Annotated in this window: 40 protein-coding genes, 1 pseudogene and 2 riboswitches; of the genes and pseudogenes, 15 read left to right on the top strand and 26 right to left on the bottom strand. The window is 61.5% G+C overall.

Annotated elements, in window-relative coordinates:
* Positions 1-172: 172 nt before the first annotated feature.
* From ACEW8N_RS09955 to ACEW8N_RS09945, 3 genes are all read left to right on the top strand, one after another.
* Positions 173-2,632 carry an AAA family ATPase gene (locus ACEW8N_RS09955; RefSeq protein WP_373499661.1) on the top strand — a complete coding sequence of 820 codons (2,460 nt, stop codon included), beginning with the start codon at positions 173-175 and terminating at the stop codon, positions 2,630-2,632.
* A gap of 98 nt (positions 2,633-2,730) precedes the next feature.
* Entirely contained in the window at positions 2,731-2,988 is a 258-nt protein-coding gene (locus ACEW8N_RS09950) for an acyl carrier protein (protein ID WP_373499660.1), read from the top strand.
* A gap of 1 nt (position 2,989) precedes the next feature.
* Positions 2,990-3,967: a quinone oxidoreductase gene (locus ACEW8N_RS09945; protein WP_373499659.1), complete on the top strand. Its 978-nt coding sequence runs from the start codon at positions 2,990-2,992 to the stop codon at positions 3,965-3,967.
* Positions 3,968-3,982: 15 nt separating this feature from the next.
* Here the strand turns inward: ACEW8N_RS09945 and ACEW8N_RS09940 are convergent, their stop codons facing one another.
* From ACEW8N_RS09940 to thiW, 6 genes are all read right to left on the bottom strand, one after another.
* Complete coding sequence (locus ACEW8N_RS09940; RefSeq protein ID WP_373499658.1) at positions 3,983-6,691, bottom strand: GNAT family N-acetyltransferase; 2,709 nt, start codon at positions 6,689-6,691, stop codon at positions 3,983-3,985.
* Positions 6,692-6,791: 100 nt separating this feature from the next.
* Positions 6,792-8,492, bottom strand: coding sequence for an acetate--CoA ligase (gene acsA / locus ACEW8N_RS09935; RefSeq protein WP_373499657.1), 1,701 nt, complete (start codon positions 8,490-8,492; stop codon positions 6,792-6,794).
* 285 nt (positions 8,493-8,777) lie between these two features.
* Entirely contained in the window at positions 8,778-11,315 is a 2,538-nt protein-coding gene (locus ACEW8N_RS09930; RefSeq protein ID WP_373499656.1) for a GNAT family N-acetyltransferase, read from the bottom strand.
* Positions 11,316-11,367: 52 nt separating this feature from the next.
* Positions 11,368-12,099: an energy-coupling factor transporter transmembrane protein EcfT gene (locus ACEW8N_RS09925; protein WP_373499655.1), complete on the bottom strand. Its 732-nt coding sequence runs from the start codon at positions 12,097-12,099 to the stop codon at positions 11,368-11,370.
* A complete protein-coding gene (locus tag ACEW8N_RS09920) occupies positions 12,092-13,603 on the bottom strand; it encodes an ABC transporter ATP-binding protein (RefSeq protein WP_373499654.1) in 1,512 nt (503 codons plus the stop codon). Before ACEW8N_RS09920 ends, ACEW8N_RS09925 begins: the two co-directional genes overlap by 8 nt.
* Entirely contained in the window at positions 13,600-14,121 is a 522-nt protein-coding gene (gene thiW / locus ACEW8N_RS09915) for an energy coupling factor transporter S component ThiW (protein WP_373499653.1), read from the bottom strand. The genes ACEW8N_RS09920 and thiW overlap by 4 nt, the downstream gene beginning before the upstream one ends.
* 93 nt (positions 14,122-14,214) lie before the next feature.
* Positions 14,215-14,315: riboswitch (TPP riboswitch) on the bottom strand.
* A 169-nt stretch (positions 14,316-14,484) separates the two neighbouring features.
* Positions 14,485-14,591: riboswitch (TPP riboswitch) on the top strand.
* Positions 14,592-14,642: 51 nt separating this feature from the next.
* On the opposite strand from thiW, the gene ACEW8N_RS09910 reads away from it, so the two are divergent.
* The 3 genes from ACEW8N_RS09910 (at position 14,643) to ACEW8N_RS09900 (ending at position 17,136) form a co-directional block, all read left to right on the top strand.
* Positions 14,643-15,389 (top strand): ABC transporter ATP-binding protein, encoded by a 747-nt coding sequence (locus ACEW8N_RS09910; protein WP_373499652.1) that lies wholly within the window; start codon positions 14,643-14,645, stop codon positions 15,387-15,389.
* Entirely contained in the window at positions 15,376-16,122 is a 747-nt protein-coding gene (locus ACEW8N_RS09905; RefSeq protein ID WP_373499651.1) for an ABC transporter permease, read from the top strand. The genes ACEW8N_RS09910 and ACEW8N_RS09905 overlap by 14 nt, the downstream gene beginning before the upstream one ends.
* 72 nt (positions 16,123-16,194) lie before the next feature.
* Complete coding sequence (locus ACEW8N_RS09900) at positions 16,195-17,136, top strand: ABC transporter substrate-binding protein (RefSeq protein WP_373499650.1); 942 nt, start codon at positions 16,195-16,197, stop codon at positions 17,134-17,136.
* 51 nt (positions 17,137-17,187) lie between these two features.
* On the opposite strand, the gene ACEW8N_RS09895 is transcribed toward ACEW8N_RS09900, so the two are convergent.
* The 5 genes from ACEW8N_RS09895 to ACEW8N_RS09875 form a co-directional block, all read right to left on the bottom strand.
* Positions 17,188-18,168 (bottom strand): ABC transporter substrate-binding protein, encoded by a 981-nt coding sequence (locus ACEW8N_RS09895; RefSeq protein ID WP_373499649.1) that lies wholly within the window; start codon positions 18,166-18,168, stop codon positions 17,188-17,190.
* Positions 18,169-18,218: 50 nt separating this feature from the next.
* Positions 18,219-18,971: an ABC transporter permease gene (locus ACEW8N_RS09890; protein ID WP_373499648.1), complete on the bottom strand. Its 753-nt coding sequence runs from the start codon at positions 18,969-18,971 to the stop codon at positions 18,219-18,221.
* The gene (locus ACEW8N_RS09885) at positions 18,961-19,653 is read right to left on the bottom strand and encodes an ATP-binding cassette domain-containing protein (protein ID WP_373499647.1); all 693 of its coding nucleotides are present in this window, start codon (positions 19,651-19,653) and stop codon (positions 18,961-18,963) included. The genes ACEW8N_RS09890 and ACEW8N_RS09885 overlap by 11 nt, the downstream gene beginning before the upstream one ends.
* Before the next feature lie 129 nt (positions 19,654-19,782).
* The gene (locus tag ACEW8N_RS09880; protein ID WP_373499646.1) at positions 19,783-20,943 is read right to left on the bottom strand and encodes an acetyl-CoA carboxylase biotin carboxylase subunit family protein; all 1,161 of its coding nucleotides are present in this window, start codon (positions 20,941-20,943) and stop codon (positions 19,783-19,785) included.
* A 43-nt stretch (positions 20,944-20,986) separates the two neighbouring features.
* Positions 20,987-22,084, bottom strand: coding sequence for a class I SAM-dependent methyltransferase (locus ACEW8N_RS09875; RefSeq protein ID WP_373499645.1), 1,098 nt, complete (start codon positions 22,082-22,084; stop codon positions 20,987-20,989).
* Between the two features lie 508 nt (positions 22,085-22,592).
* Here ACEW8N_RS09875 and ACEW8N_RS09870 point away from each other — a divergent pair.
* From ACEW8N_RS09870 to cooS, 8 genes are all read left to right on the top strand, one after another.
* Entirely contained in the window at positions 22,593-24,311 is a 1,719-nt protein-coding gene (locus ACEW8N_RS09870; RefSeq protein WP_373499644.1) for a transposase, read from the top strand.
* Positions 24,312-24,940: 629 nt separating this feature from the next.
* The gene (locus ACEW8N_RS09865) at positions 24,941-25,207 is read left to right on the top strand and encodes a transposase (RefSeq protein WP_373499643.1); all 267 of its coding nucleotides are present in this window, start codon (positions 24,941-24,943) and stop codon (positions 25,205-25,207) included.
* A gap of 238 nt (positions 25,208-25,445) precedes the next feature.
* Complete coding sequence (mscL, locus tag ACEW8N_RS09860; protein WP_373499642.1) at positions 25,446-25,895, top strand: large-conductance mechanosensitive channel protein MscL; 450 nt, start codon at positions 25,446-25,448, stop codon at positions 25,893-25,895.
* 217 nt (positions 25,896-26,112) lie between these two features.
* A complete protein-coding gene (locus ACEW8N_RS09855) occupies positions 26,113-26,436 on the top strand; it encodes a hypothetical protein (RefSeq protein WP_373499641.1) in 324 nt (107 codons plus the stop codon).
* Positions 26,437-26,587: 151 nt separating this feature from the next.
* Entirely contained in the window at positions 26,588-28,240 is a 1,653-nt protein-coding gene (gene pgm, locus ACEW8N_RS09850) for a phosphoglucomutase (alpha-D-glucose-1,6-bisphosphate-dependent) (protein ID WP_373499640.1), read from the top strand.
* 34 nt (positions 28,241-28,274) lie between these two features.
* A complete protein-coding gene (locus ACEW8N_RS09845) occupies positions 28,275-29,507 on the top strand; it encodes an NAD(P)/FAD-dependent oxidoreductase (RefSeq protein WP_373499639.1) in 1,233 nt (410 codons plus the stop codon).
* A gap of 71 nt (positions 29,508-29,578) precedes the next feature.
* Positions 29,579-30,178, top strand: coding sequence for a 4Fe-4S dicluster domain-containing protein (locus ACEW8N_RS09840; protein WP_373499638.1), 600 nt, complete (start codon positions 29,579-29,581; stop codon positions 30,176-30,178).
* 55 nt (positions 30,179-30,233) lie between these two features.
* Positions 30,234-32,114: an anaerobic carbon-monoxide dehydrogenase catalytic subunit gene (cooS, locus tag ACEW8N_RS09835; RefSeq protein ID WP_373499637.1), complete on the top strand. Its 1,881-nt coding sequence runs from the start codon at positions 30,234-30,236 to the stop codon at positions 32,112-32,114.
* 44 nt (positions 32,115-32,158) lie between these two features.
* Here cooS and ACEW8N_RS09830 read toward each other — a convergent pair whose 3' ends face one another.
* The 13 genes from ACEW8N_RS09830 to ACEW8N_RS09770 all read right to left on the bottom strand — a co-directional run bounded on the left by ACEW8N_RS09830 (position 32,159) and on the right by ACEW8N_RS09770 (position 56,101).
* The gene (locus tag ACEW8N_RS09830; protein ID WP_373499636.1) at positions 32,159-32,638 is read right to left on the bottom strand and encodes a hypothetical protein; all 480 of its coding nucleotides are present in this window, start codon (positions 32,636-32,638) and stop codon (positions 32,159-32,161) included.
* 12 nt (positions 32,639-32,650) lie between these two features.
* Entirely contained in the window at positions 32,651-35,920 is a 3,270-nt protein-coding gene (locus ACEW8N_RS09825; RefSeq protein WP_373499635.1) for an efflux RND transporter permease subunit, read from the bottom strand.
* Positions 35,921-35,986: 66 nt separating this feature from the next.
* A complete protein-coding gene (locus tag ACEW8N_RS09820) occupies positions 35,987-37,192 on the bottom strand; it encodes an efflux RND transporter periplasmic adaptor subunit (RefSeq protein WP_373499634.1) in 1,206 nt (401 codons plus the stop codon).
* Entirely contained in the window at positions 37,189-38,451 is a 1,263-nt protein-coding gene (locus ACEW8N_RS09815) for a TolC family protein (RefSeq protein WP_373499633.1), read from the bottom strand. The genes ACEW8N_RS09820 and ACEW8N_RS09815 overlap by 4 nt, the downstream gene beginning before the upstream one ends.
* 29 nt (positions 38,452-38,480) lie before the next feature.
* Entirely contained in the window at positions 38,481-40,196 is a 1,716-nt protein-coding gene (locus tag ACEW8N_RS09810; RefSeq protein WP_373499632.1) for a cation:proton antiporter, read from the bottom strand.
* Positions 40,197-40,493: 297 nt separating this feature from the next.
* Positions 40,494-42,068 carry an ATP-binding protein gene (locus ACEW8N_RS09805; RefSeq protein WP_373499631.1) on the bottom strand — a complete coding sequence of 525 codons (1,575 nt, stop codon included), beginning with the start codon at positions 42,066-42,068 and terminating at the stop codon, positions 40,494-40,496.
* A gap of 184 nt (positions 42,069-42,252) precedes the next feature.
* A complete protein-coding gene (locus ACEW8N_RS09800; protein WP_373499630.1) occupies positions 42,253-45,042 on the bottom strand; it encodes a PAS domain S-box protein in 2,790 nt (929 codons plus the stop codon).
* Positions 45,043-45,112: 70 nt separating this feature from the next.
* Positions 45,113-46,360, bottom strand: a complete 1,248-nt coding sequence (locus ACEW8N_RS09795; RefSeq protein WP_373499629.1) for an AI-2E family transporter — start codon at positions 46,358-46,360, stop codon at positions 45,113-45,115.
* Between the two features lie 352 nt (positions 46,361-46,712).
* The gene (cysC, locus tag ACEW8N_RS09790) at positions 46,713-47,369 is read right to left on the bottom strand and encodes an adenylyl-sulfate kinase (protein ID WP_373499628.1); all 657 of its coding nucleotides are present in this window, start codon (positions 47,367-47,369) and stop codon (positions 46,713-46,715) included.
* A 37-nt stretch (positions 47,370-47,406) separates the two neighbouring features.
* Positions 47,407-51,633 carry a DEAD/DEAH box helicase gene (locus tag ACEW8N_RS09785; RefSeq protein ID WP_373499627.1) on the bottom strand — a complete coding sequence of 1,409 codons (4,227 nt, stop codon included), beginning with the start codon at positions 51,631-51,633 and terminating at the stop codon, positions 47,407-47,409.
* Between the two features lie 22 nt (positions 51,634-51,655).
* A complete protein-coding gene (locus ACEW8N_RS09780; protein WP_373499626.1) occupies positions 51,656-52,708 on the bottom strand; it encodes a GDP-L-fucose synthase family protein in 1,053 nt (350 codons plus the stop codon).
* Positions 52,709-52,723: 15 nt separating this feature from the next.
* A complete protein-coding gene (gene gmd / locus ACEW8N_RS09775; RefSeq protein WP_373499625.1) occupies positions 52,724-53,809 on the bottom strand; it encodes a GDP-mannose 4,6-dehydratase in 1,086 nt (361 codons plus the stop codon).
* A 54-nt stretch (positions 53,810-53,863) separates the two neighbouring features.
* Positions 53,864-56,101 carry a dynamin family protein gene (locus ACEW8N_RS09770; RefSeq protein WP_373499624.1) on the bottom strand — a complete coding sequence of 746 codons (2,238 nt, stop codon included), beginning with the start codon at positions 56,099-56,101 and terminating at the stop codon, positions 53,864-53,866.
* 321 nt (positions 56,102-56,422) lie between these two features.
* Here ACEW8N_RS09770 and ACEW8N_RS09765 point away from each other — a divergent pair, with 321 nt between their 5' ends.
* Positions 56,423-56,575, top strand: coding sequence for a hypothetical protein (locus tag ACEW8N_RS09765; protein WP_373499623.1), 153 nt, complete (start codon positions 56,423-56,425; stop codon positions 56,573-56,575).
* Between the two features lie 43 nt (positions 56,576-56,618).
* Here the strand turns inward: ACEW8N_RS09765 and ACEW8N_RS09760 are convergent, their stop codons facing one another.
* Positions 56,619-57,188: a YqgE/AlgH family protein gene (locus tag ACEW8N_RS09760; protein ID WP_373499622.1), complete on the bottom strand. Its 570-nt coding sequence runs from the start codon at positions 57,186-57,188 to the stop codon at positions 56,619-56,621.
* Positions 57,185-57,671: pseudogene (locus tag ACEW8N_RS09755) on the bottom strand (hypothetical protein); the annotation flags it as partial. The pseudogene ACEW8N_RS09755 and the gene ACEW8N_RS09760, both read right to left, overlap by 4 nt.

Genomic DNA, 57,671 nt, shown 5'->3' with positions numbered 1-57,671 from the left:
GCCGCCTGGCCGCTCCCGCCTTTCCGGCGCGGCAGGCGTTCCGGGAAACGGGAAAATCGAACCTTACATCCATTTTCTCCTTCCCTTTATCCCTCCTGAGGCGATAGACTGAGACATCGAAATATCCGGCCTTCACCGCATTGCCACTCACGCCCTTTACAGGAGGAGCCTCATGAAGCCAGCGGAGGCGCGGGACAATATATTTCAGAAATATGAGCTTCTGGGACAGAAGCTGAAAAAGCTCGTCTATGATCAGGACGACGCCATCGACGAAGTGATCGACGCCTTGATCCAACTGGCCTGCAAGCCTGTTCAGGCCCCACCCAAAGCCATCTTCACCTTCCTCGGCCCGCCATTTGTCGGCAAGGCCTATCTGGCCTGCTGTCTGGCGACCCTTGCGTCGGACTATCCCTCGTTCCGGCAGTTCGACATGGGGCAGTACACGACGCCGGAGGATGAGGCCAGGCTCCTGGGGCAGATCGGATACGACGGCGGTCAGGACGGGGAATTGATGGTGTTTCTGAGAAATCACCCCCGGTCGATCCTCCTGTTCCACGAGATCGAAAAGGCGGACGTGCGCCTTCAGTCCGCGCTTCTGGACATTCTCACCGGCGATCCGGAGGAGACCGGCCTGGATTGCCGGGAGGTCCTGGTGATCTTCACCTCGACCCTGGGCGGCGCCCTGTATCAGAGCCGGTCGTTCATGGAGACCGCCCGGGAGAACCGCCTCCAGGCCCAGTCGCTCATCATGGACGCCATATCCAAAGAGAAGCGGATGTCCATGGACACCATCCAGCCAGTCATCTCCCCCCGGCTCCTTTCGATCATGTCGCAGACCTACCTGGTCATCTTCCGGCGCCTCTCCCTGGACGCCATCGTCAGGATCGGAAAGCAGGCACTGAAGACCCTTTCCCGGCATTTCTCCGAAACCACGGGCATCGAACTTGTCTTCGAAAATTTCCTGCCCATGGTCAAGCTTCTCGTCCTCTCCTTCACCCCCTACATGAACATGCGCCGCATCCGCAAGCGCCTGCCGGACCTGATCTTAGGCCAGGTCACCCAGTATATCCGCGACGGCAACCCCCCGCCGAAACAGGCCGTCTTCAGGATCGGAAAAGCGGCCGGGGCCTTCCTGATCCGCCACTACCGGATGAGCGACGTCCATTCCCAGCAGCTTTTCATCCGGAATGAAACCGTCGAACTCGGCTGGGATACCGCAAGCACCGGAGACGACGTGACCTTCACCCTGGCGCGCGTCGCCCTCAAACAGCTTCCGCCGTCCAAGCCCCTCTTCCAGGACGACCTTCCCGAGATCAAATTCTCCGCGACGGGATTCGAGGACATCGCCGGCCACGAACCGGTCAAAAAACACCTTCGGGAGATCATTTCGATTTTGGAAAAGACCGACAAGATCAAGACCTTCGGGATCGCCATGCCCAAAGGGATGCTTCTCTGCGGGCCGGCGGGGGTCGGCAAGACCCTCCTGGGAAAAGCCTTTGCCAGGGAGGTCAACCTGCCTTACGTCTATGCGTCCGGAAGCGACCTCTTCGACCCCAATTTCATCCGGGAGGTCTACCAGAAGGCGCGGATCTACGCACCCTCCATCGTCTTTCTGGATGAAATCGACATCAAGGGGGTGGTCGAAGGCACCCTGACTCCCATCCCGGTGGAGCAGATCCTGATGGAGCTGGAGGCCCTGCCGTCCGATCCCGGCGAATTCGTCTTCACCGTCGTGACCGCCCAGAACCGGGAGGATGTCAATCCGGAGCTGGTCTCCCCCGGCCGCATCGACATCTCCGTCGAGGTGCCTGAACTCGACCGGGAGGCCCGAAGGTTCTTCATCGAGAAGATCCTCGAAAAGCCCAACGACGGCAGGATCGATGTCGACAAGGTCGTCCGCTATATATCGGGAATGAGCGGATACGAACTCGAACGGATCGGCCAGGAGGCGGCCCTTTACGCCATCCGCAACAACCTCGACTGCATCACCGAAGAGATCCTCATCGACCAGATCAACACGATCAAATACGGCCGGAAGCTCGACAGAAAGCATATCCGGAACATCGAGGAGGACCTCAGGAAGACCGCCGTGCACGAGGCGGCCCACGCGGTTCTGTCCTACATGCTGCTGCCCCACATCAAGATCGAACAGGTGACCATCACCCCCCGCTCCCGCACACTGGGCTTTGTCGCTTACAGCGGCGAGGATTTCGAGGACAACATCAGCCGGGAGGAGATCCTCAACAACATCTGCGTCATGCTCTCCGGGAGGATCGCCCAGATCCGGCAGTTCGGCCATGGCGGGATGGACAGCGGCGCGGGAAACGACCTCGAACAGGCCACCTATATGGCCTACGCGGCCATTGCCGAGCTTGGCATGGACGACGAGATCGGATTCGTGCATGTGGACACCCTCAGGCACCATGTCGATAGCGCCATCTTTCTGCCGGTGCTGGAAAAGCGTATCCAGCGCTGGATCCGCGATGCATCGGCCAAAACAGAGATGCTCGTCGAAAAACACTGGCCCCGGATCGAACATCTGGCGTCCGTCCTCATCCAACAGGAGATCATCGACGGCGTCGAGCTGGATGTTCTGATGAAGAAAGACCGGAGGCTGAAGACCGAAGGCTGAAGGCTGAAGACCGAAGGCAGAGACGTAACCTCTCTTTCTTCAGCCTTCAGTCTAAACCCATAGAGCCTTCTTTCAATATTTCTCAAAAGGAGAACATTATGACGCAAGACGAACTGAAAGAGGTCATCCTCGCGGTTATCCGGGAAATCGCCCCGGAAGCGGACCTGGTCAGACTCGAAGCGAGCGCTAAATTCCGAGACCAGTTCGAGTTCAGCTCCGTGGATTTTTTGAACTTCGCGACCCGGCTCCAGGATCGGCTGGGCATACCCATCCCCGAAACGGATTTTATCCAGCTTGCCACACTTGCCGGATGCCTTTTCTATCTGACCCCGAAATGCATTCAAAAGGAGGGTTGAGATGACCAGGGCGATCGTCATTCATGAAACCGGCGGGCCCGAGGTGATGCGCTGGGAGGAGGTGGATCCGGGCGCTCCCGATGCGGGCGAAGTCCTGCTGCGCCACGAGGCAGTCGGGCTTAATTTCATCGATGTCTACCATCGCACGGGGCTTTATCCCCTTCCCGGGCTCCCTGCGATCATCGGTATGGAAGGGGCCGGCATTGTTGAAGCCCTGGGCGACGGCGTGACCGAGGTCGCCGTCGGGGACAGGGTCGCCTACGCCGGCCCGCCGCCGGGGGCCTATGCCGAAAAGCGCCGGATCCCCGCCCGGCTGCTCATCCGCCTTCCCGAGGCCATCCCCTCCGCAACGGCGGCGGCCATGATGCTCCAGGGCATGACCGCCCGGTATCTCCTCCGGGGGTGCTATCCGGTCAGGGCCGGCGACACCATCCTCATCCATGCGGCCGCGGGGGGCGTGGGGCTCATCGTCTGCCAGTGGGCCAGGCACATCGGCGCCACGGTGATCGGCACTGTCGGATCCGAGGAAAAGGCCCGCCTGGCCAGGGAGAACGGATGCGACCATCCCATTGTCTACGCCACCGGGGATTTCCCTTCGCGGGTCAGGGAGATCACGGGCGGCCGGGGCGTCGACGTCGTTTACGACTCCGTCGGCCGGGCCACCTTCATGAAGTCGCTGGACTGCCTTCGGCCCATGGGGATGATGGTCTCCTTCGGCCAGTCGTCCGGGTCGGTCGCGCCCATCGACCTGTCGATCCTTGCGGCAAAAGGATCCCTGTTTCTGACGCGGCCCAGCCTGATGACCTACACCGCCCGCCGGGAGGACCTCCTGGCCCATGCCGGGGACCTGTTTGATGTGGTCGGCCGGGGGGCGGTTGCCGTCGAGGTCCGCGGGAGGTATCCCCTGGCCGAGGCCGCCCGCGCGCACCAGGACCTGGAGGGGCGCAGGACGACCGGTTCATCAATCCTCATTCCATAACCCGCGCCTGGTTTTTTATCTGCCGGGCAGATCGAGGGTGATGAGCATGACCCCCTGGTCTTCCGGGTCGGGCCTGACCTTGAACCCGAACGCCCGGGCCAGGGCCAGCATGGATCTGTTGTCCCCGAGAACGTCGCCGTAGAGCTGGCGGATGCCGCGCCGCTTGGCATAATCGATGATCCGCCGCATGAGCAGCGGCCCCAGGCCGACTCCCGCCATATCGCCCCGCAGCAGAATGGCGAATTCCGCCCGCTCGTTGTTGGGGTCCGCGCTGATCCGAACCGCCCCGTAAAGCTGCCGCCCGTTCCCCGCGCCCGGCGGATCGGTCAGCACCAGGGCCATCTGGCGGTCATAGTCGATCTGGGTGAGGCGGGCCGCCAGGGTGTGGGAGAGGATCTTCATGTAATGCAGAAAGCGCAGCCGGATTTCCTCCATGGAGAGCTGCCCGAAAAGGTCGTGAAAGGCCGGTTCATCCTCCGGACGGATCGGCCGCAGCATCAGTTCGGGACCGTCCGGAAGGTGTATGGTCTCCTCCAGTTCCTTGGGGTACGGGCGGATGGCCAGACGATCGGTCGGGTCACCCGCGGCGGGCGCCACCCGAATCCGGGCGTCCAGCGCAATCACCCCGTCGCTGTCAGCCAGGAGAGGGTTGATGTCGAGCTCCGAAATCTCCGGGAGGTCGCAGACCATCTGCGAAACCTCCACCAGGGTGAGGGCCAGGGCGTCGAGGTTGGCCGGAGGCGTCCCCCGGTATCCCTGGAGAAGCCTGAAAACGCGCGTCTGGGACATTACCTCCAGGGCCAGGTGCATGTTCAGGGGCGGCAGGGCCAGGGCCTGGTCGTCGATGACTTCCACGGCGGTTCCGCCGTGGCCGAAAAGAATGACCGGACCGAATTGGGCATCCTCGATCATGCCGATGATCAGTTCGCGGGCATGGGGCTTATGGATGAAAGGGTGCAGGGTGAAACCCTCGACGGCCGCATCCGGGAAGGCCTGGCGGATGCGCCCCGCCATTCCAGCGGCCGCCTCGCGCACCCGCTCGGGCGTTTCGAGGTCCAGGACGACGCCGCCGGCATCGGATTTGTGGGGGATGTCCCGGGAAAGGATTTTCAGGACCACGGGCACCCCCATGGCGGCGGCGGCACGCTCGGCTTCCTCCGGGGTTTCAGCCGTCCGGGTCCCGGCGACGGGAATCCCGTAGGCGGCGAGCACCGCTTCGGCCTCGGGCCCCGTGAGCCACTCCCGCCCCTCCGAGAGCGCCTTGGCGATGACGGTTTTCGCCGCCTGCCTGTCGGGCTTGAACTCGTCAGGAACGTTGGGCGGGGTTTCCATCAGCATCTCCTGGCTGTGCCGGTGCCGGACCATCTGCATGAAGGCCCGGACAGCGTCGTCAGGCGTCTCATAGGTCGGGATCCCGTTGTCGGTGAAGAGCTTCCGCGACCCTGCCGCCGGGCCTTCGCCGATCCAGGCGGTCAGAAGGTTCCGGGGCTTTGCGACGTGCTTGGACTTGCGCTTGTAGACATCGATGACCGCCTGGGCCGCCTCGGAGCTTGACGCCACCGCCGTGGGACAGTTGATCACCAGGACGGCGTCGGTGCTGGGATCGTCCAGGAGGACCTCCAGGGAGGCGGCATACCGCTCTCCGGCGGCATCGCCTACGATGTCCACGGGATTGCCGTGGGACCAGGTCGGCGGAAGGATCTCGCTCAGGCGGGCCAGGGTCCCCTCGGCCAGCGGGGCGAGCCGCCCTTTTTTGCTGATCAGGGTGTCGGTGGCCATCACGCCCGCCCCCCCGCCGTTGGTGAGGATGGCCAGCCGGTCGCCCTGCACCGACTGGGTGACGGAAAGGGTGCCGACGGCGTCGAAAAGGGCCTGCATGTCGCTCACCCGCAGCATCCCCGCCCTCCGGAATGCGGCGTCATAGACCCTGTCGGACCCGGCCAGTGCCCCGGTATGGGACGCAGCGGCGCGCGCCGCCTCGGCGTAGCGGCCGGCCTTGACCACGATGACCGGTTTCATCCGGGCCGCGGCCCGCGCCGCCGACATGAACTTCCGGGCGTGGGTGACGGCCTCGATATAGAGCAGGATGGCCCGGGTCCGGTTGTCGCCCGCGAGGTAGTCGAGCATGTCCCCGAAGTCGACGTCCGCCATGTCTCCCAGGGAGACGAAATGGGAAAATCCGATGCGCCGGTGGGTGGCCCAGTCCAGGACGGAGGCGATCACGGCGCCGGACTGGGCCACGAAGGCGAGCCGCCCGGGCAGGGCGTGGATGTGGGCGAAGCTGGCGTTGAGAAACGCGCCGGGGGCCAGGACGCCCAGGCAGTTGGGGCCGATGATCCGAAGGAGATACGGTTTTGCCGCGTCCAGCATGGCCTGATGGAGCTCCCGGCCGTTTTCGCTCCGCCCCTCGATGAATCCGGCGCTGATGACCACGGCCGCCCGCGTGCCTTTTTCACCCAACTGCCCGATGATCTTCGGGACGGTTTCGGGCGGCGTTACAATTACCGCGAGGTCGGGCACTGCGGGAATGCTCGGGATGTCGGGATAGGCCACCACGCCGGCAACCATCCCGTATTTCGGGTTCACCGGAAAGATGTTCCCTTCGAACCCGGCGCCGAGAACGTTCCGCGTCACCACGCTCCCCAGGGTTCCCGGGGTTTCGCTGGCCCCGATCAGGGCGATGGAAGCCGGTCTGAACAGTTTTTCGAGGTTTCGAATCGTCATGGAATGCTCCTTTTTTTAGAGGCTGAAGGCTGAAGGGAAGAATCCTTACCGTCTTGCCTTCGCCCTCAGCCTTCAGCCTCTACCCTTCAGTCTCCAGCCTTCAGCCTTCTTCCAAAGTCGATATATCTCCCGGGGGCTCCCCCAGTTCGCGCGCCTTCAGGAGACGCCGCATGACCTTTCCCGCACGGTTCTTGGGAATGACGTCCGTGAATTCGATCTCCCTGGGCGCGATGGCCGCGCCCAGGCTTTTCCTGGTGAATGCGATCAGCTCGCGGCGGGCGTCATCGTCTGGGCGAATGCCCGGTTTCGTCACCACGAAGGCCTTGACCACCTCCCCCATCATGGGGTCGGGCTTGCCGATCACCCCGGCGTCGGCCACCATGGGATGGGACAGGAGCAGGCATTCCACCTCGAAGGGGCCGACCATCTGACCCGATGTCTTGATGATGTCGTCGCCTCTTCCCACAAACCAGAAATACCCGTCGGCATCTCGCCGCGCCAGGTCCCCGCTCAGGTACCATCCGCCCGAGAAGCACCGCGCGTAGCGCTCGGGCTCGCCAAGGTACCCCCGGAACATGGACGGCCATCCGGCAGCGAGCCCCAGCTCTCCCACGGTATCGGGTTCTTCGATCACGGCGACCGTCCCGGGTCCCGTCCTCCGGAGAATCACCGCGGTCACGCCGGAGATGGGCTTTCCCATGGAACCCGGCCGGACGGGCATGGAAGGCCTGTTGGCGATCATGATGCCGCCGGTTTCCGTCTGCCACCAGGTATCGCTGATGGTTCGCCCCAGGACCTCCCGGCCCCACCGGACGGCGTCGGGCGGCAGCGGTTCGCCCACGCTCAGGATATGCCTGAGGCGGCCTGCATCCTGCCGGCGGACCTCTTCGGGAGAGAGGCGCATCAGCCGCCGGATGGCCGAGGGCGATGTATACCAGACCGTCACGCCCTGGGAGGCCAGGATGTGAAGCCATCGGGCAGCGTCGAAGGGGCCGGCGTCAATGACGCTGGTGACGCCCATGATGAGGGGCGTAATGATGCCGTAAATGGTGCCGGTCACCCATCCGGGGTCGGCGGTGCACCAGAAAACGTCTTCTGCCACGAGGCCCAGGATATCGGCCCCCGTGGCATAATGAACCACGGCTGAACCGTGGACATGGATCGCGCCCTTGGGCATGCCGGTGGTCCCGCTGGTGAAATGGAGCAAGGCCCAGTCCTCGGGGTCGGTCGGCCGGATGGCATAGTCGTCGGAAGCGCTTTCCATGAGCTGCTGCCAGGAGAGGGCGCCGTCGGCGGCATCGTCGGTCAGGATGACGTGCCTCAGGCCGGAAAGCCTGGGCATCAGGGGGGAGATCTTCTGCCGGAACAGCCGGCCCGTGGTCAGAAGGACGCGCGCATCCCCGCGGATCAGCCGCTGGCAGATGGGCTCCGGCCCGAATGCCGAAAAGAGCGGACAGAATACGGCGCCATGCTTGAGGGTGCCGATGGCCGCGATGTAGAGTTCGGGAATCCGGTCCGCGCAGACAAAGACGCGCTCCCCTTTTTCAACCCCCAGGGCGGAGAGGACGCCCGCAAACCGGTTGCTGAGGCGCTTCAGCATCCCGTAGGAGATGTCGCGGATCTCCCCGGCTTCGCCTATCCAGCGAAAGGCCGTGCGGTCCCGGAGCGCCCCTGCGGCATGCCGGTCCACGGCTTCGTGGGCGATATTGAGGCCGGCGCCGGAAGGCAGCCCCGAGAGTTTCCCCCGCACGGCGTCCCATGAGAAGCCTGCGCCGGTTCCTTGAGTGTGGTTCACAGCCATGTCTCCCCCTGAGGTAATCTGTTCGGCGTCCGGAAATATAGGGCAGCAATCCTCGTGCCAGGGTGCCGTCCGCCCCCCTGCCCGCGGCGGTGTGCCGGGTTTACGCAGGTCCGCGCACCCTGGGCTGTCGGGGACGGGCAGGCGTTCCGGAAACGGAGGCGGTTGCGGCGTCGGCGTTTTTTACACGCTGTAAAGCGGCCGGGTCGATCAGAAGGATCGGCTGCGCTGATGGGCTGCGTTTCGCTTCATTCGTCCTTTAGAAATCGGGGGAAGAGATCGGGCGCCCTACCCGCCGGAGAGGGGCAGCCTTACGACCACCGCTCCCAGGTCATCCCGGCTGAGTTCCGCCCGGAATCCCAGGGACCGGCTCAGCGCCAGCATCGGCTTGTTGTCCATCAGCACATCCCCGTAGATTTCAGCGACCCCGCGCCGCCGACAGTATTCGATGATCCGCCGCATGAGCAGGGAGCCCAGCCCCATGCCCGTCATGTCGCTTCGGACCATGATGGCGAACTCCGCGGCTTCGTTGTCCGGGTCCATATCGACGTGCACCACCCCGTAGATCTGGGGTTTCGCCTCGTGGGGAGGGATGTCCGAGAGCACGAAAGCCATCTGGCGATCGTAGTCGATCTGGGTGAGGCGCGCCGCCAGCGAGTGGGAAATGAGCTTCATGTACCTGAAAAACCGGAGGCGGACCTCTTCCAGCGAGAGGCTGGCGAAAAGGTCGCAGAACGCCGGCTCGTCCTCGGGTCTGATGGGGCGGATCAGTAATCTTCCGCCGCCTTTCACCTCGATGATATCCTCCAGCTCCTTGGGGTAAGGCCGGATCGCGAGGCGTTCTTCCGGTGAACGGGTCGACGGCGAGACCTGGATGACGGCGTCCAGGGCGGTGACACCGGTTGCATTGACCAGAAGCGGATTGATGACGAGTGCCCGGATCTCGGCCGTGTCGCAGATCAACTGGGAGACCTTGACCAGGGCCAGGGCGACGGCGTCGAGATCGACCGGCGGGGTGTCTCCGTATCCCTTGAGGAGCCTGAGGATGCGGGTCCTGGCCATGACCTCTCCCGCCAGGTGCAGGTTGAGCGGCGGCAGGGCCAGAGCCTGGTCGGCGATCACGTCGACGGCCTTTCCGCCGTGTCCGAACCGGATCACCGGACCGAACTGCGGGTCTTCCGTCATGCCGATCATGAGTTTGTAGGTGTGGGGCGGAGGGATCCACTGCAGCCCCTCCCCTTTCGCGCCGACGGCCCCCCCTGTTTCCGGCGTCGGGATCCCATAGGCCCGGAGCACCGCGAGGGCCTCGGGTGTCGTCAGCCGGTCACGGCCCCGGGCGAGAACGCGGCCGATGATCTTCCGGGCGGCATGGTCGCTCGGCGTGAAGACATCCGGAATGTTGGGCGGCGTTTCCATGAGCATCTCCTGATTGCGGCGGTAGCGGACCATCCGCATGAATGCCCGTATGGCCTCGTCCGGCGTTTCATAGGCAGGGATCGCGTGGTCGATGAAGAGCCGCCTGTGGCCTTCGGACGCGCCCTGTCCAATCCAGCTCGTCAGCAGGGTGCTGGGCAGGGCATAGGGGTTTCGCCTGGCGCTGTGGACGTCGATCACCGCCCGGGCCGAATCGGTGCTGGAAACAACGGCGTGGGGGCAGTTGAGGACCAGAACGGCATCGGCGCCGGGATCGCCCAGGAGGATGTCCAGGGCGGCCCCGTATCGGTCTGGCCCGGCGTCTTCGCCGATGTCCACGGGGTTCCGGAGCGACCGGACGGCCGGGAGCATTTCGCGGAGCCGGGCCACGGTTTCGTCGCTGAACTCGGCCAGCCGTCCGTTTTGATCGATCAGGCTGTCCGCGGCAAGGACCCCGGCGCCGCGGCTGTTCGTGAGGATGCCCAGCCGGTCTCCGGCCACCGTTTGAAGGGCGGCCAGAGTCGCCGCGGCATCGAAGAGCGCCTGGGTATTGCTCACCCGCAGCATTCCGGCCCGGCGGAAGGCGGCGTCGTAGACCGCATCGGATCCCGGCCCCGGCATCGTGACGCCGTGGAAAGCGCCTCCCCGCGTCCGGTCATGGTGCCTGCCGGCTTTGAAAACGATGACCGGCTTCATTCGGGAAGCGGCGCGGGCCGCGGACATGAATTTCCGGACATGGGTGACGGTCTCGATATAGAGCAGAATGGCCCGGGTGTGATGGTCGTTGGCGAGGTAGTCGAGCATGTCCCCGAAGTCGACGTCCGCCATGTCCCCCAAGGAGATGAAATGGGAAAATCCGATGCGGTGGTGGGTGGCCCAGTCCAGGACGGAAATGATCATGCTGTCGGCCTGACCGACGAAGGCGAGCCATCCGGGCAGGGCCTGGATATGGGCGCAGCCGGCGTTGAGAAAAGCCACCGGCGCCATGATCCCCAGGGAATTGGGACCGATAATCCGGAGGGTGTGGGGTTTCGCCGCATCCCGCATCTCCTGCCGGAGCCTGCGCCATCTCCGGGGGCCGATTTCGGGAAACCCCGGAGTCATGACGACGGCGGCCCGGGTGCCGGCTTCCCCCAGTTCCCGGAGGATCCGGGGAACGGTTTCCGGCGGTTTCAGGATCACCGCGAGGTCCGGCGCTCCGGGAAGGGCAGCGATATCCGGAAAAACCAGGACGCCGGGCACCCGGGCGGCTTCCTCGGCCGACATGTCGCCGACAAGGAAAATGTCCCCCTCATACCCTGCGCCGGTGACGTTCCGGGTCACCACGCTTCCGATCGTCCCGGGCGTCACGCCGGTGCCGATGAGGGCGATGGATGACGGTTTGAACATCCCACCGAGATGTCGGATCGTCATGGCTTCCTCCTCTGTGGACGCCGGGCGGCTTTGTCTATGTTTCAGCCGGGAATCATGAACCCCACGGAAATATCATAAGCACGATTTTCCCGAAAGATGCCCCGGCGGGCCAGAAAAACGGCAGCAGGCTGTATTGGATCATGGCCAGCGCGCCAAGAGACGCCCCGGACGCCGCGAGAACAGCCCAGTCAACCAGGGTAAGGCGGTACGCCGCGAGAAAACTGCGTCCGGGCCTCCCGAAGCCCCTGGCCTCCATGGCCTCCGCCAGCTCTTCCGCGAGTTGAAAGGACTGGAGGAGCAAGGGGATGAAAAACGCAGGGTAATGCTTGAGGGCCGACCACCCCGGCTCCACGGGGATCCCCCGCGACCGCTGGGCGTCCAGCACGTCGCGGGCCTTGCGGCCGATGACCGGGACGAACTGAAGGGCCGTGCTCATAACGAACGCCGCCGGGTACGGAAGACCGGCCTTGACCAGCGCGTTTCCCAGGTCTTCGGGGACGGTGGCCGAAAAAAAGATGAACGCCGCCGTCGTCAGGGTCAGAAGCTTTGCACCGGCCAGAATGCCGGCATCCGCCGTCACCGACCACGCGGTCACTCCGCCGAAGAAGAGGGCCATGGGCACCACCAGCGCAAGCCAGCGGACATAGGCCCTGAAAAACCCGAGGGCCGCGATCATCGCCAGGAGAAGCCCCAGCTCCGCCGCGACCAGGAAAAGGGGGTCGGATATCCCCACGAATGCCGCGGCCAGCAGGGTGGTGATCAGCTTGGTCCGGGGATCAAGCACGGTCCCCCTCCCCCGCGGTGCCGCCCCCGGAACGGCGGAGCACACCGGCGGAAACGATCCGTCCGTCCTTCAGCATGAGCCACCGGGAGGCGTATTTTGCTGCGAAGGAGAGGTCGTGGGTCACCAGGACCACGGTCTGGCCCCTTTCCCTCAGGGCGGTGAGAAAGCCGCCGAGTGCGTTTTTAAAATGCCAGTCCTGGCCGGAGGTCGGTTCGTCCAGGACCAATACCTTCGGCCTGGCCGAAAGGGCCGCCGCAAAGGCCACCCGCTTTTTTTCGCCGCAGCTCAGGCGGTAGGGGGGCCGCGCCGCCAGGGGCTCCAGCCTGAACATCCGCACCAGCTCATGGATCCATTCGGGGTCGAAACAGTTCATGGCCCGGGCCGCCACGGTGATCTCGTCCCAGACGGTCAGCTTGAAGAACTGGCCCGCGGGGTTTTGAAAGGCCATGCCCACATGGCGGGCCGTCCGGGAGACCTTCTCCCCGCGGATATCCCTCCCCTCCAGCAGCACGCGACCCGACGTCGGCCGGAGAAGGCCGTTGAAATGCTTGAGGAGGGTGGTCTTTCCCGCGCCGTTGGGGCCGACGACGGCGACGCACTCCCCCCTGCGGATGGAGAAACTGACGTTGTCGAGAATCCTTCGCCCGTCCCGTTCGAAGGATACATTCTCCAGGGCGACCAGGGGCGGATCGGCTCCGAGGCCGGTCTCGAAACCGGGTTCAGGGCCGGCCGGAAAGGCGTCCCAGCGCGGCGTTCCGGGTTCGGGGGGATCAAGCCCGCAGGCACCCATATCCTCCCGGAGCACCGCCTCCGGCGGACCCTCCAGGACCTTCCGGCCGCCCTCCATGACGATCATCCGGTCGGCGTCGGCAGCCGTGTGCGCAAGCCGGTGCTCGCAGACCAGGATCCCCGTGCCCCTGCCCCACAGCCTCGAAAGCGTTTTGCGAAGCCGCCGGGCGTTCTCCCCATCGAGATTGGCATAGGGCTCATCCAGGACGATCATTTTCGGCCGGAGGGCGGCAATGGCCGAAAGCGAGACCATCTGCTGCTCGCCCCCCGAGAGCCGGTGCGGGGATCGGTCGAGGAGATGGGCGATCTCCATCTCCTGAGCGATTGCGTCGATCCGGCGCCGGATATCCTGCCGCGGAAGCCCCAGGCTCTCGAGGCCGAAGGCGATCTCCCGGAGCACCGTCCGGTTGAAGAGCTGGGCCTCGGGGTTCTGGAAGACCACCCCCACCTGGTCGAAGAGGTCCCCCACGGACCGCTCCAGGGTTGAGACGCCGCCCACCCGGACCTCTCCCTCGAACCGGCCGCCGTGGAAATGGGGGATCAAGCCGTTCAGTGTCCTGGCCAGGGTCGATTTGCCCGAGCCGCTGGCACCGGCGACGAGGAGATATCCGCCGGGAGGGACCGTGAGGTCGATGCCGTTCAGGACCCAGGGTCCGGCGTCACGGTAGGCGTATCGGACCCCGCGCACGTCGATGAAAGGGGCTTCACCCGTCATGGCCCGAGCTTGATGATGTCGGCGCGGGAGAGCAGCTTCACGGCCAGGACGCCCAGGATGGATCCCGCGACGGTGCTGCCCAGAAACGACGGGACCAGCGCCAGAAGCGGAATGGCCTTGCCCATGAGAAACGGGGCCACGAGCAGCGCGCTCACCACCGGCGCAATCAGCCCGGTGCCGACGATCTCTCCGGCCGCGCCCAGGTAGAGATTCCGGGTTTTGAGGTAGACGATCCCCGCCAGAAACGCGCCGATCATCCCCCCGGGAAAGGCCAGGAGGGTCCCCACGCCCATCATGTTGCGGATGAGCCCGATGACCAGGGCGATCAAAACGGCCCATCCCGGCCCCAGGATCACGGCGGCCAGGATGTTCACGAAATGCTGGGTCGGGTTGATCCTCGCGATGCCCAGCGGAATGGATGTATAGGGCGCGAGCGCCACGCCCAGGGCGACGAAGACCACCGCGTAGGCGGTTTTGCGCGTGTCCGTTTGGTAAAACGCCGAATTTTTGGATGGCATGACGAAAGCCTCCCCTTGCCGTTCTGAACCGGTGATGTCTGTCTGGGTATGCCGTGGCGGGAGCCGGAGAGATATCTGAACAAGACAAAAGGAGGATTCCGTCTCCGATTTCCCTACGACAGTGCGAACTGTATCAGGTTCAAAGGGTATTATCTCAGTTCCGGCGGCATGCCGGAACACCCCCAGTCGGATATGGGTCGATTCTTACCAGCGCCCGCCGCTGAAAGCAAGTTTTTTTGGGAGGTTCGGCGGTGATGGCCCCCGCGGCCCGTCCGGTGACGGCGCGGCGGACGCGCCCGCGAAACGCCTTTTCGGCGGCAAAGAGTGTTTGACAAGCCTCCGGGGATGACATAAAGTTCACCACCTGAACACTGGGGGAGCCGCTGTTCCGGCTGAGAGGAGGCCCCCGGCCTCGACCCCTCGAACCTGATCCGGATCATGCCGGCGTAGGAAAGTGGAACCTGCCTTGAAGCCCCCGTCTTTCCATGCTCCGGCGGATCCGCATGCCGCAGGAGCCGTCCATGCTTGCCATCTCACACCTGTCCAAACGGTTTGACGATCTTACGGTCCTGGAGGGATTCGATCTGACGGTCCCCCGCGGGGGGGTTACGGTCCTGATCGGCCCCTCTGGCTGCGGCAAAACGACCCTTTTCGATCTCCTCACGGGCGTGGTGCCCCCGGATTCGGGCACCCTGTCGTGGATGGGGGATCCCCTTCCCCATCTGGGGGCGGTCGGCGCCTACATGCCGCAGAAGGACCTTCTCCTGCCCTGGTGTTCGCTGATGGACAACGCCCTCCTGCCCTCCAGAATCGCGGGAGCGGACCCGGGCGCCTCCCGGAGGCGGGCCGGGGCGTTCTTTCGCCGGATGGGGCTTGAGGGGTTCGAGGCCTACCTGCCCGGTGAGATATCGGGCGGGATGCGACAGCGGTGCGCCCTGGTCCGGACCCTCATGTCCGAGCGCGAGCTGGTGCTGCTGGACGAGCCCCTCTCCGCCCTGGACGCCATCACGCGGCGCAGCCTCCACGGCCTCCTTCTTGCGCTTCAGCGGGAGTTCGCAAAAACCCTGGTCATGATCACCCACGACATCGAGGAGGGCCTGCTTCTGGCCGACGAGCTCCTGGTCCTCTCGAAGATGCCCATGAAGATCCTCCAGCGCCACAGTCTCGAAACCCCGAAACCCCGTCGACCCGACGATCCCGGGCTCATCCGATCCAAAACGGCGGTGTTGGCGCGCCTGGACCTGGAGTTGAGCCATGAGACGCTGTAATCCCGCGCCCTTGGGTCTCATCGCCGCCTTCCTGCTGGGATGGGAGGCGGCATGCCGGTACCTGGGCGTCCCCGACTTCATTCTTCCGCCGCCGTCCGCCATTTTCAGGGTGGCCGTCGACAAGGCCCCCCTTCTCCTGGCCCACGCCGGCGCAACCTTCCTGGAGATCCTCCTGGGGATCCTGCTCTCGGTGCTCGTGGCCGTACCGACAGCGGTGGCCATGTTCTTTCACCGGACCGTCGAAAGGTCCCTGACGCCGCTGCTGGTGGCCTCCCAGGCCGTCCCCGTGTTCGCCGTGGCCCCGCTTCTGGTGGTCTGGTTCGGGTACGGCATCGCTTCCAAGGTGCTGATGGCCGCCGTCATCATCTTTTTCCCGATCACGGTGAGCCTTCTGGACGGCTTCAAGAACTGCGACCGGGAATATCGGATCCTTTTCCGGCTCATGGGTGCCGGCTTCTGGCAGACGCTCCGGATGCTCCACTGGCCTTTTGCCCTGCCCGGTTTTTTCACCGGTCTCAAGGTCGGGGTTTCCGTGGCCACCATCGGCGCCGTCATCGGCGAATGGGTCGGGGCCCAGCAGGGGCTGGGCTACCTGATGATCCAGGCCAACGCCCGGCTCCAGGTTGACCTGGTCTTCGCTGCCATCCTCTACCTGTCCGCCATGGGGCTGGGATTGCGGCTGATCGTGGATGTCATCGAACGGCGGGTGATCCGGTGGAAGGAACCGACATGACAAACCTGGACTCCGGATTTTTTGGAAGAAGCGCTCAATACCATCCCAACGAAAAAAGATGAGGAGGCATGGATGAAAAAAAAATGGATCAAATGGCTCGCCGCCGCCGTTCTGCTGATTTCTCCTGCGGCGTCCGCCTCGGAGACGATCACCCTGATGCTCGACTGGTTCCCGAATGTGGACCATCTGCCGGTTTATGTGGCCCGCCACCGCGGGCTGTTCGAGAAGGCGGGGCTGGACGTCCGGATCGTGAGCCCTTCCGAGACCTCGGACGCCCTGAAACTGGCAGCTTCCGGAAACGTGGATATCGCGGTCTCCTATACGCCCCAGACCGTGATCGCCGCCGCCCGCGGCCTGGACGTCGCCGCCGTGGGGCGGCTCATCGCGCATCCGCTCACGACGATCCTCTTTCTCAGGGGAAAGGGGATCGAGACCCCGGCGGATCTCTCCGGCAGGCGCATCGGCTACACGGTCCCGGGCCTCATGGACGTGATGCTCGAAGCCTTTGCCGCCATAAACGGGGTCCGCGATCATACGCCGGTGAATGTGGGGTTCGCCATCGTCCAGTCGCTTGCGGCCGGCAAGGTCGACGCCGTCATGGGGCCGTTCAAGACCTATGAAACGGTCGAGATGCGCCATCGGGGATACGATGTCGGCTATTTCGAGCTGGAGAAGCACGGCATCCCGGATTACGACGAGCTGATCTTTGTCTGCAGCCGGAAGACCCTGGATCTGAAGGGCGAAAAGGTTGCGGCATTCGTCCGCGCGGTGGATGCGGCCATCTCTCAGATGCGGGCCGACCCGGAAAAGGCGTTCCAGGAGTATCTCAAGGAGGTCCCCGAGGCGGATCCCAAGACGGAATCCGAGGCCTTCCGCCTCACCCTGCCCTATTTCGCAGCCGGCCAGGCCCACGACCCGAAGCGGTGGCAGGCCTTTGCGGATTTCGCCCTCGCGCACAAGTTGATCGCACGTCCGGTGGACGCGGCCCGGCTGCTCCACACCGTGGGTCCGTAGGGGCAACCCCCCGTGGTTGCCCGGTGCGGGGACAGGGGCCTGCCCCTGCGGTCATTCCCGGGGGGCCAATACCCTGTCCACGGATACGGGCGCCGGGATCAGCTTCTGTTCGAGCATGATCGCCTCGGTCTGTTTCCATGCCTCGACATCGATTCCGCCCACGGCTCCGGTCTGCGGGTGAAGGATCATGCCTCGGGTGATGTCGAGCTGCTCCCGCCGGATGTCCGGGGCGGTTTCCTTGTCGTATCCTTCGAGGGTCGCAAGGGCCTTACCGGCGTTTTTCGGGTCGAGGGCGTCCCGCCACGCCGCAAGCAGCGCCCGGGTGAACCGTTTCACCTGGTCCGGATTGTCCCGGATCATCCGCTCGGAGGTCACGACGGAGTTTGCCACAAAATTGACCCCGAAATCCGACGGGTTCAGGAAGGACACGGCCTCGCCGCCTTCCCGCAGCTTTTTCGTCAGGATGGGGCCCTGGGCGTTGCGGTAGACCGGCCAGAGATCGGTTTTGCCGGTGTAGAACGGGGTGAAGTCATACCGGACGCTGAAAAAGGAGACCTCGTTTTCCGTGAGATTGGCCTTTGCGAGGAGGGTTTTCATGATGGTTTCATCGTTGCCGCCGTAAGTGATTCCGATCACGCGGCCCCTGAGGTCCGACAGGGCGTGGATGGGAGGCTTTTCCGACCGGTAGATCCACTGGAGGGGATTGATATTGAAAATCTGGGCCAGGACCGCGACCCGCGCGCCCTTGGACAGTGCCCGGATGACCTGGTCCGCAGAGGCGACCCCGAACTGGGCGTAGCCCAGCTCCAGCTCCCGGATGGCGTCCCGCTCGGGGCCGCCGGCCTTGACGGCGACCGAAAGTCCCTCGGCACTGAAATACCCGTGGGCGTCGGCATAGACATCCCCCACGACGCTCGTGTTGAAGAGCCATTTGAGGCGGTAATTGAGCTGCTCCGCGAGCCCGGTCGACCGCAGGGGGCCGGCGACCCCCAGCATGCTCAACACCACAAGTATCATCGCTTTCCGGATCATGGTTTTCCTCCTGGGTTTCCGTCCCGGGCGCTTCTCCCCGGGATCCGTCGTCATACGCCGCCCGCCCACCGGCGCTTCACCCGAAGGCCGGCCCATTCCAGCATCCCCTGGTAAACGGAGAGGGTGATGCCGATGACAAACAGGGCGACCAGCACCTTGGCGAGGTCGCTCTGGTAGAGTGCGATGCGGATGGTGTAGCCGATGCCGGCGTTGGCGGCGATGAACTCCGCCACGATGGTGCCCGCCATGGCCAGGGTGGCGCTGCCGGCGATGACCGTCGTCAGCTTGTGCAGGTTTTCGAAGGCGCGGATCTTGACCTCGAGCTGCCAGCGCATCCTCCCGGTGACCCGGTAGAAATGTTCGATATCGTCGATGGGCTCCGACATGATCCCCATGACCGAGAGCAGGAGCGGGAAATAGCAGATCATGGCGGCGATGAGGAGGCGGGAAACGAACCCGTCGCCCAGAAGGATGAAGATGATGGGGGCGATGGCTACGATGGGGTAGGCCTGGATGTTGTAGGCCGCCACCTTCACGAAGGAGCCGAACCAGGTCGCCTGGCGGCCCAGGATCCCCACCGCGAAGGCCAGGCAGACCGAGGTCACCTGGCCGATGACGGCGACGCCCAGGGTGCTCAGGACGCTCATCAAAAAGCGACGGAATTCCTGGACAAAGACATGCCAGATGCTCACGGGGCCCGGAATGACGTAGTCGGAAAGGTTCAGGAGGAGCTTGAGGGTCAGCAGAAACAGGATGCCCAGGCAATAGATGATCAGGAACTGATAAATCCGCCTAAACAGCATTCATGATCTCCAGCATGGTCCGCTCGAAGGCCGGCGTGCCGATGGCCCTTCCCCGGGTCAGGTCCTGCCCCCGGACGATTGTCGAGGCGGGCTGTTTTTCGAGCCCGCGAAACACCAGGATATCCCTGCAGAATTTGGACACCTCGACCACATTATGGGATATATAGATAAAATAGGTTTCGGGAAACATGTCTTTCATCTTGAGGATGATCCGCTCCCGCGTCAGCTCGTCGACGTTGGCCAGGCTTTCATCGAGGATAAGGAGTTGAAAATCCTGGAGCAGGTAGCGGATGAGGTTGACGCGGTTTTTCTGGCCGAGGGAGAGCTGGGAAAAGCGCTGGTCCAGACAGGCTTCGATGCCGAAGGCCGGGAGGAGCTCCGCCATCCGGCCGTGACGGATCTCGGGAACGATCTTTTCGAGGTGGCGTCCCACCGTCGACCATCCCGGCAGCCTTTCGAGGTTGTAGGAATAGGCCAGGCGGTCGATGCCGTCCAGGGTCACCTCGCCGCCATGGCCCGCCAGGTCCCCCGAAAGGATCTTGGCGAAGGAGGTTTTGCCGACGCCGGACGGGCCGAACAGGGCGTTGAAACCCGGCTGCGCCATCTCGAAGGAGAGGTCCCTGAACACGAAGGTTTCGGCGCCGGGATACCGGTAGCTGATATTGCGGCATGAAATGCCCATGATCGATCTGCGTCCCCTCTGGTGTCTCGCGCCGGAACCCTGACCGCCTGGTGCGGCTGTCGTCAGCTTGGGATAATGCCACAACACGGTTTCGAAATCCACCTCAAAGCATGGCCTTTCGTCCGCCGCTCATGACTTCTCATGTATAAAGCGCGCAGCATCCCGGACATTCTCAAGGTCGACCGCGTTGACCAGATATCCGTAGTTGCCGATGGCGGCGCTGAAGATGCTGTCGATCGGTCCGTGGAAGACGATCATGTAGCCGAAGTGCTGCATGATGTCCCGATGGGACCGGATGTAGTTCTTGTTCACTTTTCTGCCGATGTAAGCGCAGTGATAGGGCCGCGAATAGGTCAGCCCGGGCGGCTGGTGCATCATGACCTTCGCCCATGCGGCATAGATGTCGATGTTGTTGGCAAAATCGAACATGTCCGTCGTGAGGCCGCCGGGCGGCCGGGCGTTCAGCTCCAGAGCGACGAGGCGTCCGCCGGGGGTCCTGAAAAACTCGATATGAAAAAACCGCTCCCGGATATCGAAGGCTGCGACGGTGTTTTTGCCGGCATCCTCCAGGTCCTCCGGGATCTCCCGAAGCGAATAATAGAAGATGTCCCGGTCTTCGTTCACGGTTTCCATGATGCCCTGGCTGAAGACGTGGGCGGTGTGAAAAACAATAACGCCGTTCCGGTCGGTCAGGCCGTCGAAGGAGCAGATCTCCCCCTCGATGAACTCCTCCATGATATACCGCGCCGCGGGCTTCCGGTCGAAAAAAGCGTCGAGGTCCGCCTCGGTTTCGATGCGAAAAGTATCCGCGGCCCCCACCCCGCGGTCGGGCTTGAAGACGACGGGATAGCCGACCTCCTCGATGAAGCGGACGGCCTCCTCGCGGCTTTTGACGATCTTTCCCCGGGCCACGTCCACGCCCGCGTTCCGAAAATGCTTTTTCATTTCGGATTTCAGGACCAGGCGGGATATCTGGTGAATCTTGGGGCCGTTCATGTTGAAATCGGTCCGGAGCTTCGCTTCGGTCTCGATCCAGTATTCGTTGTTGGATTCCGCGCGGTCGAGCTTGCCGTAGATGTGGGTGAAATACCCGCAGGCTTTGAGAAGCTGGTCGTAGTCCGCCATGTCGTCCACCCGGTAGTATTCGGTCAGCCCCTCCTTCAATTCGTGCCCGATCTGATCGTAGGCGGCATCGCCGATGCCCAGTACGTTCGCCCCCATCTTTTTCAGGTGGACGCAGAAAAGATAGTAATTCGGGGGGAAATGGGGGGATAGGTAAACGATGTTCATCCTTGCATCCTTTCGGAAGGTGTATGGGCGGCGCCGTCCGCCGCTATTTTCGGCAGAAGTAGTGGATGTTGAAAGGGTCGTGGGGCATCTCGACCACCTCGACGGCGTCGAAGCCGGCCCGGGAGAGGAGCGCCACGGCCTTCTCCCTGCCCCACATCATGCCCAAACCGGCGCCGTTGTCCGCCAGCCCCACCGGCATGCAGTGCATGAGGCTCACGGTGTAGAGGAACGGCCCCATGGGGTGGGCCATATTGTCCTGGTGGGCGGACCCCGCGTCGATGTCGATCATGGAGAAGCAGCCGCCCGGCGGCAGCATGCGCCGGACGCTTTTCAGGGCGGCCAGGGGCTCCCGCTGGTCGTGGATGGCGTCAAAGGCGGTGATGTAGTCGAAGGCGTTTTCGAATTCGTCCCCGTTTCCGAGGGCCGCGGCGTCCCGGACGAGGAAACGGGCGTTGTCAAGGCCTGCCTCAGCAGCCGCGCTCTCGGCGATCCGGATCACCTCGGGGTCCATGTCGATGCCGGTGAACCGGCTGGCGGGGAAGGCCGCCGCCATGAGGGTGAGCGCGACGCCCTCCCCGCACCCAAGGTCGCACACCCGGATGCCCTTTTGGAGGCGGGCCGCCATCCGGCCGCCGTCCACCGTGGGGAGGAAAAGGTCGATCAGCACCTGCCGGTGCTTGGCGTTGGCCAGCTCCGTCATGAACGCCTGAAATTTCGGATAGTCGGCATAGGGCACCCCCTCGCCTGTCCGGAATCCGTCCAGGACCTTCTCCATGGCGCAGAGAGTCAGGAGGGGGATCTCCTGGGCGTAGACCCCCAGGTTGCCGCTGCCCGCGCGGCGGGTTAGAATATCGGCGTGAGATCGGGGCAGAAGATATTCGGCGGTGCCGTCCTCGCGGGTGGTGAGGGTGACGATGCCGCCGGTGCACATGACGCCCAGCCACTCCTCCACATAGCGCCGGTTCATCCCCGCCTCCCGGGCGACGGCCTCGGCGGTCTGCGGCGCGCTGCATGCGTCCATGGCGTCGAAGAGCCCCGTGCGGTAGCCGATGCCCACGGCGAGGTTCAGGGCGCCGTAATTGAGAATGTCGATCATTTTTCGTGAAAAATCCTCCGGTGCGGTCGATTCCTGCTCGGGCATGCCTGATTCCTTTGTCCAAAATTCTGATTCAAGGGGGAAAACATCCTGAAAACCGTTCACGGCCACATAAAATTAAGTCACCCCCCGGAAGAATCAATACAAACCATCGGATATTTCCCGAATTGAAGGCCCGCGGCGCCGGGAGGTCGGCCGATGCCCGCAGGTCCGGGCATAATCACCGATTTTCGCGGAAGTTTCAAATATAAAAGCCTGTGCACATTGAAGCGGTAAATATTAATATAAAATCAAATTGTTATATTTTCAGCAGCCACACAATCGCTCATATTCCTTATGTTGTTTGACGGTTTGATTGCTCTTTCCCTGAAGTTTAAATTTTTTGCCATCAGCTTGCCGCCGTCCACAACAAAATCAGGTATCTATATAACAAATTGATATATCTATTTAAAAACGTTTATCCTTGGAAGCATTGCCTATTATGGCAAGACGCACCAATCTTTTTAAATAATTTATATTGACAGATATAATCGCCAAACAATATATAAGGATTATGGCCGATGAAAAATATTTCCTTCACCCCAAACACGACTGGCAAAGGCGCTACGAAGCCTTGAGGGCCTCCTTTATCGAACGGCTTCCCGCGAAAGTCGTCGCTGATCGCTTCGGGTACTCCGTCGGCTATGTCCATCTGCTTCGCCACCAGTTCACCCACGATAAAATAGACTTTTCCGAACCTGTTCCCGAGCAACAATCGAAACGGCGGGGCGTATCAGCGGAGGTGCGCGAAAAAATACGCCAGTGTCGTCAACTCAAGCTCTCAGCCGGTGAGATCGCTCAACTTTTGTCCGAAGACGGGGTTGAACTGTCGGTGAGAACCGTCGAGCGGATTCTAGCCGAAGAAGGCTTCCCCAAACTGCCGCGGCGCACCCGAATCACAATCGGCATGACCGTCAAGGGGGCTAAAATTCCGCAAGCCTCCGCTGCCATCGATATCAGCCAGATCCAATCGGCTCAGTTTGATTGTCCGGCGGCTGGAATTTTCATCTTTGCGCCCTTTATGCAGAAGCTGGATATCCAGAAAATTGTCAGCAATGCCGGGCTTCCGGGCACAAAGATCATCAGCGCCGTCAATTACCTGCTGTCCTTTCTGGCGTTGAAGCTGCTGGGTACCGAACGTCACTCCCATGCGCCCGATCACGCCTTCGATCCCGGATTGGGCCTTTTTGCAGGATTGAATGTCCTGCCCAAGTGCACGGCAATGTCCACCTATTCTTACAGTCTGGATCACGCGCATCTGCAAAAGCTTCAACTATCCTTCGTTCAACAAGCCAAAAAGCTGGGGCTGTACGACAATTCGGTCATCAATCTGGACTTTCACACCATCCCGCACTTCGGTGATGAGTCGGTCCTGGAAAATCACTGGGCGGGTGCTCGCAACAAGGTTATGAAAGGTGCGTTAACATTGTTTGCCCAGGATGCCGGCTCGAAGCTCATTGTCTACACCGCGGCCGATATCCATCGTGACGAATCCGATGAGCAGGTTACCGCTTTTCTGACCTATTGGAAGAAGGTCAACCGCGGGCTCCTGCCCACCTTTGTGTTCGACTCCCGTTTCACCTCGTATGGGCACCTGTCGGAGCTTAACCGCCAGGGGGTTCGCTTTATCACCCTTCGCCGCCGGGGTCGAAAGTTGGTTGAAAATGTCGCCGGCCTTCAACCGTGGACCAAGATTTTCATTCCGAATGCCAAACGCAAATATCCCAATCCACTGGTCCACGAATCCACGATTTCCATTGACAAATATGACGGCTCCCTACGCCAGGTGATCATTCGAGGTAACGGCCGCGAAAAGCCCGCATTCTTGATATCCAATGATTTCAAAACACCAGTCGAGTTGCTGGTGGGCAATTATTCGCGACGTTGGCGCGTGGAAAACGCCATCGCCGAGGCTGTCGACTTTTTCAACCTCAATGCCCTGTCATCGCCGATTCTGGTAAAGGTGCACTTCGATGTCATCATGACCATGATCGCCGACACCCTCTACAACATGCTCGCAGTCAAGTTGCGTGGCTTCGAGCACTGTGACGCTCCAAAAATTTTCAGAAACTTCGTCCGCGGTAAAGGCATCGTCAAGGTCAAAGGAGAGGATCTGACGGTGACATTTCCCAAGCGGGCTCACAACCCCATTTTACGATCGGTTCCATGGCATCGGATGCCGTCAAGTTTGTCATGGTTAAACGGCATAAATCTCAACTTAAACTTTGAGTGACGGATAAAATCTTATATGGTTTTGACGATTAAACCCTTCGCGAAAATCGGTGATAATGGAACCTGAAGTGCTCTACCCTGCTTTCGGTTGACAGGGGCGGCCTAAACTGGTTTGGATCGGAAACCAATCGATTCAGAGGCCGCCGGTTTTTCTTCTTTACCGAACGCGGTTCCATCGTGAACACCACGTGATATTGAGACAAGGCAATATTGCCCGAATGCCCTGTTGATACTATCAGGATAACAACGTGTTTGGGCCGCCCCCGGGCCGGGGCCTATTTCGCCGCCATCGGCAATGTCTGTTCGGGTCCGTTGCGGTTGCCGTAGGGGCGGGTTCCAAACCCGCCCCGTTACCGAGCCCATCACCAACCCCCAAACCCGCCCCATCCGTTGACGCCCAACTATCCCAGATGGTGCTGAATGAATATGGGAAAATTGTCAAAAACACATGGGAGGATTTGCCAAACCACATTGCAGGGATTGAATTGGACGAATTTGTGGTCATGCCAAATCATGTCCATTTCATTGTCGTTATCACCGGGGCGGGGTTGGAATTCGGGGCGGGGTTGGAATTCGGGGCGGGCTTGGAACCCGGGGCGGGTTTGGAACCCGCCCCTACGGGGGGGGCGCATGTTGTCGGAAATCGTGCGGCAAATGAAAACGTTTTCGGCCCGGCGCATCAATAACAAACGCTGCACCCCGGGGGTTTCTGTCTGGCAACGCAATTATCGGGAACATATCGTCCGAAACGAAACGGAATTAAACCATATTCGCCAATACATTCGTGACAATCCCGCCCGCTGGGAATCGGATAAATTGTATACCCCTACGGCCGCCCGACCCGACGAGATTCGTGAACCCGCCAGCGATTACGGTTTGGATGCCTGGATGATATGACCAACCGCCTTTGCGAAACCGGGATCGGGCAGACTGCCCTCGGCATCCAGTGGGAAGAAGATGGCTGTACCATTTTTTCTTGGCAGCGGCGAATAAAAGAGGTAGTTTGTCGAAAATGCAGGTCCGCGCAATTCTTATGCATCACGAATTCGCGGATCTGCGTGAGCCAGAGGCTGCAGCAGGACAGAAACCGGAACGCAGCGATCATTGAAACATTTCACCGAAAAGGAGAACTATCATGCAAATTATTAAGGAATTCAAAGAATTCGCCATGCGGGGCAACGTCCTCGACATGGCCGTTGGGATCATTATCGGCGCCTCGTTCGGCAAGATCATCAATTCCCTCGTGAACGACGTCATCATGCCGCCCATCGGGATGCTGCTGGGCAGCGTCGACTTCTCCGATCTGGCGATCACGCTCCAGGATAAGACCGCCGAAGCAGAGGCGGTCGCCCTCAAATACGGCGCATTCATCAACACGGTACTGGATTTCGTTATCGTGGCCTTTGCGATATTCATGCTCATCAAGCAGGTGAACCGTTTCAAGAAGAAAGAACCCGAAGCCGAGCCGATGACCAAGGAGTGCCCCAAATGCTGCACCGCCATTCCCATCAAGGCGACGCGCTGCCCGAACTGCACGTCGGAGCTTCTGCTCGAACAGGCTTCGCCGCAGGCGGTGATCGGATGAGATGAAGGCCCCTTCCAGGCATCCCAAACCACCTGGGAAAAGGATGCCCGGACGGCGGCGCGGCAGGCTTCCCGAGGATGGGCGGAGCCGCCCGATTTTGCGTGTTTCGCATTCCGTGCTTGACATGCCGGGCTGTCTCGAATAAACATCATGGCTGCTGGAAAGAGGTGTTGCTTTACGCATTGGACTTTGGGCTGAACAACAGGGAGGAATGTAAATGGCAGACTATTTGGTTAATGTTTTTTTGGGAGATGAACATCTTAAGAAGATCGAAGCCGCCGGCTTGCAGGGAAATGTCGTCGACATTGCCGGCAAAAAGGCCGTTCAGGTGCCGATGACCCAGAAAGACCAGAAAAAACTGGTCAAGGGCTTTCCCGGTCTGGATTTCGACGCCAGCAACGCATGCGTTCTCCCGGCGGAAGCCGAGGAAAAGCTCTTCAACATCGTTTTGGACATGAAGACCATCGACGTGATGAAATTCGCCATCATGAAGCTTTACAATCCCCTGGCGGGCAAGGCCCCGCGCTCGGCCCAGCGCTGATATCGATCCACACGAAGTATTCGCCTGTCGCACGGTGCAGAAACATCATTAACGAGGGAAACAGAATCCAAGGATTCATTTCCCTCGTTTTGTTTTAAAGGCCTGCAGCACTCGGTTCATACCCCACCGGTTCTGAAAGGAGATGAACGTTATGGCTGTCCATGAACTTGCCGGAAAACCCGCGCCGGAAGGACTTCTCGTCAATATCCCGAGGCTCGTCAGCCTTTACTACACGGGCCGGCCGGACCCCGCCAACCCCGCCCAGCAGGTGGCCTTCGGCACCTCGGGACACAGGGGAACGTCGCTTCGGAACAGCTTCAACGAGGCCCATATCCTCGCCACGGCCCAGGCCATCTGCGATTACCGCAACCAGGAGAAGATCTCAGGCCCCCTGTTTCTGGGGATGGACACCCATGCGCTTTCCGAGCCGAGCCACATGACCACTCTGGAGGTGCTGGCCGCCAACGGGGTCCGCGTCATGGTCCATCAGGGCATGGGATACACGCCCACCCCCGTCATCTCCCACGCCATCCTGACCCATAACTGCCACAACCCCGACCGTCCCGCGGACGGGATCGTCATTACGCCCTCCCACAATCCGCCGGAAGACGGCGGGTTCAAGTACAATCCGCCCCACGGCGGTCCGGCCGACACCGGGGTCACCGCCTGGATCGAAAAGCGGGCCAACGCCCTCATGGCGGACGGAAACCGAGATGTCCGGCGCATCCCCTATGAAAAGGCCCTCCGGGCGGAGACCACCGTCCAATGGGATTTCATCACCCCGTACGTGCACGACCTGGAAAACATCCTCCACATGGACGCCATCCGCGACGCGGGCATCCGGATCGGCGCAGACCCCATGGGCGGCGCGGCGGTGGGGTTCTGGGAGCCGATCGCAGAGCGGTACGGGCTGGATCTCAAACCGGTCAACACGACGGTCGACCCGACCTTCCGGTTCATGCCCCTCGACCGGGACGGCAAAATCCGGATGGACTGCTCGTCGCCATACGCCATGGCCCGGCTCATCGAAATGAAGGCGGACTACGACATCGCCTTCGGCAATGATCCGGATGCGGACCGCCACGGCATCGTCACCCGGAGCGGCGGGCTCATGAACCCCAATCATTATCTTGCCGTGGCCATCGACTATCTTTTCCGGAACCGGCCCGGCTGGCGGCCCGATGCGGCCGTCGGCAAGACCCTGGTCAGCAGCGCCATGATCGACCGGGTGGCCCGGTCCCTGGGGCGGCGCCTGTCCGAGGTGCCGGTGGGATTCAAGTGGTTCGTGGACGGCCTCGTGGACGGGACTTACGGATTCGGCGGAGAGGAGAGCGCCGGGGCCTCGTTTCTGCGCAAGGACGGCACCGTCTGGACCACGGACAAGGACGGCATCATCCTGAACCTGCTGGCCGCGGAAATTCAGGCCCGGACCGGGCGGGACCCATCGGAGCACTACCGGGGCCTTGTGGAAACCTTCGGCGATCCGATTTACGAAAGGCTCCAGGCGGAGGCCTCCCCCGAGCAGAAGGCGGTGCTGAAACAGCTCTCCCCGGACCAGGTCCGGGCCGACCACCTGGCCGGCGAGCCCATCCTGGAGAAGCTGACCCATGCCTCGGGCAACGGCGCGTCCATCGGCGGGCTCAAGGTCGTCACCGAAAACGGATGGTTCGCCGCGCGGCCCTCGGGCACCGAAGACATCTACAAGATCTACACCGAAAGCTTCAAGGGGGCGGATCACCTGCGCCGGATCCAGGACGAAGCCCAGGCCATGGTGGCCGAGGTCCTGAAAGCGTCCGGCGTGTGACGTTTTCTCCGCTTCTTCCCGAGAGGAGGCTTGCATGGAATATGTCATCATCGGCAACGGCATCGCCGGCATTCACGGCGCCGAGGCCATCCGCCGGCACGATCCGGAGGGCTCCATCACCCTCATCGGCGATGAGGCCGTTCCTCCCTACTGCCGGCCCATGATCAGCATGGTCCTGGAGGGCTCCGTCTCTCCGGAACAGCTTCCCATCCGGGACGCCGGATTCTACGACGCATTCCGGATCACCCCGGTCCTGGGCCGCCGGGTCGCAAACATCGATGTCGAAGGTCGCACCGTCCGCCTTTCCGGGGATGGCGGCGACATCCGTTTCGACAGGCTCCTCATCGCCTCCGGCGCCGATCCCCGACCCATTGCGGCCGACGGCCTCGACCTCGACCACATATTTTACATGCGGACCGAACAGCATGTCCGGGGGATGCTGAAGGCGCTGCCTTCCGTCAAAACGGCCCTGGTCCTGGGCGGCGGCCTGGTGGGGTTCAAGGCGGCCTATGGCCTCATGCGGCGCGGCATCCGCGTGACGCAGCTCATCCGCTCCGAATATCCCCTCTCCATGCAGGTGGACCGGACGGCCGGGGAGATGATCCTGGCCGAACTGGTCCGAAAAGGCCTCGACGTTCGGGTGGGCCTCTCCGCCGCAGCTTTTTACGGCAGGGGCCGGGTCGAGGGCGCCCGCCTTTCCGACGGTTCGGAGCTGCCCTGCGACATGGTGGTGATCGGCAAGGGCGTGCTGCCGGCCCTCTCCTTCGTGCCCCGGGACCGCATCGCGGTGGACCTGGGCGTCCTGGTGAACGAACACATGGAGACCAGCGCTCCCGGCATTTACGCCGCGGGGGATGCAGCCGAATTCGTCGATATCGCCAGGAAAACCCGCTGGGTCAACGCCATATGGCCCGAGGCGGTCCTCCAAGGCCGGGCCGCCGGGGCCAACATGGCCGGCCGGCCCGTGGCCCTCAAGGGCAGCCTCGGCCGGAACGTGATCCGCATCTTCGATATGGACATCATGACCGGCGGCTGGGTCGATCCCCCGGAAAGCCTGGGCTTCGAGGTCGTAACCCGCATGGATCATCACCGAAACACCTATCGGAAGATGGTCCTGGACGGCGACCGCCTGGTGGGCACGGTCATGGTGAACGACATCGACCAGGGCGGCACCCTGATCTCCCTGATCCAAAGCGAAACACCGCTCAAGGTTCCCGGCAAACGGCTCTTGACCCCCGGTTTCAATTACCGGCAGCTTTTGAACTGATTGATCCGCCGTCAGGGCCGAATGCCCGCAAGGCAACTGCCCCGCACCCTGTTCCCGGCAAAGGAGGAGATATGAAGCAAGTCGTGGTCCACCCCGAGCGCTGCGTCGGGTGCATGCAATGCATGATCGCCTGCGCCACCGCCCATTCCAAAACCCAAACCCTCATCACCGCCGTGCGGGAAAGCCCCCTGCCCAAGCCCAGGGTCCATGTAAGCGCGGGCATGCACGGTGAGGGATTTCCCAACCGGTGCCGGCACTGCGATCCCGCCCCCTGCATGCTGGCCTGCCTGCCCGGCGCCATCTTCCGGGTTCCCGAAACCAACACCGTTCTCATCAACCCCGACACCTGCATCAACTGCGCCTCCTGCGCCATGGCCTGCCCCTTCGGCGTCATCCGCTACCATGAGGATGCGGAAGCGCCCCCGGGCAAGACCGTCGCCGTCAAATGCGACAACTGCGCAGCAAGGCAGCGCAAGGGCCAAATCCCAGCCTGTGTCGAGGTCTGCAAGTCCGGCGCACTGACCTTCGAGGAGATGGCCGCGGCCCAGCATCGAAAGACGCGGGAGGTGGCGCGGTCGGTATCCAGGGACTCCGGCCGCGAAGCGCTCTCTCCGGGGTTCGCCATGCTCGCCGCCGTAAAGCGGACCCAGATCGACATGCAGAAACGCTGAGACACGTTGCCCCGACACCCTCTTTCAATAATGACTTCCATGAAGGGAGACCGATATGCTCAGGGATACTGAAAACAGGACCATCACCCAGGATGGACGGCTGATGCTGGAAAAGGCCGAGCAGGACCGGATCGAAACCGTGTGGGACCGCTACGAGGCTCAGACGCCCCAGTGCGGATACTGTGAAATGGGGTTGAGCTGCCGCATCTGCAACATGGGGCCCTGCCGGGTGGACCCCTTCGGGGAAGGCCCCCAGCAGGGGGTCTGCGGCGCCGACGCCCATATCATCGTCGCCAGAAACCTGGGGCGGATGGTGGCCGCGGGCGCGGCGTCCCATTCCGATCACGGCCGGGACCTGGTGGAGGTGCTCCATGAGGTGGCCGCGGGCCGGGCCCCGGGGTACGGCATCACCGACGAAGAAAAGCTCAGGCGGGTGGCCGCGGAGTACGGAGTCGAATCCGACGGAAAGGCGCCCCTGGAGATCGCAGGCGCCCTGGCCGACGCCATGATGGGTGATTTCGGGACGCGCAGAAAAGAGCTCACCCTGGTTGCCCGGGCGCCTGACAAGCGCAGGGAACTCTGGCGGAAGACGGGGATCATGCCCCGTGGGATCGACCGCGAGACCTCGGAGATGATGCACCGCACCCACATGGGCGTGGACAACGGCTGGCAGAGCCTGCTGCTTCACGCCCTCCGGAACGCTCTCTCCGACGGGTGGGGCGGATCGATGATCGCAACCGAGGTCTCGGACATCCTCTTCGGCACCCCCAAGCCCTCGGCCAACACGGTCAATGTGGGCGTCCTCAAGGCCGGCCAGGTCAACATCATCGTCCACGGCCACAACCCCGTGGTGTCGGAGATGCTCCTCCAGGCCTGTCAGTCGCCGGACCTCATCGCCCTGGCAAAGGAAAAAGGCGCCGCGGGCATCAACCTCGCGGGGCTCTGCTGCACCGGGAACGAACTCCTGATGCGCCACGGCATCCCCATGGCCGGCAACCACCTCATGACGGAGCTCGTCATCGCCACCGGCGCCGTCGAGATGATGCTGGTGGACTACCAGTGCATCATGCCCTCCCTCGGCAAGACGGCCTCCTGCTACCACACCAAGATGATCAGCACCAGCGACAAGGCCCGCTTCCCGGGCATGACCCACCGGGAGTTCCATCCCGACAACGCCCGCGACCTGGCGCGGGAGCTGGTGAGGGAGGCCATAGAGAACTTCGGCCGGCGCGGCCGGGTCTATATCCCCGTGGAACCGGTTCCGTCCCTGGGCGGATTCTCCGTGGAAGCCATTCTGGGGGCCCTGGGCGGCACGCCCGCGCCCCTTCTCGATGCGATCAAGGCCGGCCAGATCCGCGGGGCCGTCGGCATCGTGGGATGCAACAACCCCAAGATCAAGCATGACTACGGCCACGTCACCCTGACCCGGCAGTTGATCGAAAACGACATCCTGGTACTGGATACGGGGTGTGCCGCCATCGCCAACGCCAAGGCCGGGTTCAAGGTGGCCGAGGCCGTCCGGTACGCCGGCCCGGGCCTCCAGGCCGTTTGCGGCGCCCTGGGCATCCCGCCGGTTCTCCACATGGGAAGCTGCGTCGACAACGTCCGCATTCTCGTCCTGGCCGCGGCCCTGGCCGACGGCCTGGGGTGCGACATCAGCGACCTGCCCGTGGCCGGGGCGGCCCCCGAATGGTATTCCGAAAAGGCGGTCAGCATCGGCGCCTACTTCGTCGCGTCGGGGGTGTATACCGTGCTCGGGCCCATGCCCCCCATCACCGGCAGCATGAACGTGGTGAAGCTCCTGACCGCGGGGCTGGAGGATGTGGTGGGCGCGTCCTTCGCCGTGGAGCCGGACCCGGAGAAAGCGGGCATCCTCATCCGGCGGCGCATCGAGGACAGGCGGAAGCGTCTGGGGCTGGACGCCCGCACCGTCTAGACCGGCCCGGACTGCGCCGGGCCGGGCGACCCCTTTGTCTATCCCTATTTCAGGTCGTAGAAGACGCCGGCGGCCTTTTTCAGGCCGCCGGCCTTGATGAGGACCAGCAGTTCATACCTGCCGGTTTCCGGCATATTGAAGTAGCCGTCATAGCTCTTCATGGAGCTTTCATATTTAAGGGGCCGGATCTGGTCCCCGCCCCCGGGGGCGACCACCTTCATGGTGAGTGCAGCGTCGGTGACCTCCTTCTGGGTCGCCTGATCCGTCACCACCACCGTGATGTTATGGGTGGTCCCCGGCATGATGTCATCCTTCATCTTCATGTCCTTGAGCATGGTGCGGTGCTCGTCGTTGGCCATGATCATGAAGGTCACCTTGAGTCCCTCCACCAGCACCTCACGGGTGTCCATCTTCATGCCGCCTCCGCCCGACCCATGCTCGTGCGTGCCCTGGGCCCCCGCAAGCGCGGGGACCAGGGAGAAAACAACGGCGACCACAAACACACGCCATCTGGATGTGTTCATATCCCATCCTCCTTAGATTTGATGTTTTATCTCGTGTTTCATCTCCGGTGCATGCAGACGCCCGCGCTTGAGCGCCCGCTCCTTTACCATGGAAAAGATCAGGGGGGTGATGATGAGCACGTGGATGGTCGAGGTAATCACCCCGCCGATGATGGGGGTCGCCACGGGCTTCATCACGTCCGCTCCCACGCCTGCCGACCACATGATGGGGATCAGGCCGATCAGGGTGGTGCCCACCGTCATGATCTTGGGCCGCAGCCGCAGCACCGACCCCTCGACGGTCGCTTCCCGGATGTCCTCCGGGCTGATCTCCCCCATGGCCAGGCGGCGGTCGAGGGCCTCGTGCAGATAGATAATCATCACGACGCCGGTTTCCACGGCGATCCCGTAGAGGGCGATGTAACCCACCCAGACGGCCACGCTGAAATTGTACCCCAGGAGGTATTGCAGGATCACGCCGCCGGTCATGGCATAGAGGACGGCGACCATCAGAATGATCGACTCGGATATGGAGTGAAAAGTCAGGTACAACAAGATGAAAATCACGAAAAACACCACCGGCAGGAGGATCGTGAGCCGTTCCCGGGCCCGGAGCTGGAATTCGTACTGCCCGCTCCACGACAGGAAATACCCGGCCGGCAGCGCGAGCCGCTCCTGAATCACCCGCTTGGCCTCCTCCACATAGCCGCCGATGTCCCTTGCGGTGACGTCGATGAACACATACCCGGCAAGCATGGCGTCCTCGTCCCGGATCATGGCCGGCCCCGTGGTCACGCGGATGTCCGCCAGCTGCGCCAGAGGGATCTGGGCCATGCCCGCGCCGCCTGCCGCACCCATGGCACCGGATCCGCCCATCTGCGCCGGCACCAGGACCCGCTTGAGCTTCTCGACGTCATCCCGCAGCTCCCGAGGGTAGCGCACGTTGATGGGATAGCGCTCCCGGCCCTCGACCGTGCGGGAGATGTTCATGCCGCCGATGGCCGACTGGATCACCTCCTGGACCTCTCCCACCGTCAGGCCGTAGCGGGCGATGGCGTCGCGCCGGATATCGATATCCACGAAAAACCCTCCGGCCACCCGCTCGGCGTAAACGCTGCGCGTGCCGGGCACCGCCTTCAGCAGGCCTTCGATCTGAATGCCCAGGTCCTGGATGGTGTTCAGATCAGGCCCGAAAACCTTGATGCCCACAGGGGTGCGGATGCCGGTGCTGAGCATGTCGATCCGGGCGCGGATCGGCATGGTCCAGGCATTCTGAACCCCGGGAAACTGCATCCGACGGTCCATCTCCTCCACCAGCTCGTCGTAGGTCAGGGGGCGCTCGGCCCCGAAAACCGCAGCGGCGGCCGGACGCAGCCATCCGGGAAGGCGGGTGTAATCCCGTTTGACCGTGCGCCATTCACTTCGGGGATTGAGCTGGACCGTGGTCTCCATCATGCTGAACGGCGCCGGGTCCGTGGCGGTCTCGGCCCGTCCGGCCTTGCCGAAGACCGTATCGACCTCGGGAAAGCTTTTCAGGATCCTGTCCTGCAGGGCAAGGAGCCTTCCGGCCTCGGTCACGGAGATTCCGGGGCTGGTGACCGGCATGTATAGGATCGTGCCTTCGTAAAGCGGCGGCATGAACTCGCTGCCGATACGGACCATCAGGACGATGCTGACGGGGATCAGCAGGAAATTGATGAACAGGGCGGTTTTCTTGAACCGCAGGACCCAGCGGATGATCGGCTCGTACATCCATTTGAGGAAACGCGACACGGGATTGGCCGTCTCCGGCTTCAAGCCTTTGCCCTTGAGGAATATTGTCATCAGGACCGGCACCAGCGTGATGGCCAGAATGGAGGAGGCGGCCATGGCGAAGGTCTTGGTGAAGGCAAGCGGCCGGAAGAGCCGTCCCTCTTGGGCCTCCAGCATGAAGACGGGCACAAAGGAGACGATGATGATGATGAGGGCGAAGAAGATGCCCCGGCCCACCTGCCGGCAGGAGCGGATCACGGTGGCGGAACTGTTCAGGCGGTCTTCCTCCGTCCCCTCGGACAGGTGGCGATAGCCGTTTTCGACCATGACGATGGAGGCATCCACCAGAACGCCGATGGAAAGGGCGATGCCGCCCAGGGACATGACGTTTGAGGTGATCTTCAGGAAGAACATGGGGATGAAGGAGATCACCACCGCAATCGGCAGGACGAGAATCGGCACGAAGGCCGAGCGGAGATGCATCAGAAAGAATATCACCACCAGGCTGACCACCACGATCTCCTCGATGAGCGTCTTCTGGAGGTTTTGGATGGAGAGCCGGATCAACTCGGAGCGGTCGTAGGTCGGGACGATCCGGATGCCCTCCGGCAGGCCGGGCTTGATCTCCTCGATTTTGGCCTTGACGTCGTTGATGACCCTGAGGGCGTTCTCGCCGTGACGCATGACGACGATGCCGCCCGCCACCTCGCCGCTGCCGTTCAGTTCCACGATGCCGCGGCGGATGTCCGGCCCGAAGGCGACGCTGGCGACATCGCGCAGGAGCACCGGGGTCCCGCCCGCGCCTCCGATGACGATCGACTGGATATCCGAAAGCGACTTGATATAGCCCCGGCCGCGAACCATGTATTCCCGGCCCGACATCTCGATGAGGCGGCCCTCGACGTCGTTGTTGGACATCCGGATGCGCTCCATCACCTCGCGGATGGAGATCCCGTAGGCCGAGAGCCTGTTGGGATCGATGTTGACCTGGTACTGTTTCACGAAGCCGCCCACGCTGGCCACCTCGGCCACCCCCGCCACGCTGGCCAGCGAATACCGCAGGTACCAGTCCTGGAGCGTGCGCAGGTAGGCGAGATCGTACTCGCCGCTCTCATCCACCAGTGCGTAGGTGAAGACCCAGCCCACGCCTGTCGCGTCCGGGCCGAGGACCGGGCTTGCACCCTCGGGCAGGCGCCCGGAGATCTGCTGAAGGTATTCCAGAACCCGGGAGCGGGCCCAGTAGATGTCGGTGCCGTCCTCGAAAATGGCGTAGACAAAGGAAAACCCGAAATCGGAAAATCCCCTCACGGTCTTGACCTGCGGGGCCGAAATCAGGGCCGTCACGACGGGATAGGTCACCTGGTCTTCGATCAGGTCCGGACTTCGCCCTTCCCAGGGCGTGTAGATGATGACCTGGACGTCGGAGATGTCCGGCAGGGCGTCCAGCGGGATATGCTTCAGCGCATACCCCCCGCCCATCGTCAGGAGGGCCACGGCCGCGAAGACCATGAAGCGGTTTCTGGCACATATTTCGATGATTTTTTCGATCATGATCGCGCCCCCATTTGCTGCGGCGGCAGAAGCCGTCCTTCAGGATGCGCCGCATCCATTCTTATCTTAATGCTGATGCCCGCCCCCGCCCACGGCCTCCTTGAGCTTGGATTCGGAATCGATGAGGAAATTGGCGCTGGTGACGACCCGCTCCCCCGCCGCAAGACCCTCCACGACCTCGAAGAACGCCCCCGCCTTGACCCCCGTCCGGATCTCGCGGGGTTCAAGGTAGCCTGCGCCCTTGTCGACAAGCACCACCTTGCGGGTCCCGGTATCGATGACGGCGCCTTCTTCCACCGCGAGTCCTTCGCCGACGGGCGCCTGGATCTCCACGGTTGCGAACATCTCGGGCTTGAGCCTGCCATGGGGGTTGGCAAACTCGAACCGGGCCTTGCCGGTCCGGGTCTGGGGGTCCAGGTAGGGATAGATATAGATGGCCTTGCCCGTGAAGGCTTCGCCGGGCGCGTCGGCGAACCGGATGGATGCCGTCTGCCCCGGGTGGATGAACGGCAGTTCTTGTTCATAGATATCGGCGATGAGCCAGACCACCGAAAGATCGGCGATCCGGAAGAGCGTCATGCCCGCATCCACGAACTGGCCCTGGTTCACCATTTTTTCGAGGACATGGCCCGTGAACGGGCTGTACAGGGTGAGGGTTTTTTGCGGTTCACGGCGCTGTTCGAGGGCCCGGATCTGGGCGTCGCTGATATCCCAGAGCTTCAGGCGCCTGCGGGCGCTTTCGGCCAGAAGGACGCCGCCGCCGGAGACCTCCGGAAACGGGCTTCGGGACCAGTCTTTCCGGGCTTCCAGGGCGAGGAGATACTCCTCCTGGGTGGAGACCAGCTCCGGGCTGTAAATGGTGAGCAGGGCTTCTCCCCGGCGGACGAACCGGCCGGTGAAGTCCACATAAAGCGTTTCGATCCAGCCCGAGATCTTGGGCGACACGATGCCGATGCGCCGCTCGTCGTAGTCGATCCGGCCCACGGTGCGGATGATTTTGTCAAGGGACCTCCGCTCAACCGTTCCGAACCGCACCCCGATGAGCTGCTGACGCTCCGGGGAGACGTGGACGGTGCCGGGCGCGATCTCCTGGACCTTGCCCTCCTTCTCGATGGCTTCCATGGAAAGCCCCTTCAGGTCGTCAACATCATCCACCGGTGCCGCGGGTTCAGGCGGATCCGCACCGTGACCGGCCGGATGCCGGGTCTGGCCGAAAGCGGCGCCCACCGAAAGCAGGGTCAGCAGCAGGAAAATCCATACCAGGCGTTTCATTTGGCCACCTCCCGTGGAATCGTTTCGCCGACCACCGCCTCCAGCGCCGCCAGGCTCTTTTCATACTCGGTCAGGGCACCGTGGTAATCCAGTTCATAGCGGTAAAGCTGCATCCGGCTGTCAAGGAGGGTCATGAAGTCGGCCTTGTTGACCATGTATGCGCTCATGGCGGTATCGATCTGCAGCCGGGCCTGGGGAAGGATTCCCGTTCGGTAGAGCACGATCCTGCGCTCCAGCCGTTCGGCCATCGACCCCATGTCGGCGATCATGTAGAAGAGTTCATTCTGGACGTTCTCATAATCGGCCCTGGCGGCGCGGACGTCCGCATTGGCCGCAGCCAACCCGGGCGCCTGCCTGGATTTATGGAAAATCGGCAGGTTCATTTCGACCATGCCGGTGTACATGTCCGGCCGGTCTTCCCGCTGTCCATAGGCGACCCTCACGCTCAAATCCGGATAGTACTCCCGACGCGCCAGTTCAACCCCCTTGCCGCGCGCGGCGATCTCCTCTTTCAATGCCCGGAGGACGGGGCTGCTCGCCGCGGCCATCTCCTGGAGACCCGGAATGGAAAACGCGCCCGGCATGAATTCTGTTTCGGCGGGTCTGCCCAAACGCCCGTTCTGCGGCCGATTGAGAAGAAAGTTGAGCCTTGCCGCGGCTGCCTGTTTCTGCTGGGCCAGCATGCTCAGCTCATCCACCATCTTTGAGATCTCGACCTGATTCCGGATGACGTCCTCCTGGATGCCCTGCCCCAGGGCGTAGCGGGTGCTCGTGATCCTGGAAAGCTCTTCCAGAATGCCCTTGTTGCGTCGGGTGACCTCCGTGGCGCGGTAGACATGGGACAGGTCGTAAAATGCGGCTTTCACCTCCCGGACCACCTGGTTGGCGGCGTCCTCCGCCGCCGCGGCGCCGGCATCCGCCTCTCTGGCGGCGGCATCCGCGCTCAGGCCCCGTTTGCCGGGAAAAGGAAATTTCTGAGATACGGAGATCTCCTTCATGGTCATGTCTTCCTCGCCAAAATCGAAGCTCTCCGGAAGGCTGACCACGCCGACGCTGAGCATGGGATCCTCAAGCGCCCCCGCCTGGGGGATTTTTTCCTTCAGGGAGAGATGACGCTCCCGTGCCGAGGAGATTTTCGGGTTCTTTTCGAGCGCCTCCCGGACGAGCGGTTCCAGGTGCAGCACCGCCTCCTCTGCGGCTGATGCGCACACCGCCCCGAAAAAGAATGCAATCATTGCGAGGATGAATGGTTTTGTCATGGCTGCCTGCCCTCCGTAACGGTCTATGGCTACAACGCACATTGATCGCCAGTATCGGGTTCCTGTGGCATCAAGGCCAGAAAATCCGAAAGGTGCTTCGCGCGAAGCGCGCTGTCGATCATGCGCGGATCGCGAAAAAGGCGTGCGATCTGGGAAGCGATAACCAGTTGTGCGCCGGGATCGCTCTCGGGTGTGAGAATCAGAAAAATCACATGTGCGGGGCCGCCGTCCGGCGCGTCGAAATCGATCCCTGTCGTGGAAATACCCACGGCGACCAGGGATTCCCGCAGCCCGTTGATCCTGGCGTGGGGAATCGCGACCCCCTTTCCGACGCCCGTGCTGAGTGCTTCCTCTCGCGACCAGACGGCATCTTCCACGGTTTGCGCGTTCAGACCGCCCGCCTCGCAGGCTGCCGCCGTCAGTTCATGGATGACCCCGCGGCGGGAAACGGCCTGGAGTTCCGGCAGGAACAGTTTCTCGGAGAGGATATCCCGGAGCATCCGCTTCTTCTCGGTGCGGAGAATCAGCCGCATGGACGGACCGCTGATCATGGAGGTGACGATCGCCATGACAATCAGAGCAACGAAGAGCCTCTCGCGGATGATCCCCGCTTCCAGGGCGATCATGCCGACAATGATCCCCATGGCGCCGACGGAGACCATGGCAAAGCCGACCGCCCAGGCCTCCCGGGGCAGCATGCCGCCCCACCTCGCCCCCAGAGCGCCGCCGGCCAGTTTACAGACGCAGGCAATCAGGAGCACCGTCGCCACCAGGGGGAGGTCGAAATGGGCCAGGAAGTTGACCTTGAGGCCGATGCTCGCGAAGAACACCGGGGCAAAGATGAACGAAACGAAATCACCGATGATCACCCGGCTGCGCTCGCGGAGGTGGGAGGAGTCGCCGACGGCGACCCCCACGATAAAGGCCCCGAGGATCGCATGAATCCCGATCCATTCGGTGACTGCCGCGCCGAAGAGCCCCAGGACGAGGGCAAAACCCAACTCGCCCCCCGGACAGCGGGTATGCGCCTGCACAATCGGCAGCGCCTTGTGAATCAGCCACCTTCCTAGTGTAAGCATTGCGCCGACAAAGGCCAGCGTCAGCGCAATGGTCAGAAAGATGTTGTTGCCGCTCCCGGAGGGGCCCCCTTTGAGGCCCAGAATAACGGCGAAAACGATCCAGCCGACAAGGTCGTTGAAGATGGCCGCGCTGACGACCACCATGCCGAGATCCGTGCGGTAAAGGCCCATGTCCATGAGTGTTTTGGCGATGATGGGCAGGGCGGAAATCGACATGGCGATCGCAAAAAACAGGGCAAAGATCAGCGGGTCTGCGTCCGCATGCCTGCCAAGCGCTCCCGGTGCGGCCCACCCCAGGGCCAGTGCGATGGAAAACGGGATGACAATGCTCGCGATCCCGACCTTGAGGCCGATCCTGCCCTGCTTCCAGACCGTTGACAGATCGACCTCCATCCCCGCCACCAGCAGGAACAGCCCGATCGCCAGGGTCGCAAAGGTCTCCAACCCAATGGCGTTCACGCCTTCCAGGGGAAAGAGGAATTGACTTACCCCGGGCGCCAGGGTCCCCAGGACCGTCGGTCCAAGCAGAACGCCCGCGACCAGCTCTCCCAGCACGGCCGGCTGGTGAAACCGCTGGGCCAGCTCGCCAAGGCCGCGGGCCACACAGAGCAGAATGCCCAGGGAGAGGAACATCACGGTGATGTTATGTGAGGTCAGGGTTTCCATAGGGTCGGTTCATGGCCCGGGTTGAATCTCCTGCGCACGGGATCTGTGGAGAGGGAAATTACAAAACCTCGACACCTGTCCGATACCCGGGCTGCGTCTCTTCCCTTGTTGACTTGCAATAGTGTAAATTATGACGCATCCTGAAGGATGCGCAAGCCGGTTCTCCGAATTTTCGCGAAGTTTTCTGAAAAATCAGCCGGCCTGAAACGGATTTGCCAAAGGGTGCGACGGGTTCTTCGGCGCAGCTTTCTCTCGCATATTCGAAATGGAGGGTACCGGCCGGGGGCCTATATGGGCCTAGTGAAGATGGTCCGGCGCAGAGAGTTCCGCGGTGAACCAGAACCGGGATCCCTTCCCCGGGCTGCTCTCCACGCCGATCTCTCCGCCCATGAGATGAACGAGTTTTCGGCATATGGCCAGACCGAGTCCCGTCCCGGCATATCGCCTGGAGATGGAGTTGTCCGTCTGCTCGAAGCTTCGAAAAATCCGTTCATGGGCCTCCGCAGGCACACCCACGCCCGTATCGACGACGTTGAAACGAATCAGCTCGGGTTGGAGGGGCGGTTCCGACCGGCCGACCTGAACCGAAACCCCTCCCCGGTGGGTGAACTTGAGGGCGTTGCCGATGAGATTCGTCAGTATCTGCCTCAGCCGGACATAATCCCCGAGCACCAGCTCCGGCACCTCCGGGGCCGCCTCGATCTGCAGGCGAAGCCCCTTCCTGTCGGCCTCGATGGAAAACAGGCGCGTCATCTCCCGGAGGAGTTCCCGAACGCTCATGGGCTGGATCTCCAGCTTCGTCTTTCCCGCTTCGATTTTGGAATAATCGAGGATATCGTTAATGATCAGGAGGAGGGTTTTGCCGGCCTGGGATACAAGATCCACATAAACCCGCTGGCGATCGTCGAGGGGGGTGAGGGCGAGGAGATCGGCGGCGCCCAGAACACCGCTCAAGGGGGTGCGGAGTTCGTGGCTCATCTTGGCGAGAAACATCGACTTGGCCCGGTTCGCCGCTTCGGCCTGCTCCTTGGCCTGCACAAGCTCCCGGGTCCGCTCGTCCACAAGCGCCTGCAGGTGGTCGCGGTGCCGTTTCAGTTCTTCTTCCATGGAGCGCTTCTGGGTGACGTCCCGGAAGATGACCACCGCCCCGAGCACCTCCCCCCGGTCGTCCACAATCGGGGCCACGCTGTCGCTGATGCACCGCGGGGTGCCGTCCTTGGCAACGAGGGCCGCATGGTCCGGCAGTTCCAGCACCGCCCCTTCCTCCATGGCCCGCATTACCGGGAGTTCCAGCGCACCCCGGGTCCTTTCGTGAACGATCTGGAAGAGTTCCGAGATCTCTTTGCCCATGCCCTCGGCCTCCTCCCAACCGGTCAGCAGCTCCGCCACGGGATTGACGAAACGGACGATGCCGCGGGGGTCCGTGGCAATCACCCCCTCGCCGATGCTCCGCAGCGTGGTGGAAAACCATCTCTCGCTGGCCCTGAGCCTTTTTTCCAGGCCGTGTTTGCAAAGGGCCATTTCGATGGTGGCGAAAAGCTCCCGTTCATCGAAGGGTTTGATGAGATAGCCGAAAGGCTGTGTGGCCTTTGCCCTCTCGATGGTCTTGGGGTCCGAATAGGCGGTGAGGTATACGATGGGCAGGTCCATTTCCTCCCGGATCCGGGATGCGGCCGCAACGCCGTCGATGCCCCCCTCAAGCCTGATGTCCATCAGGATGATATCCAGCCTCGACCCGAGGGCCAGGCGGATCGCCTCCTCCCCCGACGAGGCCACCGCCGGAACGCCGTATCCAAGCTCGATCAGCTTCTTCTCCAGCGAGAGGGCCACCAGGCCCTCGTCTTCCACCACCATCACCCGGGCTTTCTCCATTGCGCTAAACTCCGGAAACTCAAGGTTTGCAGAAAAGATCCAATAGCATTCCTTATAGCGCTTCTATAACCCATTGTAAAGCCAAGTTTTTCTTGAATCGATCAAGCCAGCCTGAAAATGGTCCGGAAGCGGTGGGAATGCACGGTAAACCCCCGAAGCGGCGGACCCGCTTCCCTTTCCGGGGTCAGCCTTGCTTTTCAGGGGGCGGGTTCGGAAAGACCACCTCCATCTCCGTTCCCCCGCAGCTCCGGACCGTCATCGTTCCCTTGAGCTGCCTTACCAGCGCCTTGACGATGTTGAGTCCCAGGGAATCGGGCTGGTGGATGTCCACATGCCCGGGCAGCCCCGTTCCGTCGTCCGCGACGATCAGGGCCAGCCGGTTTTCCGGAACGGATCGAACGCGGATGCGGATATTCCCGCTTCTTCCCATGGCGAAGGCGTGTTTCAGGGAGTTGGAAACCAGTTCGTTGATGATGAGTCCGCAGGGCACCGTAGCAGCGGGGCTCACGGAGATTTCGGGAATATCGCAATGTACCCCTGCGGCGACGTTGGTGGAATTCGCCCGCACGATGGCGTGAACGAGGTCTTCGACGAAGCCGGCCAGCATGATGCTGGAAACATCTCCCATCCCGTAGAGCCGCTCATGGATCATGGACATGGTCTTGACTCGCTGTCGGCTGTCCCGGAAGGCATTCAGGATTTCAGGGGTATTGACGGTACCCGCCTGGAGATCCAGGAGGCTCGAAATGATCTGGAGGTTGTTCTTGACCCGATGATGAATCTCCCTGAGGAGGATCTCCTTCTCCTGCAGGGACTTCCTCAACTGCCGCTCCATCATGCGCCTGTCCGTGACGTCACGCAGGTTGATGACGACAGCCCCCACGGCCGGCAGATGGAGAAGGTTCTTTCCCACAGCCTCGAGAGTCCGCCAGGACCCGTCCCGATGCTGAAACCGGAATTCTCCACGCTCCACGGCGCCCGGGTGTTTCACGGCTCGCTCGAAAATCTCCCGAATCGGGGCGGCGTCCTCGGGGTGGATCAGGGTGAAGGCGTCCAATCCGATGAGTTCATCGGGCCTATATCCGACGATCCGCTCCACGGATGGGCTTTCAAAGAGAATGGTCCCGTCTGCCCCCATGATGGTCACGATGTCCATGGCGTTCTCGAAGAGGCTCCGATAGTACTCCTCCTTCCGACGAAGCTCCTCCCGGGCCTGCCTGCGCTCGGAGATATCGATCTGGATACCGTACATGCCGCGGGGCTCACCCGATTCGTCATAGACAAGCCTGCCGAGGTCATTGATCCAGCGGATGCTGCCGTCGGGCCACACGACCCGATAGGCGATGTCGAGATCGGTCCGGTTGACGACCGCCTCGGTCACGAGCCGATCCGCCTCCGCCCGGTCCTCGGGGTGGAGCATCCCGAGCCAGTTCTCATACCTCGCCGGCACGCTGCCCGGCTCCAGTCCGAGCACCAGGTAGTTCTCGTCGGACCAGATCGCCTCGTTGGTCTGTTTTCTCCACTCCCATGCCCCCGCGTTTGCGGCCCGCAATGCCTGGCTCATCCGCTCCCTGCTCTCCAGGAGCGACCGCTCCGCTTTCTCGCGCTCCCGCTCCTCCTTTTTCCGCTCCAGATGTGCTTTGAGGATGGGACCGATGAAGGCCGCGATCCGTTCGAGAAGGGCCTGGTCATGGGCATCGTAGTCGATCCCCTTGTTGGCCAGGGCGAACTGGCCGATCACCGTCTCCTGAAACAGGACCGGCACGCAGATCGCCCGGGAAAGGGAAATATGCCCCGGGGGCGTCTTCAACCCGTCGTTGGTGACGTGGGTCCTGCCCTGGAGGAGGGATTCCCCCCACAGGCCGGTCCAGGTCTCCCGGGGAAAGACGATGCTCTTATGGCTCATCCGGCATTGGTCCCAGACCTCCCGTGTCAAGGAGGGGCTGACCAGGTTTCCTTCGTCGTCGATGAAGGCGAAAAATCCGATGGGGCTGTCCACCGCTTCGAGAAGAACATCCAGAAGATTGGCGTAGACGTCGTCTCCCGCCACCGTCAGGAACACCTCCTGGAGCCGGTTCATGACGGTAAGGGCCCGCTCCTCGCGCTTGCGCCCGGTGATGTCCCGAATCTGGGCAAGGAGGCAGGGGGTCCCGGCGAGATCGATGATCTCGGCCGAGACCAGGGTGTCGATTTTTCGACCGCCTCTGGACCGGTACCGAAAATCCTGGTCATAGATCTCCCCATGGCGCCGGAGGGCCTCGATCATCCGGGCCCGGTCCGCCGCATCCCACCAGATCCCCACTTCCAGGGTGGTGCGGCCGATCACCTCCTCCCTTCCATACCCCGTCACCCGCTCAAAGGATTTGTTCACTTCGACAAACCGGCCCTCGGCAACGGAGGTGATGACAATCGCCTCGGGGCTCGACCGAAAGATCGTCCCGAACTTGGCTTCGCTCTCCCTGAGCTGCTCCTCGGCCAGCCTGGCGCGACGATCCTCCTCCGTGGTGCAGACCGCTCCTTCCCACCGGCCTTTTCTGACCAAGGGGAGGATCCATCCCGACTGCCAGGAGTCTCGGCCCGCGGGGGTCCGGACGGGAACGGAAGAATACGGCACCGCCTTCAGGGTCTCCTTTGCCTTGCGGTAAAAGAGCTCAAAGTGCCGGATGGTCTCCCTCGGAAAGTCCTTGAACACCGAAAGACCTTTCATCTCTTCGGGCGCCATGCCGGCGATGGCGCCCATGCCTCTGTTCGCATACCGGATCCGGTCGGCCGCGTCGGTAACCCAGATGCCGGTGACCAGGGAATCCAGGATTGTTTCGAAGAGATTGCGCCGATCCGTGCCCTGGAGACCGCCCTCGTCCGGGTCTGCATCCTCCTCCTGCTTCGGAACCAGGGCATCCACGACCTGGAGCCGTTCTCTGAGACCCTGGAGCTCCTCGATGAGCTGTTTTCTGGTCTTGTCCTTGTCCTGCAAGGCCTTCCTCCTCATCTGCGCCCGCCTGCTCGAAGGCGTTTCTCGCCGTATCGACCTGGCTCGAATGCGGTCAGCCCGATTCCCCTTTCTCTCCAATTGAAACCCCGTCGATCTCTTGATCTTCATGCGGATCATTCACCATATCTATTTGAATTCTTTTTTTTATCGCATGTCCAAAGAGATAGGTGCAGATCGGCACCCCCAGAATCAAGCCCCAGATATGGAAAAGCTTTCCGCCGATAGTCAGAACAATCAAGATAATGACGGGGTTGATTCTCATGTAGGATCCATAGATTCTGGGGTTTAAAATATATCCCTCTATGAGGTGGATGATCACTATTAGCAATATGGCAATCAACATCGTATGAACCCCGAATGTTTGCAGCGCAATCAAACATATCGGGACAGAGCTGATGAAAACGCCCACCACGGGAATAAAACTGCAGAAAAATACAATCACAGAGAGGAAGGCGACATTTGTGCCCAATCCGATAAAATAGATGCCGGCCGCCGTCAGCAGGGCGTTTACGACGGCAATGATGAATTGCGCCTCCAGGGCTTTTCCCAGTATATGAGCGAAACCCCCTATATTTCCTGCGACTTCAACATAAATGAAGCGAAGATTCGTATTTTCAAGTTCCGTGACGCTTCGGGTCAATCGAGGCAGGTCCAGAACAATCAGGAAAGAAAATAGAAGAGACAAAAGAAAGGTCGATGTTCCGGACACGATTCTTCTGCTGATCCCTCCCAGTGCTTCCAGTATCTGATTGACATTCTTGATCCCGGCGGCTTCTTCTTCAGCTCCAAAAAGCTGCTGCAGCAACAGCATGGAAGGCGAATTTTTTAGATTTACCGTATTTTCAGGGACCGGAGCTGGAATATCCTCCTGATACTTTAATTCAGGAAAAACCTCTTTAAGCAGGGGATACCTGGAGGTCAAAGAAAAAAGTTCCTGATCGGTTCGATGGATATAAATGGGAAACTGATCTATAAAAACCTCTGTCTGCTTTTTTACTATGGGAACAAGAAAGATTCCCACGGCGACCAAAACGTTCAAAAATATCGCTGCAACCAGAGTAACGCGCAACGCCCTGTTCTTGATATATTTTGCAAGATGATTACCGCCGCTTCTTTGAATGTAGGCAAAAACAAAAGTCAGAAAAATCAGCAGAAAAAAACTTCGCAGGATATAGAGAATGGCGGCCAGCATCCCCCATACCAGAATCCTGGTGGCCGCAGGGACGATGATATTCCACGGATAGGAAAAGGATTGAACCTGGTCTTGACCGATCAGGTGGAGGTTTTGGTTGTGGTGCATCCTGGCGCTCCCTATGCGGATCGTTTCCTTCATTTATCTTGAAGAATGATGAAAATTGCCTTGGAGGCGGCCTTGATGGACGCTCATCGGGGACATGACCCGTTCTCACTGCCATGCTATCGTCTTTGCCCCCCGCTGCCAAGCAAAAACAGCGCCTTGAAACTGTCTGCACGATCCACTGGGAGCAGGATCTTCTGATCAGACTCGGATGTCGCAGACGATCCGTTCAACATCCGTGAAGTCGAACCGTCGGGGAATGGGTGAGCCCGGCGCACGGGGGTGCGCTCCCAGGAGCCCGGCTGTGCCGTGCAGGTTATGGCGCCGGGACAAATCCCACAGAAAGGTTGTCAGTTTATTTTTCTATGATTGCGTTATGTTTTAGAAACGAAATCACCTCGTTCGCCAGCACATCCGGGGTCTTTTCGCCTCCGAAGAGCACCATCTCCGGGGACACCGGGGGCTCATACGGGTCGTCGATGCCGGTAAATCCCTTGAGCTCGCCGGCCCTTGCTTTCTTGTAAAGGCCCTTCGGATCCCTGGCTTCGCAGACCGAGATGGGGGTGTCGACGAAAATCTCGATGAACTCTCCCGGCAGGAGCGTGTTTCGAACTCGATCCCGGTCAATTCGATAAGGGCTGATGAATGCGGTAATGGCGATCATGCCGGCCTGGGAGAACAAGTTGGCCACGGCCCCGATGCGCCGGATATTTTCCTCCCGGTCTATGGCGGAAAAGCCCAGGCCGAAGCGCTCGGCAAAATCATTTCCGTGGTTCTCCCGAAGCATCTGAGTCCCGGCGTTCAGACTGTGACGGACATTGTCCCCATCCAGGACCGCGCAGTGGACCCGGTTTTGGGAGAGCTTGTGGTCCAGGGTGTTGGCGATCGTGCTTTTTCCGGATGCGCTCAATCCCGTGAACCAGATCACGCAGCCCTTGTGTCCGTTCAGCACCTCCCGCTCCGCGCGGGAGACCATATGCTCATGCCAGTATACCTCAGTATTATTGCCCATTCGTTTTTCCTTCGGTAACGGTGAATACAATCCGAAATCAGGATTCTCTGATCAATTGAAGCAGCTCGTCCGCCGTCATTTTTCCGCTCATGTCGGCGCCGTCGAGGAGGCTGTCGGCCAGCGCCCGTTTTGTCTTGTGCAGGGCCAAGATCTTTTCTTCGATCGTGTGCCTGGCGATCAGCCTGTAGACGGTAACCGGCCGTTCCTGACCGATCCGGTGGGCGCGGTCGGATGCCTGGTCCTCCATGGCCGGGTTCCACCAGGGATCCATGTGGATGACGTAATCGGCGGCGGTCAGGTTCAACCCGAGTCCGCCGGCTTTCAGGCTGATGAGAAACAGGTCTCCTTCACCGCCCTGGAAGGCGGCGACACACCTTTTGCGTTCTTTTTGCGGCGTGCTTCCGTCCAGGTACTGGTAGCGGATCGCCCTGGTTTCCACATATTCCCGCAGAATGTCGAGATGTCCCGTAAACTGGCTGAAAACCAGGGCCTTGTGCCCGTTTGCCAGAAGATCTTCAACAATTTCGCCGAATACGGCAAGCTTGGCGCTGGGCAGCGCTACGTCGGGCAGCACCAGCTTTGTATTGCAGCAGGCCCGTCGCAGTTTCATGATTTCCGCCAGAATCCGAAGATTTGCGTTCTGGGCGGGGCCATCGCCGCCGGCGAGATTGTCCAGCGCTTTTCGCCGCAGGGTTTCATAAAACGCGAGTTCATCCGCGCTTAATTCCACTTGAAGGATGATATCCGTCCGCGGGGGCAGCTCTTCCAGCACCTGGTTTTTGGTTCGCCGGAGGATATAGGGCTGAACAAGCTTTTTCAGGCTTCTTCGGACATTTCGATTCTGGTCTTTTTCGATGGGGACGGCAAAGGTTTCGTTGAACTCTTTGAGCGACCCCAGAAAACCGGGATTGATAAACCGGAAAAGATTCCATAGTTCACCCAGATGATTCTCGATGGGGGTCCCGGTGGTGATCAGCCTGAAGTCCCCGGTAAGATTCATGGCCGCCTGGGAACGTTTGGTGGTCAGGTTTTTAATGGCCTGGGCCTCGTCCAGCACAATGGCCTTGAAGTGCGCGCAGGACAGCATCTGCGCCACCTTTTCCTGTTGCAGCAGGCCATAGCTGACCACCAGCAGGTCAAAGGGGTTGAGACCTTCCAGGATTGTTTCCCGATCGCTGTTCCCCAGGGTGACGATGTTGAGCGAGGGCGCAAAACGACGGGCTTCCTCTTCCCAGTTCATGCATACCGACGTGGGCGCAACGACAAGGCACGGGCCTTTGGCCGCGGTTGTGAGAATGAAGGCCAGGGCCTGAATGGTTTTCCCGAGGCCCATGTCGTCCGCCAGGCACGCCCCGACGCCCCAGTGGGCCAAACGGGCCAGCCAGCGAAAGCCTTCAACCTGATAATCGCGAAGCTCGGCCTTGAAGGTCGACGGGATCTCGGGTTTCAGCGAGTGGGCATCCTTCAATCGCTTCAGATGGGCTTTCCAGTGCTGGTCGCTGCCAAAACCGCCGAGATCATCCGCCAGTTCCTCGATCGACAGGGCGGCCAGGGGATGAAACCGTCGGTTTTTTCCCGATTTTTTCGAATAGGCGGCCAATTCATCCAGGCGTTTTCTGAATGCCCGGGTCAGCGCCAGAAACTGGCCGTCTTCCAATTGAACAAACCGGCCCGGGGCACTTTCGAGCAACGAGAAGAGCCGATCCATTGACAGCACCAGGCCGTCATCCAGCTTTAACTCGCCGGATACGGAAAACCAGTCCTTCTCTTTTTTGACGTTCACGAAAAACCGGTTGATGTCCGCCTGCTGCCGGATGCGCAAGCGTTCCCCCTCGGGCCATTTGATGATGACTGCGTTTTCCAGGGCGTAGAGCTCCGTCAGGGCTTCAAGACAATCTTCAGGTTCTCTCAGTTCCCATTCCCACATCGCATCTTGGGACTCCCCGATGGAAAGCAGGGTCGGGCAGGCGGCCATGGCCTTGTCGGCGCGCTCTTTCTCTTGATCAAGGTCCCGTTTTGTCCGTAGAAGATTGCCGCCAATGTCGGAAATCACTGTTTCCCCGCCCTCTCCGGGCCGGAAACAAGGGCCTTCCGGGGCAAAAGGCTGCACTGTCATCTCGATCTTCAGCCCCGGTCCAAAGGGCCGCAGGTGGATGTTGGGCGTCGGATCGGCGGGTACCGCTTCCGCCTCCCGCCCGATGCCCTCGATTTGTGAATGAACCGTGACGATGGGGGACACGCTCTCAACGGCTTCGAGCAGCCGCGTTTTTCCCGAGGCGGGCACCGTAAGCCCCTTGCCGATAATCTTGGCGATTCGGAGGACATCGTCTTTGGTTTCAATCACCTTGATTCGAGTGGGAGATTCCCGGACGAGTTGAACATCACTCTCGACGTTGAAATCCTGGGAAAAGGAAATTTGGAATTTGCCGTCCTCCCGTCTGTTGATCACCAGCTCCGGGTGACCCGTGACGATTTCGATCCGAACCTCCGGGGAATCCTCTGAAAACACCAGGGGATGTCCTGCAAGGGCTTTCAATGCCCGTGATTTGAAATCGTAGCTGACTTCCGGATATCCCCGCCAGACAAACCGATCCTCTTCAATGCACGCGCAAACCAATTTGTCCTGGGATGTCAGGAAATCCAAGGTCGCGGTTTCGTGGTACAGGCGTTTCAAGGCGATCTTGCGCCCCTTGGTCCACCCGCCTGTGGCGGTTTTGATCTGTTCCCGCGGGGAAAGGTGCCAATGGCCGTATTTTTTATCCAGGCCCAGCAGCCAGACCAGGCGGGATGATTTCTCGGCTTCAACAACGACGGCATCTGGCCTTTTCAGGCTGATCAGCGCATTCAGCGCCTGCTGCCATTTGCTTTCCGGCTGAATCAGCTCAACCATGCTCTCTATTCCGGTTGTTGCAAAAAATGCCGCCGCCGTTTCAGGATATTTTTGATCCTTTCCAGGCAGATGGGAAAGCAGTGCTGAAACCTCCGCCGCCAGCCATTCATGCCGGTTTTTTTCCGCGGTGTCGTGCAATTGAATCAGGAGACGGGTCCATTTTCCGGCTTTTTTCTTATCGGTCCAATAAAGGACAAGCGATTGAATAAAAATGGAAAAATGACTGAATTCATAGAGTGGGATTTCCCAATGCTTGATGGATTCAAGCGCATCCGGATCTCCTTCCCGGGCGCCGATCAGCCAGGTTAATGTTTTGAACGCACCTTGCAGGGGATTGTCGGCATCATTGGCCGCAATGGCGGCAAGGTTTTTTCCATGCTGAATGTCCTGGGCAGCGCCGCTTTTCAGCAAGGCAAGGATGTAAAACACACCGGATAGGGTATTGAAATAAACCTTGCGTTTTCGGGTGCTTTTTTTCAGCAATTGCAATGCCGTCTCGTAGTGAGCAATCGCATCCAGGTTATTTCCCCGAAGAAATGCCAGAACCCCGCTGATGATGGATGCCGTGATTCCGACATCCCGGGATATCAACTCTTCGGCGGCATTGAACCGGCCTGCCAGTATCCATTCCTCCGCCAGAAAGGTTTGGACGCGTCCCCGGTCATCCATCTCGTGGATGGATGTCGAACACGCCTTCAGAAAAGAGAGAATTTCCTGATCCACGGGTAAATAATGATGGTCGAGTTCTTCCACAAGGGCTTTCGCGATATCCGATTGCAGAACCTGGGGCAGGAATTCGGAAATCCAGACCCTATCGAATGAATCCTTGAACACGGCGACCAAAGGGTGGAGCTGCCGACTGCGAAGGAAATCGTCTTTCTCGTAGGAGGATAGAATTTCATGGACACGATCAACATCCCGCCGATACAGTCCGATGCGAATCTCCCTGACCATCTGCTCGTATCTCGGAAAATCGAGCCTTCCATCCCAGCGTGTGACAGGCATGGCTTTCTGGACGGCGGCGGCGATTTCATCAAAGCGGTCTTCGTCCGCCAGCAGCCTCGAAAGCGGTTCCATCAGGAAAAGACTGCATCGAACGCGGGTATCCTCTCTCTCGATGAGGCCCAGGCCAATCAGTTCATTGAATAAGGGGTCCAGGCTTTTGACCGTGAATTTTTTGACATCGGCGTCTCCGATAAAGAGGTTTTTGAGGCTATTGAGGACATGGGTTCTTGCTGCTTGGTCATAGATGACCGAAAGGATATGAACAATGCTCTGATTCAGGGGATCAAGTCCGTTGTAGGCGTTGATCCGTTCTTCATATTTCCCGTCAAATGCAGTTGGAGACAGATGCAATGTGGTTTTATATCTCATTGTTATCGTTTATCTAAGGGATTCAATACCTGCCGACATACCCTTCATAGGTCTTTTTCAGCCCTTCCTCGAGGCGGATGCCGGCTCTCCAGCCCAGGGCGGTCATGCGGGAGACGTCCAGGAGCTTCCGGGGAGTTCCGTCGGGCTTGTCCGGGTCCCATTCCACCGCGCCGTCAAACCCGACGACGCGGGCGATGGCGAGGGCAAGCTCGCGGATGGTGAGGTCTTCCCCTGTGCCGATGTTCAGGAGGAAGGCCGCAGGCGGCATGATGCGGTCGATGGACCCGTGGTTCATCACAAAGAGGCAGGCATCGGCCAGGTCGTCCACATAAAGGAACTCCCGCTTGGGGGACCCGGTGCCCCACAGGCGCACGACCGGCTCCGACCCCCCCCGGGATCCGCCGCCCATGCCCAAAGCGGCCTGGATGTCGGCCGGAATGGGGCCGTAGAGGGCCTCGTCTTTTGCGACGGCCTCCCAGTTCTTTTCGGCTGCGAGGCGGGCCAGGTGGAATTTGCGGATCATGGCGGGAAGGACGTGGGAGGTTTCGAGGTTGAAATTGTCGTTGATGCCGTAGAGATTGGTGGGCATGACCGGGATGAAGCAGGTCTGGTGCTGGCGGTTGTAGGCCCAGCACATCTCGATCCCGGAGATCTTGGCCACGGCGTAAGGGGAATTGGTGGGCTCCAGGGGACCCGTCAGGAGGTGGGCCTCTTTCATGGGCTGGGGGCAGTCCCGGGGGTAGATGCAGGAGCTTCCGAGAAAAAGAAGCCGCCGGGCCCCGAAGCGGTGGCTCGCATGGATCAGGTGGGTCTGGATGGCCAGGTTCTGGTAGATGAATTCCGCCGGGAAGGTGTTATTGGCGTGAATCCCCCCCACCTTGGCCGCCGCCAGGAAGACGTATTCCGGCCGCTCTTCCCGGAAAAAGGCCTCGACGGCGTCCTGGCGCGTGAGGTCCAGCTCTTTGCGGGTCCGCCGGATGACATTGCCGTATCCGGCCGAAGCAAGCCGGCGGCAGATGGCCTCTCCGACCAGCCCCCGATGGCCCGCCACATAGATTTTCGCCGATCTGTCCATGCCTGCCCCCTTTTTCTATTCGAAGTGATGAAAGGTCGAGAACCCCTCTCTCTCGCAGACGCGGTCTTTTTCGGCCGACTTCAGGTCCTCCCGGATCATGATCCGCACCAGGTCCTCAAAGGAGACCTCCGGCTTCCAGCCCAGGATGCTCCGGGCCTTGGCGGGGTCGCCCAGGAGAAAGTCGACCTCGGTGGGCCGGAAATACCGGGGGTCGATGCGGACGACGACGCGCCCGCTCTCCGCATCCCTGCCGACCTCATCCACGCCGCGGCCCTCCCAGGCAATGGCCATGCCCACCTCGGCGAAGGCCCTTTCGACGAACTCCCGGACGGAGTGGGCTTCGCCCGTCGCAATGACGAAGTCTTCGGGGGCCTCCGCCTGAAGCATGAGCCACATGGCCCGGACGTAGTCCTGGGCGTGGCCCCAGTCGCGTTTGGCGTCGAGATTGCCCAGGTAGATCCTCTCCTGCATTCCCAGCTTGATCCGGCTCACGGCCCGGGTGATCTTGCGGGTGACGAAGGTCTCCCCCCGGATCGGGGATTCGTGGTTGAACAGAATGCCGTTGCAGGCATAAAGGCCGTAGGCTTCCCTGTAATTGACGGTGATCCAGTAGGCATAGACCTTGGCGGCGCCATAGGGGCTCCTGGGATAGAAGGGGGTGGTCTCCTTCTGGGGGATCTCCTGGACCTTGCCGAACATCTCGCTGGTCGAGGCCTGGTAGAACCGGGTTTTTTGCTCCAGCCCGAGGATCCGGATGGCCTCCAGGAGCCTCAGCGTGCCGATGGCGTCGGCGTTGGCGGTGTATTCGGGGGTCTCGAAGGAGACCTTCACATGGCTCTGGGCGGCCAGGTTGTAGATCTCGTCGGGACGAACCTCCTGAATGATCCGGATCAGGTTGGTGGCGTCGGTCAGGTCGCCGTAGTGCATCCGGAACTGGATGTCTTCCTCGTGGGGGTCCCGGTAGAGATGGTCGACCCGCGCCGTGTTGAAGGAGGAGGAGCGCCGTTTGATCCCATGGACCTCGTATCTTTTTTTCAGCAGGAAATCCGCAAGGTATGCGCCGTCCTGGCCCGTGATTCCGGTGATGAGTGCGCGTTTCATTCTTGTTTCCTTTGACAGTGTGGGGTGGACACGGAGGGAGATGCCCCGTCTCCGCTAGGACGCGGCGCTGATCTCCTCCTTGAGGCGCGCGATATCGCCTGCAACGTCCAGGCATGCCGCCTCGATGTGTTCCAGCATCCTCCGGGTTTCTGCGGCATCCGCCTTTTTCTCCTCGATCAGGACCGCCATGCCCTCCAGATCCGAGACGTGGCCGTCAAACCGCTCCACCAGGGCTTCATAGAATTCATTGGAGACGGCATCCGCCAGGCTCAGCAGATATTGAAACTTGATGTTTTCCCGATAGTCCTTGAAGTTGAAGGCAATGGACTGCTCCGTTTCACGCTTCAGCCGAAGGACCCCGTCCTTCAGGGCCAGCAGCTCCTCCCCCGCCGGGCCGTGGGGGGGGGTCTTGAACATCTTCCTGAAAAACCGGACGATCCGGTAAACGCCGAGGCGCATCACGGCCTCGCCGCGGATGGAGGCGCTGTACTGCATGGCGGCGATGGCCGGCGGCACCTTGAGGCCCGCGGACCTCGCGACGGCCGACACCTCGGGCAGGGCCGCCGGCGCCGCCCCATCCCCGAGCCGGGGGAGGTCCAGGTCGGTCATGATCCGGTTGTATTCCGAAAGGGCGTCCCGGACCATGGCATCGTATGAGCCGGCAACGGCGGCGAAATGCTCCCGGATCTTGTCCTCCTCGTCGCGAATGAAGCGGATGATCTCCGGATTGACCGACTCGGCCATGAATCCGTCGAGGGTGCGCCTGACCTCCTGGAACACGTGGTACAGGGCGCTTGAGAACCCCGCAGACGAAACGTGGTGTGCCCATTCGGCATAGATCGGATGGTATCCCCTCAGAAAGCGCAGGGCCTCGCCCAGGATGCCGTCATGTTTGTCGAAAAACCGGTCGACGTCCTGCTTCAGGTCCTGTTTGAGCGCCTCCACGGCGCCGGACAAGGTGCTTCGGATCGTGTTCTTGACGGCGGCGATCTTTCCCTGATGGGCCCCGATCTCCCGGACGATCTTCGCCACCTCCCGGGCGTCCTTGCCGAACAGGTCTTTTCTGACCCGTGCCCAGTGGGCCATGCCGGCCACCTGGAGGCCTATGCGTTCGAGGTGGTTTTTCAGGAGGAGCGCATATCGCTCCTCCGTCAGCTTCCGATGGATGGTCGCCTCGAACCTGCGGGTTTCCCCGTCGGAAAACGCCGTCATGGCCCCCTCCCCCTTCCACTGGGCCATGCGCAGCCGGTCTTTTACCGACAGGGCATCCTCCGTGCATCTGAAGAGGTTGAACAATGCCGACAGGACGTAGACGTCGGGATCGGGGCGCAGCAGGGCAATGTCGTCCCGGGTCCTGGCGGCGACCCGCATGAGGTCGTCCAGGCTGTCGTGCTCGCCGAAGTCGGCGTTGATGAGGAAAAGGGTGTTGTCGAGGATTCCCATCCGCTTGATGGTCGAAAGAAAGCGGATGTCCGCCTGCCGCAGCCCGGTTCGCCCGCTGACGACGTAGACGATCAGGTGGGTCGCCCGGAGATACTCCTGGATCATGGCCAGATGCAGGGGATTGGGGGAGTCGCTTCCCTGGCAGTCGGCGATCTCGATGGTCTCGTCCGTGCTTCCCGAATCGATGGTGAGCTCTATGTCCCTCAGAAACACCGCCAGGGTGTCGTCTCCGGTATAGGCCTTGTGTTTTCCGAAGGCGTCGCCTGCGTACTCGCGGGTGGCCGGTTCCTCCGAAACGATCTCCCGGACCCGGTCGTACCCTTCCAGGTAGGCGCCGATGATGACGCTGTTCATGTTTCGCGCGTCCTGGGTGATGAGGCGGTCCCCGCTCACGGCGGCCAATGCCCGGGCCAGATCGTCCCGGTCGCGCGCCTCGCGGATGTCGAAGGGGCCGCTGCCGGAGCGCCAGTCCGAGGCGGGAAACAGCACCATGGCGCTTTCGATCTCGCGGTTGATCTCGCCCCACGACTTGAAGAAGAGAGTCGCCCTGAGGATGCCGCCCCTGCGGATTCTCGTGACGATGGAAGTCACCACGCCGGCGCCCCGTTTCAGATACTCGCCCTTGAACAGGGAATTGACGAAGGTGCTTTTTCCGGATTTGATGGGGCCGACCACGGCGACCCGCAACAATTCGGCGGACACCTGCCGCCCGACCTCTTCGCAGGTCCGTTTCCAGTGGTCCGTGGGCGCCGCGCCGACGCCGGAAAGCGCCCTGACCTCGTCGCACAGGGACGCGGTCGTGCGGGTGATCCCGATCAAGTGTTCCTTAAACTGGTGATACCGGTCCATCCACTACCTCAAATTCAGGGGGGTCAGCGGCATGCCGCCCGGCCGGCTGATGAGCGCCCGCCGCGCCCGCTTGCGTCCCAGCGCCGATTCCACGAACGCCGCTGGCTGCGCGCACAAACATGCCTGCGACGCTGTAGTATAAATCCATTGGCTTGTCAAAGCGATTTGCCCAGCGCGGCCGACCGCGGCAGGGCCTGTCCCGGCTTGCCGGTCGGTGTCTCTTGTGGTATAGCAGACCATAACGTCGGAGGGGGACCGAGGCGATCCCCGGCCTCCCGTCCGGCGGCCCGGCTGCCGTCCCAACCCGCGGGGAATCGACTCATGTCAAAGAAGCATCCTGAATGCCCGTTGTACAATCCCTTGAACTGCAAGGAATATCACAATCCCAAGGTGTGCGCGTTCGTGAGGAAGGACAGGGCATGCCTCAAGAAGAACCGAAAAGACCCCTCGGAGGAGAGCGACGGGAAGGATTGACGCCCCCGGCCGTCCGCGTCACGTTCATGGAGCCCGGGCCGCATCAGGCATGGCCGGCCGCATCGGTCAGGCGCGCGGGGTCGATGCCCAGCTTTCGGACGGCCGCTTCCCATCGGGCGTCGACATCAAAATCAAAAATGACATCGCGGGAGAGCGGGGTGCTGAGCCAGGCGTTTTCCATCATCTCGGATTCCATCTGGTCGGGCCCCCAGCCGGAGCAGCCCAGGGTGATCTGGAAGGCGTCGGGCCCCTTCCCGAGGGCGATGGCCTCCAGTATGGCGCGATTGTTGCTCATGGCGAGCGAGGGCACGATGATGACCGAAGGCCCCCAGTCAAAGGGTGGGCCGTGGAGGATGAACAGCTCGTCCATGTGGACCGGTCCGCCAAAAAATATGGGGATATCGGCTTTTTCCGGCAGATAGTCGATGCCCAGCTCCTCGAAGATGTCCTTGGACAGGAGCGTGGGATAGGCGCGGTTCACCACCAGGCCAAGGCTGCCTTCCCCGGTGTGCTCGCAGATGCAGACGACCGACCGGGAGAAATTGGGGTCCAGAAGGCCCGGCATGGCGATTAAAAAATGCCCCTTGAGGGACATGTGGATCTTGTCGTTCATGGCGTCCTCTTGATTCCTTGCGATAACGGCTGCCGAAACCTACGTTTATCTGTCGTTTTTGTCAAGAATGACCGTTTCGAAACCCCCGGGCCGCCGCCGGACAGGCACGCGGAGATGAGGCGGCAGGCCTCCGCCGCACCGCCCTTTCGACGCGAAAAATAGGCCCGCGCGCGGGATTTCACCTCATCCCGGGGCGGCGGGTGGTTCATGTCGCGGATCAGTTGCCCGGCCACGGCCCGCCAATCGGCGCCGATCCTGGCCAGGCCGCTCTCGAAGATCGCCTCTCCGACCCACCTGAAATCTTCCCAGGAAGGCCCGATGACGGGAATGACGCCGCAGATGAGGGCCTCGATGAAATTCTGGCCCCCCAGGGGCGCAAGGCTCCCCCCCACAAACGCCGCCTGGGCCTGCTCATAGGCCGGCGCCAGCTCGCCGATGGTGTCCCACAGGATCACGGTCCCACCCGGGGCCAGATCGGAAGAG

The organism is Desulfococcus sp., assembly GCF_041737845.1.
Taxonomy (GTDB): Bacteria; Desulfobacterota; Desulfobacteria; order Desulfobacterales; family Desulfococcaceae; genus Desulfococcus.
Note: the sequence above shows the minus strand (reverse complement) of the source record. Positions and strands in the feature narration are given on the sequence as shown.

Coding starts and splice junctions, on each gene's coding strand:
- ACEW8N_RS09955 (WP_373499661.1), top strand. CDS start 173: ATGAAGCCAGCGGAGGCGCGGGACAATATATTTCAGAAATATGAGCTT.
- ACEW8N_RS09950 (WP_373499660.1), top strand. CDS start 2,731: ATGACGCAAGACGAACTGAAAGAGGTCATCCTCGCGGTTATCCGGGAA.
- ACEW8N_RS09945 (WP_373499659.1), top strand. CDS start 2,990: ATGACCAGGGCGATCGTCATTCATGAAACCGGCGGGCCCGAGGTGATG.
- ACEW8N_RS09940 (WP_373499658.1), bottom strand. CDS start 6,691: ATGACGATTCGAAACCTCGAAAAACTGTTCAGACCGGCTTCCATCGCC.
- acsA (WP_373499657.1), bottom strand. CDS start 8,492: ATGGCTGTGAACCACACTCAAGGAACCGGCGCAGGCTTCTCATGGGAC.
- ACEW8N_RS09930 (WP_373499656.1), bottom strand. CDS start 11,315: ATGACGATCCGACATCTCGGTGGGATGTTCAAACCGTCATCCATCGCC.
- ACEW8N_RS09920 (WP_373499654.1), bottom strand. CDS start 13,603: ATGACGGGTGAAGCCCCTTTCATCGACGTGCGCGGGGTCCGATACGCC.
- thiW (WP_373499653.1), bottom strand. CDS start 14,121: ATGCCATCCAAAAATTCGGCGTTTTACCAAACGGACACGCGCAAAACC.
- ACEW8N_RS09910 (WP_373499652.1), top strand. CDS start 14,643: ATGCTTGCCATCTCACACCTGTCCAAACGGTTTGACGATCTTACGGTC.
- ACEW8N_RS09905 (WP_373499651.1), top strand. CDS start 15,376: ATGAGACGCTGTAATCCCGCGCCCTTGGGTCTCATCGCCGCCTTCCTG.
- ACEW8N_RS09900 (WP_373499650.1), top strand. CDS start 16,195: ATGAAAAAAAAATGGATCAAATGGCTCGCCGCCGCCGTTCTGCTGATT.
- ACEW8N_RS09895 (WP_373499649.1), bottom strand. CDS start 18,168: ATGATCCGGAAAGCGATGATACTTGTGGTGTTGAGCATGCTGGGGGTC.
- ACEW8N_RS09890 (WP_373499648.1), bottom strand. CDS start 18,971: ATGCTGTTTAGGCGGATTTATCAGTTCCTGATCATCTATTGCCTGGGC.
- ACEW8N_RS09885 (WP_373499647.1), bottom strand. CDS start 19,653: ATGGGCATTTCATGCCGCAATATCAGCTACCGGTATCCCGGCGCCGAA.
- ACEW8N_RS09880 (WP_373499646.1), bottom strand. CDS start 20,943: ATGAACATCGTTTACCTATCCCCCCATTTCCCCCCGAATTACTATCTT.
- ACEW8N_RS09875 (WP_373499645.1), bottom strand. CDS start 22,084: ATGCCCGAGCAGGAATCGACCGCACCGGAGGATTTTTCACGAAAAATG.
- ACEW8N_RS09870 (WP_373499644.1), top strand. CDS start 22,593: ATGGCCGATGAAAAATATTTCCTTCACCCCAAACACGACTGGCAAAGG.
- ACEW8N_RS09865 (WP_373499643.1), top strand. CDS start 24,941: ATGTTGTCGGAAATCGTGCGGCAAATGAAAACGTTTTCGGCCCGGCGC.
- mscL (WP_373499642.1), top strand. CDS start 25,446: ATGCAAATTATTAAGGAATTCAAAGAATTCGCCATGCGGGGCAACGTC.
- ACEW8N_RS09855 (WP_373499641.1), top strand. CDS start 26,113: ATGGCAGACTATTTGGTTAATGTTTTTTTGGGAGATGAACATCTTAAG.
- pgm (WP_373499640.1), top strand. CDS start 26,588: ATGGCTGTCCATGAACTTGCCGGAAAACCCGCGCCGGAAGGACTTCTC.
- ACEW8N_RS09845 (WP_373499639.1), top strand. CDS start 28,275: ATGGAATATGTCATCATCGGCAACGGCATCGCCGGCATTCACGGCGCC.
- ACEW8N_RS09840 (WP_373499638.1), top strand. CDS start 29,579: ATGAAGCAAGTCGTGGTCCACCCCGAGCGCTGCGTCGGGTGCATGCAA.
- cooS (WP_373499637.1), top strand. CDS start 30,234: ATGCTCAGGGATACTGAAAACAGGACCATCACCCAGGATGGACGGCTG.
- ACEW8N_RS09830 (WP_373499636.1), bottom strand. CDS start 32,638: ATGAACACATCCAGATGGCGTGTGTTTGTGGTCGCCGTTGTTTTCTCC.
- ACEW8N_RS09825 (WP_373499635.1), bottom strand. CDS start 35,920: ATGATCGAAAAAATCATCGAAATATGTGCCAGAAACCGCTTCATGGTC.
- ACEW8N_RS09820 (WP_373499634.1), bottom strand. CDS start 37,192: ATGAAACGCCTGGTATGGATTTTCCTGCTGCTGACCCTGCTTTCGGTG.
- ACEW8N_RS09815 (WP_373499633.1), bottom strand. CDS start 38,451: ATGACAAAACCATTCATCCTCGCAATGATTGCATTCTTTTTCGGGGCG.
- ACEW8N_RS09810 (WP_373499632.1), bottom strand. CDS start 40,196: ATGGAAACCCTGACCTCACATAACATCACCGTGATGTTCCTCTCCCTG.
- ACEW8N_RS09805 (WP_373499631.1), bottom strand. CDS start 42,068: ATGGAGAAAGCCCGGGTGATGGTGGTGGAAGACGAGGGCCTGGTGGCC.
- ACEW8N_RS09795 (WP_373499629.1), bottom strand. CDS start 46,360: ATGCACCACAACCAAAACCTCCACCTGATCGGTCAAGACCAGGTTCAA.
- cysC (WP_373499628.1), bottom strand. CDS start 47,369: ATGGGCAATAATACTGAGGTATACTGGCATGAGCATATGGTCTCCCGC.
- ACEW8N_RS09785 (WP_373499627.1), bottom strand. CDS start 51,633: ATGAGATATAAAACCACATTGCATCTGTCTCCAACTGCATTTGACGGG.
- ACEW8N_RS09780 (WP_373499626.1), bottom strand. CDS start 52,708: ATGGACAGATCGGCGAAAATCTATGTGGCGGGCCATCGGGGGCTGGTC.
- gmd (WP_373499625.1), bottom strand. CDS start 53,809: ATGAAACGCGCACTCATCACCGGAATCACGGGCCAGGACGGCGCATAC.
- ACEW8N_RS09770 (WP_373499624.1), bottom strand. CDS start 56,101: ATGGACCGGTATCACCAGTTTAAGGAACACTTGATCGGGATCACCCGC.
- ACEW8N_RS09765 (WP_373499623.1), top strand. CDS start 56,423: ATGTCAAAGAAGCATCCTGAATGCCCGTTGTACAATCCCTTGAACTGC.
- ACEW8N_RS09760 (WP_373499622.1), bottom strand. CDS start 57,188: ATGAACGACAAGATCCACATGTCCCTCAAGGGGCATTTTTTAATCGCC.